General features: G+C 62.5%; 40 protein-coding genes. 22 read left to right on the forward strand and 18 right to left on the reverse strand.

What is annotated here, in order from left to right; all coding sequences use genetic code 11:
* Positions 1-646 precede the first annotated feature (646 nt).
* Together ASC85_RS19845 and mobA are read right to left on the reverse strand one after the other, a co-directional pair.
* Positions 647-868, reverse strand: coding sequence for a YgdI/YgdR family lipoprotein (locus ASC85_RS19845; RefSeq protein ID WP_003199454.1), 222 nt, complete (start codon positions 866-868; stop codon positions 647-649).
* Between the two features lie 75 nt (positions 869-943).
* Positions 944-1,546 carry a molybdenum cofactor guanylyltransferase MobA gene (mobA, locus tag ASC85_RS19850; protein WP_057451008.1) on the reverse strand — a complete coding sequence of 201 codons (603 nt, stop codon included), beginning with the start codon at positions 1,544-1,546 and terminating at the stop codon, positions 944-946.
* A gap of 78 nt (positions 1,547-1,624) precedes the next feature.
* On the opposite strand from mobA, the gene moaB reads away from it, so the two are divergent.
* Entirely contained in the window at positions 1,625-2,164 is a 540-nt protein-coding gene (gene moaB / locus ASC85_RS19855; RefSeq protein ID WP_003199458.1) for a molybdenum cofactor biosynthesis protein B, read from the forward strand.
* 22 nt (positions 2,165-2,186) lie between these two features.
* Positions 2,187-3,374: a molybdopterin molybdotransferase MoeA gene (locus tag ASC85_RS19860; RefSeq protein WP_162254881.1), complete on the forward strand. Its 1,188-nt coding sequence runs from the start codon at positions 2,187-2,189 to the stop codon at positions 3,372-3,374.
* 49 nt (positions 3,375-3,423) lie between these two features.
* On the opposite strand, the gene ASC85_RS19865 is transcribed toward ASC85_RS19860, so the two are convergent.
* Positions 3,424-3,708 carry a hypothetical protein gene (locus tag ASC85_RS19865; RefSeq protein WP_236712380.1) on the reverse strand — a complete coding sequence of 95 codons (285 nt, stop codon included), beginning with the start codon at positions 3,706-3,708 and terminating at the stop codon, positions 3,424-3,426.
* A gap of 368 nt (positions 3,709-4,076) precedes the next feature.
* On the opposite strand from ASC85_RS19865, the gene yegS reads away from it, so the two are divergent.
* A complete protein-coding gene (yegS, locus tag ASC85_RS19870; RefSeq protein WP_057451010.1) occupies positions 4,077-4,994 on the forward strand; it encodes a lipid kinase YegS in 918 nt (305 codons plus the stop codon).
* Here the strand turns inward: yegS and ASC85_RS19875 are convergent.
* The 3 genes from ASC85_RS19875 to ASC85_RS19885 form a co-directional block, all read right to left on the reverse strand.
* Entirely contained in the window at positions 4,978-5,637 is a 660-nt protein-coding gene (locus ASC85_RS19875; RefSeq protein WP_057451011.1) for a response regulator, read from the reverse strand. The genes yegS and ASC85_RS19875 overlap by 17 nt on opposite strands.
* Positions 5,634-6,527 (reverse strand): sensor histidine kinase, encoded by an 894-nt coding sequence (locus tag ASC85_RS19880; protein WP_057451012.1) that lies wholly within the window; start codon positions 6,525-6,527, stop codon positions 5,634-5,636. The genes ASC85_RS19875 and ASC85_RS19880 overlap by 4 nt, the downstream gene beginning before the upstream one ends.
* Positions 6,528-6,760: 233 nt before the next feature.
* A complete protein-coding gene (locus tag ASC85_RS19885; RefSeq protein ID WP_057451013.1) occupies positions 6,761-7,231 on the reverse strand; it encodes a hypothetical protein in 471 nt (156 codons plus the stop codon).
* Between the two features lie 482 nt (positions 7,232-7,713).
* Here ASC85_RS19885 and ASC85_RS19890 point away from each other — a divergent pair, with 482 nt between their 5' ends.
* Positions 7,714-8,637, forward strand: a complete 924-nt coding sequence (locus ASC85_RS19890; RefSeq protein WP_003183670.1) for a chemotaxis protein CheV — start codon at positions 7,714-7,716, stop codon at positions 8,635-8,637.
* A 71-nt stretch (positions 8,638-8,708) separates the two neighbouring features.
* Positions 8,709-9,518 carry an MOSC domain-containing protein gene (locus ASC85_RS19895; protein ID WP_057451014.1) on the forward strand — a complete coding sequence of 270 codons (810 nt, stop codon included), beginning with the start codon at positions 8,709-8,711 and terminating at the stop codon, positions 9,516-9,518.
* Between the two features lie 84 nt (positions 9,519-9,602).
* On the opposite strand, the gene ppnP is transcribed toward ASC85_RS19895, so the two are convergent.
* The 6 genes from ppnP to ASC85_RS19925 form a co-directional block, all read right to left on the reverse strand.
* The gene (gene ppnP, locus ASC85_RS19900) at positions 9,603-9,887 is read right to left on the reverse strand and encodes a pyrimidine/purine nucleoside phosphorylase (RefSeq protein ID WP_057451015.1); all 285 of its coding nucleotides are present in this window, start codon (positions 9,885-9,887) and stop codon (positions 9,603-9,605) included.
* 93 nt (positions 9,888-9,980) lie between these two features.
* The gene (locus ASC85_RS19905) at positions 9,981-10,523 is read right to left on the reverse strand and encodes an exonuclease domain-containing protein (RefSeq protein WP_057451016.1); all 543 of its coding nucleotides are present in this window, start codon (positions 10,521-10,523) and stop codon (positions 9,981-9,983) included.
* Between the two features lie 62 nt (positions 10,524-10,585).
* On the reverse strand, positions 10,586-12,556 hold the full coding sequence (locus ASC85_RS19910) for an acetyl/propionyl/methylcrotonyl-CoA carboxylase subunit alpha (protein WP_057451017.1): 1,971 nt from the start codon (positions 12,554-12,556) through the stop codon (positions 10,586-10,588).
* Positions 12,557-12,692: 136 nt separating this feature from the next.
* Positions 12,693-13,850, reverse strand: a complete 1,158-nt coding sequence (gene atuD, locus ASC85_RS19915; RefSeq protein WP_057451018.1) for a citronellyl-CoA dehydrogenase — start codon at positions 13,848-13,850, stop codon at positions 12,693-12,695.
* A gap of 33 nt (positions 13,851-13,883) precedes the next feature.
* Entirely contained in the window at positions 13,884-15,500 is a 1,617-nt protein-coding gene (atuC, locus tag ASC85_RS19920; protein WP_057451019.1) for a geranyl-CoA carboxylase subunit beta, read from the reverse strand.
* A 121-nt stretch (positions 15,501-15,621) separates the two neighbouring features.
* On the reverse strand, positions 15,622-17,454 hold the full coding sequence (locus ASC85_RS19925; RefSeq protein ID WP_057451020.1) for an acyclic terpene utilization AtuA family protein: 1,833 nt from the start codon (positions 17,452-17,454) through the stop codon (positions 15,622-15,624).
* A gap of 180 nt (positions 17,455-17,634) precedes the next feature.
* On the opposite strand from ASC85_RS19925, the gene ASC85_RS19930 reads away from it, so the two are divergent.
* From ASC85_RS19930 to ASC85_RS19940, 3 genes are all read left to right on the forward strand, one after another.
* Positions 17,635-18,261 carry a TetR/AcrR family transcriptional regulator gene (locus ASC85_RS19930; protein ID WP_057451021.1) on the forward strand — a complete coding sequence of 209 codons (627 nt, stop codon included), beginning with the start codon at positions 17,635-17,637 and terminating at the stop codon, positions 18,259-18,261.
* 116 nt (positions 18,262-18,377) lie between these two features.
* Positions 18,378-19,154 carry a substrate-binding periplasmic protein gene (locus ASC85_RS19935; RefSeq protein ID WP_057451037.1) on the forward strand — a complete coding sequence of 259 codons (777 nt, stop codon included), beginning with the start codon at positions 18,378-18,380 and terminating at the stop codon, positions 19,152-19,154.
* A 70-nt stretch (positions 19,155-19,224) separates the two neighbouring features.
* Positions 19,225-20,238, forward strand: coding sequence for a GNAT family N-acetyltransferase (locus ASC85_RS19940; RefSeq protein WP_057451022.1), 1,014 nt, complete (start codon positions 19,225-19,227; stop codon positions 20,236-20,238).
* 465 nt (positions 20,239-20,703) lie between these two features.
* Here ASC85_RS19940 and ASC85_RS19945 read toward each other — a convergent pair whose 3' ends face one another.
* Entirely contained in the window at positions 20,704-21,252 is a 549-nt protein-coding gene (locus tag ASC85_RS19945; protein WP_003199492.1) for an RNA polymerase factor sigma-70, read from the reverse strand.
* A 282-nt stretch (positions 21,253-21,534) separates the two neighbouring features.
* Here ASC85_RS19945 and ASC85_RS19950 point away from each other — a divergent pair, with 282 nt between their 5' ends.
* Positions 21,535-34,521, forward strand: a complete 12,987-nt coding sequence (locus tag ASC85_RS19950; RefSeq protein WP_057451023.1) for a non-ribosomal peptide synthetase — start codon at positions 21,535-21,537, stop codon at positions 34,519-34,521.
* A 52-nt stretch (positions 34,522-34,573) separates the two neighbouring features.
* On the opposite strand, the gene ASC85_RS19955 is transcribed toward ASC85_RS19950, so the two are convergent.
* A complete protein-coding gene (locus ASC85_RS19955; RefSeq protein WP_057451024.1) occupies positions 34,574-34,840 on the reverse strand; it encodes a hypothetical protein in 267 nt (88 codons plus the stop codon).
* A gap of 168 nt (positions 34,841-35,008) precedes the next feature.
* Between ASC85_RS19955 and ASC85_RS19960 the strand changes: the two genes are divergently transcribed.
* Complete coding sequence (locus ASC85_RS19960; RefSeq protein ID WP_057451025.1) at positions 35,009-35,821, forward strand: alpha/beta fold hydrolase; 813 nt, start codon at positions 35,009-35,011, stop codon at positions 35,819-35,821.
* Positions 35,822-36,671: 850 nt separating this feature from the next.
* On the opposite strand, the gene dsbG is transcribed toward ASC85_RS19960, so the two are convergent.
* Genes dsbG through dsbD form a run of 3 tightly spaced genes read right to left on the reverse strand, consistent with a single transcriptional unit; the run spans position 36,672 to position 40,011 of the window.
* Positions 36,672-37,439, reverse strand: coding sequence for a thiol:disulfide interchange protein DsbG (dsbG, locus tag ASC85_RS19965; protein ID WP_057451026.1), 768 nt, complete (start codon positions 37,437-37,439; stop codon positions 36,672-36,674).
* A complete protein-coding gene (locus ASC85_RS19970) occupies positions 37,415-38,284 on the reverse strand; it encodes a TlpA disulfide reductase family protein (RefSeq protein WP_057451027.1) in 870 nt (289 codons plus the stop codon). The genes dsbG and ASC85_RS19970 overlap by 25 nt, the downstream gene beginning before the upstream one ends.
* The gene (gene dsbD / locus ASC85_RS19975; RefSeq protein WP_057451028.1) at positions 38,284-40,011 is read right to left on the reverse strand and encodes a protein-disulfide reductase DsbD; all 1,728 of its coding nucleotides are present in this window, start codon (positions 40,009-40,011) and stop codon (positions 38,284-38,286) included. The genes ASC85_RS19970 and dsbD overlap by 1 nt, the downstream gene beginning before the upstream one ends.
* Before the next feature lie 175 nt (positions 40,012-40,186).
* On the opposite strand from dsbD, the gene ASC85_RS19980 reads away from it, so the two are divergent.
* From ASC85_RS19980 to ASC85_RS19995, 4 genes are all read left to right on the forward strand, one after another.
* Positions 40,187-40,867 carry a response regulator gene (locus ASC85_RS19980; protein WP_057451029.1) on the forward strand — a complete coding sequence of 227 codons (681 nt, stop codon included), beginning with the start codon at positions 40,187-40,189 and terminating at the stop codon, positions 40,865-40,867.
* Complete coding sequence (locus ASC85_RS19985) at positions 40,864-42,195, forward strand: ATP-binding protein (RefSeq protein ID WP_057451030.1); 1,332 nt, start codon at positions 40,864-40,866, stop codon at positions 42,193-42,195. Before ASC85_RS19980 ends, ASC85_RS19985 begins: the two co-directional genes overlap by 4 nt.
* A gap of 284 nt (positions 42,196-42,479) precedes the next feature.
* A complete protein-coding gene (locus ASC85_RS19990; RefSeq protein WP_057451031.1) occupies positions 42,480-43,892 on the forward strand; it encodes an aspartate aminotransferase family protein in 1,413 nt (470 codons plus the stop codon).
* Positions 43,893-43,976: 84 nt separating this feature from the next.
* Positions 43,977-44,204 (forward strand): MbtH family protein, encoded by a 228-nt coding sequence (locus ASC85_RS19995; RefSeq protein WP_028237696.1) that lies wholly within the window; start codon positions 43,977-43,979, stop codon positions 44,202-44,204.
* A gap of 139 nt (positions 44,205-44,343) precedes the next feature.
* Here the strand turns inward: ASC85_RS19995 and ppsR are convergent, their stop codons facing one another.
* Positions 44,344-45,162, reverse strand: coding sequence for a posphoenolpyruvate synthetase regulatory kinase/phosphorylase PpsR (gene ppsR / locus ASC85_RS20000; RefSeq protein ID WP_057451032.1), 819 nt, complete (start codon positions 45,160-45,162; stop codon positions 44,344-44,346).
* A gap of 184 nt (positions 45,163-45,346) precedes the next feature.
* Between ppsR and ppsA the strand changes: the two genes are divergently transcribed.
* The 8 genes from ppsA to ASC85_RS20040 all read left to right on the forward strand — a co-directional run bounded on the left by ppsA (position 45,347) and on the right by ASC85_RS20040 (position 53,470).
* Positions 45,347-47,722, forward strand: a complete 2,376-nt coding sequence (gene ppsA / locus ASC85_RS20005; protein WP_057451033.1) for a phosphoenolpyruvate synthase — start codon at positions 45,347-45,349, stop codon at positions 47,720-47,722.
* Positions 47,723-47,880: 158 nt separating this feature from the next.
* A complete protein-coding gene (locus ASC85_RS20010; RefSeq protein ID WP_057451034.1) occupies positions 47,881-48,870 on the forward strand; it encodes an alpha/beta fold hydrolase in 990 nt (329 codons plus the stop codon).
* 126 nt (positions 48,871-48,996) lie between these two features.
* Positions 48,997-49,488, forward strand: a complete 492-nt coding sequence (rraA, locus tag ASC85_RS20015; protein WP_003199517.1) for a ribonuclease E activity regulator RraA — start codon at positions 48,997-48,999, stop codon at positions 49,486-49,488.
* 25 nt (positions 49,489-49,513) lie between these two features.
* Positions 49,514-50,509, forward strand: a complete 996-nt coding sequence (locus ASC85_RS20020; RefSeq protein ID WP_057451035.1) for a zinc transporter ZntB — start codon at positions 49,514-49,516, stop codon at positions 50,507-50,509.
* Between the two features lie 63 nt (positions 50,510-50,572).
* Positions 50,573-50,818 (forward strand): hypothetical protein, encoded by a 246-nt coding sequence (locus ASC85_RS20025; protein WP_003199521.1) that lies wholly within the window; start codon positions 50,573-50,575, stop codon positions 50,816-50,818.
* 2 nt (positions 50,819-50,820) lie between these two features.
* Complete coding sequence (locus ASC85_RS20030; RefSeq protein ID WP_003199523.1) at positions 50,821-51,645, forward strand: mechanosensitive ion channel family protein; 825 nt, start codon at positions 50,821-50,823, stop codon at positions 51,643-51,645.
* A gap of 91 nt (positions 51,646-51,736) precedes the next feature.
* The gene (gene sigX, locus ASC85_RS20035) at positions 51,737-52,327 is read left to right on the forward strand and encodes an RNA polymerase sigma factor SigX (protein ID WP_003183614.1); all 591 of its coding nucleotides are present in this window, start codon (positions 51,737-51,739) and stop codon (positions 52,325-52,327) included.
* Between the two features lie 108 nt (positions 52,328-52,435).
* Positions 52,436-53,470, forward strand: coding sequence for an OmpA family protein (locus ASC85_RS20040; RefSeq protein ID WP_057451036.1), 1,035 nt, complete (start codon positions 52,436-52,438; stop codon positions 53,468-53,470).
* The last annotated feature ends 483 nt before the right edge of the window (positions 53,471-53,953 follow it).

The raw sequence follows: 53,953 nt of genomic DNA on the forward strand, positions 1-53,953 counted from the left end.
GGGCCCAGCGCGGCTATCCCGGCATCCATGCCGGGATGCCCACTACGCAATGCCTGCGTTCGGCCAGCGTGGTTTAACGGGGCGTCCAGATCAAGATCAAGATCCAAAGCAAAGCAAGAGCGCGGCGCGTCCAGCATCTGTGTGGCTGAGCCACCGTTATCGCGAGCAGGCTCGCACACATGGGGCTGTGGGTATTCACAACATCAGCACACGACACAAAAACCTGTGGGAGCGAGCTTGCTCGCGATGACATAGGCACATCCAACATCATCACAAACTGACTCTCCGCCTTCGCGAGCAAGCCCGCTCCCACAGGAGAAACGCGGTCCCACCCAGAATCAGGTCGGCTATAAGGCCGCCTCGCGGTGGACGTTGATCTCGGCGCCCCGTTAACCACGCTGGCCGAACGCAGGCATTGTGGAGTGGGCATCCCGGCAGCGAGGTGCCGAGTGGTGGGGCAGAAGCGTTTTGCTTACTTTTGCGCTCTTCAAAAGTGAGCCGCTGTAAGAGCGGAACCATAAGCCGCCGTTACCAAAAAAACGGATATACACCCAAAACCAAGCCCAAAACCAAGCCCCAAAAAAAACGGCGCCTCCCTCTTCAGGAAGCACCGTTTTTTAGCGACATCGGGCAGCAGCGTTACAGATTACAAATCCTTAACGGTACGAACCTGATCCTTGTTCACGCGAGTCTGCTTGCCATCCAGTTGCTCGAATTCGTAGAAGCCGCTTTCTTCATCGTAATGTGGGGTATCGACGGCCTGGATTTCGCGACCGTCATTCAAGGTGATCACTGTTGGCGAAGCGCACCCGGCAAGGGTGGCGAGGCCCAGAGCGAGCATGAACGTGGCGAGGGTCCGTTGTGTCATGGTGTTTCTCCGAAATGGATTCTTCAAGTTACTGACCTTCAGACGTATACATCGCGCGCAAGTTCCTGGCTAGTGTCAATCTGACACGCCTTTGTGTTGGGCCAGTAGTTCTGGGGTGTTCAGATTTGCCAGTCGGGGATCGTCGGCAGGGCATTGCAATGCAACCGCGTGCAATGCGCGCATGATACGACCGGGGCTGCGCTCGCCTTCGCGCCAGGCTTGTTCGAAGCTTGATGCCAGGGCCAGCGGGATGACACACAGCAGCGGCTCCCAATGCTCGCCGTGCCGCACCATCAGCGGCTTGTCGGGGTGCTGGCTGGCAGTCTTGCGCATGTTGTCGAGCAGGCTCGAGTCGATTTGCGGTACGTCGCACGGTAGCACCAGCAAATACGGATGCTTCGCAGCCTTGAGGCCTGCCCGGATGCCTGCCAGCGGCCCGGGAAAGTCGCCTTCCTCGTCATGCACCAACTGATCGGCATACATCGCATAATGTTGCGGGTTGCGGTTGCAGGAGATGATCAGGTCATCGCTCATGGCCCGGGTCTGGCGATGCAGATGGGCAATCAGCGGTTCGCCCTGCCACGGCACCAGGCCTTTGTCCTGGCCGCCCATGCGTTGTCCGCGCCCGCCCGCCAAGAGCAGGATGGAGCAGGGTGGCAGTGACGTATTCGAGGTCATGGCGTGTCTCCGCACGGGCGAAAAAATGAAGCGCTGTGATATAACACCGGGCTGTTTCCTCCACAACTGGACGAGCCTATGAAAGCCAAGGCTGATGTACCTTTCGTGCCGCTCAATATCGCGGTACTGACTGTCAGTGATACCCGTACCCTGGAAACCGATACGTCCGGGCAGCTCTTCGTCGATCGGCTCACGGCGGCCGGCCACAACCTGGCGGAGCGGGTCCTGCTCAAAGATGATTTGTACAAGATCCGGGCGCAAGTCGCGACCTGGATTGCCGAGGACGTGGTGCAGGTGGTGCTGATCACCGGCGGCACCGGTTTCACGGGGCGTGACAGCACGCCGGAAGCCGTCACGTGCCTGCTGGACAAGCAGGTCGATGGTTTTGGCGAGTTGTTCCGACAGATATCCGTGGCCGACATCGGCACTTCCACCGTGCAGTCCCGCGCGCTGGCAGGCCTGGCCAATGGCACGCTGGTGTGTTGCCTGCCGGGTTCGACCAACGCGGTGCGTACCGGATGGGATGGCATCCTGGGCGAACAACTGGATGTGCGGCATCGGCCGTGCAACTTCGTGGCTCATTTGAAACAGGCAGCGCCTTGTGAATCCCGTGGGTAAACCGGGCAAGGCCGGCGCCTTGATGGCCGTTGAGGTCGCGTTGGAGCGACTGCTCGAGATGGCGGCGGCCACGCCGATTGTCCAGCGCGAGCATTTGCCTTTGGCCGCGGCGCTAGGGCGAGTGCTCGCCGAGGATCTGGTGTCGACCCTTGATTTGCCGCCATGGCCCAACAGCGCCATGGACGGTTATGCCTTGCGGTTGGCTGATTGGAACGGCGAGCCGCTGAAGGTCAGCCAGCGGATTTTTGCCGGGCAGGCTCCAGAGCCGCTGGCCATTGGCACGTGTGCGCGGATCTTCACCGGGGCGCCAGTCCCTGCTGGCGCCGATTGCGTCGAGATGCAGGAAAATGCCGTGGTTGAAGACGACCAGCGGGTGCGGTTTACCGAGCCTATGGTCAGCGGACAGAACATTCGCCCCCAGGGGCAGGAGACCACCGTCGGCGAGCAGGTGCTCTCTGCCGGTACTCGCCTGGGGCCGATCGAGCTGGGGCTGGCGGCCTCCTTGGGCTGTGCATCGCTGGACGTGGTGCGCAAAGTCCGCGTCGCAGTCCTGTCCACGGGGGATGAACTGGTCGAACCCGGTCAGGCCTTGGGCCCAGGCCAGATCTATAACAGCAACCGCGTGCTGCTGTGTGGCTGGCTGCAACGCATGGGTTGTGAGGTGATTGACGCGGGTATCCTGCCCGACGACCTATCGGCCACCCGCGAGCGCCTGGCACAGTTGTCTGATGTCGATCTGATCCTGTCCACCGGTGGAGTATCGGTGGGGGAGGCGGACTTCCTGGGCATCGCCTTGCGCGAGGACGGCGAGCTGGCGCTATGGAAACTCGCCATAAAGCCGGGTAAGCCGCTGACGTTCGGGCATTACCGTGGCGTGCCGGTCATAGGCCTGCCTGGAAACCCTGCCTCGACCCTCGTGACTTTCGCACTGCTGGCGCGGCCCTACCTGCTAAGACGCCAGGGCGTTCAGTCGGTGGCGCCGCTCAAGTTCAAGGTGCCGGCCGGTTTCGCCTGGCCGAAGGCAGGCAGTCGACGAGAATACTTGCGAGGCCGCATGGAGAATGGTCGAGCGATCATCTATCGGAATCAAAGCTCGGGTGTCCTGCGCAGCGCCGCCTGGGCCGAAGGGCTGGTCGAAGTGCTCGAGGGGCGGACGCTGGTGGAGGGCGATGAAGTGGGTTTCATTCCCTTGAGCGAAGTCCTGGGCTAGCACTGTGGCAGGTGTTCTGCGGCCCGAGTCGGATCCTCGGGCCTCACCTTCATCGTGTGAGCAGCATCACTACCTGATCGAATCGATTGTTCGCAATCCAGCCCAGCAGGCCGAGCACCACCGCTGCAGCGCCAGCCGAATAGGCCAGCCTGTGGCGGATCACCTTTACGTCGGTGCGAATTTCATCCATGTCTTTGCGGATGTATTTGAGGTGGGTTTCCAGTTCAACGACGCGCGGTTCCAAATCAATTCCTCCAACGGGATTACTGCAACTTTTGCATTCGTTCTGAGTATCGGCCCGCCCGCTTCCAAGGGGCGCGCGCTGCTGGGGCATCAGTTTGTATTCACGGTTATGCATGGGACGGTTCATCCCCTTGGCCATAACTGTTCGAACGACTGATCCGGCCCCAGTGGGCCGTGACGTATCCATCCATGGGTAAGTGCTTCCTTGTGTGATGAGGGTTTTAGCGTTCCAGCAAAACAGAAGGCCAAGGTGTCTCAATACCGCTAGAGGGTCAATTGAGCTGATTCGCCAGATCTTGTAAGAAAACTCTTCGAATCAAGACGTCCCGGTCGAACGAGCTGCCCTGCGGGTCTTCTCCCAAGGGCAAGCCTGCTTTTTTTAATAAGTTGAGATGTTTCGGGCTTTTTCGCTCGAATGAGCGGTCCCATTTCCTGAACCTTCCAATGACGGAGACAACGATGAGCAAAGGCAAGGCGCTGTTGATTTTGCATGGCAAGCAAGCGCTCAACGAAGAGGTTCGCACGGCAGTGATGCGCAAGCGTGAGCAGGGCTGGGACCTGGCGGTACGGTTGACCTGGGAGGCCGGTGATGCCCAACGATGCGTCGATGAGGCGCTGGAGGCCGGTTATACGCGACTGATCGCCGGCGGCGGTGATGGGACCTTGCGTGATATCGCCGAAGCGATCGTCCTCCATTCGAGTGATGCCAGCCTGGTACTGCTGCCGCTGGGCACTGCCAACGACTTCGCCCGGGCGGCCGGTGTTCCGTTGGAGCCTGCGCAGGCCCTGGATTTGCTCGACGTTGCGCCGCAGGCTGTGGATGTGGGTGAAGTCTGCGGCCGGATTTTCCTGAACATGGCCACCGGCGGTTTTGGCAGCCAGGTGACGGCGAACACTTCCGAGGACCTCAAGAAAGTCCTGGGAGGCGCGGCCTACCTGTTCACCGGCCTTTCACGATTCAGTGAGCTGAGTGCCGCCTATGGTGAGTTGCAAGGCCCTGATTTCCACTGGCAGGGCGATTTGCTCGCGCTGGGTATCGGCAATGGCCGCCAGGCAGGGGGTGGCCACGTGCTGTGCCCGGAGGCGTTGGCCAATGATGGGTTGCTGGACATCAGCATCTTGCCGGCGCCTCAGGAGGTGGTCAGTACGTTGAAGGACTTGCTGGCGGGTGGCCTGGGCATCGACAACATGTTTATCCGCGCGCGCTTGCCATGGGTGGAGATCAAGGTCGCGCAAGGCCTGGATATCAATCTCGATGGCGAGCCGTTGCAGGTTGACGCCCTGCGTTTCACTGTCCGCCCAAAAGCGCTGCGCGTGCACCTGCCGTCCGATTCGCCGCTGTTGGGCGGCGCGACGACGCTCAATCGTCCAGGCTGATGATTTGTTCACGTACCGCGAACAGCACAAGGCCGGCCACGTCATGGATCTGCAGGCGCTTCATGATTTGCGCCCGGTGGGTTTCCACGGTCTTGATGCTCAGGTTCAAGCCGTTGGCTATTTCCCGGGTGGACTTGCCGCGCACGATCAGCCGCAGTATTTCCAGCTGGCGTGCCGTCAGGTTATGGGCCCGGGCAGGGTCCGACTGATGCTTCTGGACGCGGGTCAGCGCCTGGTTGATCACGGTATGGGCGATGGCCGGGCTCAGATAGCGTTCGTTGTTGCGCAGCGCCTCCAAGGCGTGTTTCAGCTCATTGGCGGTGGTGTCCTTGAGCAGGTAGCCGTGGGCGCCGGATTCCAGCGCCTGCATGATCAGCGCCGGATCCGTATGCATGGACAGGATCAGTACCTTGCTGTGGGGGCGTGCCCGCTTGAGCTGTTGCAAGGCGTCCAGGCCGCAGGTGTCCTTCATGGAAATGTCCAGCAGCACGATATCGGGGTTCAGCCGTTCGACCAGTTCGAGCAATTGCGTGCCATCACTGGCTTCGCCAATGACGGCATAACCCGGGATATCCATGACCAGCGCGCGTACGCCGGCCCTGATCAGGGAGTGGTCATCTACCAGAAGCAAATTACAAATCAAAGGAAAACCTTATTCTTACTGGCTCGTTCCAGGGCTCGCGGTGCCCAGGGGAAGCGTGCTTCGATGTGCGTGCCTTTTCCGGCCTCGCTGATGACCTTGAGGGTGCCGCCCAATTGTTCGACCCGCTCCAACATGCCGGCCATGCCCCGTTGACCTTCGCGAGCGGGGTGGGTGGCCGGGATAAACCCCTGGCCATCGTCGCTGATCAGCAGGGTCAGGCCGTCAGGCAGGCGTTGCAAGCGTACCAGCAGATTTGTCGCCCGGGCATGACGCAAGATGTTGGTGACCGCTTCCTGGGTGATCCGGAACACCGCGACCGACATTTCCTCCGGGATGCCAGCCATGCGCTGTTGGCAATCGAGGCTCCACTTCACCGGGGCATTGGCCAGCGTCTTGAGCAGGTGCGCCCGCAGGCTTGCCTCCAGTCCGAGGCTGGTCAGTTGCCGGGGGTTGAGGATCGCCGATACGTCGCGGACCTTGTTGAGGGTTTCGTCCAGGGTCTCGCAGAGTAGCGCGCATTGGCCTTGCAGTTCTTCCGGCATCCGCCGCTTGAGCCATTCGCCTTGCAGTTTCGCCGCGGTCAGCAGCTGGCCAATGTCGTCGTGCAATTCGCGGCTGAGGCGATGGCGCTCGTTTTCCTGGACTTCAAGCAACCGGTCAGCCAGTTCCTGAGGCTGGAACTTGATGGATTTGCGTGACAATCGATGGTGGATCCAGACACAGGTCATGGCCGCGACATTCAGTACCAGCAGGCTCAACGGCACCGTAGCGGCGAACAGGTAGGCCAGCAGGCAGCCGACGGCCGAGCAAATGCACAGTAATAATGTGAAGCGACGGGCGTTTTCTCGGGAGGGAGGCCAGGTGATGAGTGACTTGAGGCTGGCGTACATAGCGGATGGAGCCAATGAATGTTCGCTGCGGGCTGGCCGGTCAGCGCATCTGACAGGCCCGGTCGGGTAAACGTTTCAGGTCGAAGGCAGCTTCGGTCGGCGGCTTTTACGGCGCTGTCTTGAAGTGGCTGACGCGCGAGATAGTACCACTTCACCCATCGTTGGTCGCGCTCGCCATGGCGCGGTGTAAGCGCTACGTACCAGGCACGCGGCACTGAGCCGGCATCATCGTCTCAGGCTTGTTTCTGGGAATAGGGTACCAACGCCAGCGAACGTGACGCTGCCGATGCCTGGTCGGGGCACTGGCCCACCTGGAAAGCGAACGCCTCGATCAACAAGGTCTGTTCACTGCTGTCCAGGCCCAACTGGCCGGTGGTGTGATCGACCAGTTCCAATTGCCAGGCCATCAGGGTCAAGCAATCCTTCAGGGCGTCCAAGGCCTGGTCATGCAACTCCATGTGGTTTTGCGCGTGATTGAGCAAGCCATGGATATGCAGTGAAAACTCCGAAAGGGCTTCCAGCGCCAGGGCATTGGCCTTGTTCGACAGTTTCAGCAAGGTGCTGAGCATGCAATCGATGGCGTCCTTGTCGTTGTTGATCAATTGCAGATGGCTCAGGCATTCCTCCGACTTGGCCAACAGCGTCTCGGCCTCGATCAGAAGCTCGGGAAGACGCTGACTCCAGTTCCTACGATCGTTCGGCATGCTTATCTCCACAACATCATGTCAGGCGAAAGGAAACCGCTTATGGCGAACGGCTGGATCTCAAGGTCGACCGCGGTCGGACGCACAGCGACACGTCCATGCCGTTTAGCGAAAGTGAATTCGCAAACAATTGCATGGGTGGGATCGGCCGAAAGGCTGGAGGCCCGATGTCCTGTGGTCGCGCACAAAAGCCTGACTCCGTTCAGCAATGAGAATGGCGTCACATTAATGGCTATTGGATAACGGGAATATCAGGTTGGACCTGATTGTGCCTAGGGGAATCCCTTAGGCAGGGGAACTTTGCACGCAAACCAGGGTCGCGCGGCAGAGAAAAATTGCAGATGAAGTCATGAAGCCAGTAAAGCATGATGTTAATGTGACATCAATGCCCCGCGCTTGTATTTTATCCGGGGGTCAAGATTCGGCTCGTGCAGCCGATATCTCATTCATTGGATTCATCCGAACAAGCCCAGGAGTCATCGATGGCCGGCATTCTCGACACAGTAGATCAACGAACCCAACTGGTGGGTGAGAATCGCCTGGAAATTCTCATGTTCCGCCTGGCGGGTCGACAGTTGTTCGCCATTAACGTGTTCAAGGTCCAGGAAGTGCTGCAACTGCCGAAACTGACCCTGATGCCACAGCGCCATCCGTTCGTGTGCGGCGTGGTCAATCTGCGGGGCCAGACGTTGCCGGTGATCGACCTGTCCCAGGCCATTGGCATGCGTCCGCTGGTGCCGGGCCCCAACAGCACCATTATCGTGACTGAATACAACCGCTCGGTTCAGGCATTTCTGGTGGGCGGCGTCGACCGCATCGTCAACATGAACTGGGAAGCCATCCTGCCACCGCCGACCAGCGCTGGCCGTGAGCACTACCTGACGGCCATCAGCAAGGTGGACGATCAGTTGGTGGAAATCATCGACGTGGAAAAAGTCCTGGCCGAAATCGTGCCGTACAACGCCAAGGTCTCCCGGGACAAGCTCGAAGACCCGGTGCTGGAGCGCGCCCGTGGTCGCGAAGTGCTGCTGGTGGACGACTCCAACGTCGCGCTCTCGCAACTGCGCGATACCCTGGGGCAACTGGGCGTGAAAATGCACATCGCCAGCGACGGCCTAAAAGCCCTGAACATGCTCAAGGCCTGGGCCGATACCGGCGAGGTGATGACCGATAAATTGCTGATGATCTTCACCGACGCGGAAATGCCGGAAATGGACGGCTACCGGCTGACCACTGAAATCCGCAACGACCCGCGCTTGCGTGGGCTCTATGTCGTACTGCACACCTCGCTGTCCGGCAGCTTCAACGATTCGATGGTCAAGAAGGTCGGTTGCGACAACTTCCTGTCCAAATTCCAGCCGGACAAGCTGGTCGATGTGGTGCGCCAGCGGCTGATGCTCGACTGAAGCCGATGGTGGTTTGCTTCAATGGCCGGCTCGTATAAGGTGGCATTTTTTCGCCACCAGGGAAGTTGACCATGTTGCGGCTGAGCGCGCTGTATCGGTATCCGTTGAAGTCCGGCAAGGGCCAGCCCTTGCAAGGGATCGGCCTGGACAAACTGGGGCTGGACGGTGACCGGCGCTGGATGCTGGTGGATGAGGGCACGGGGCGTTTCCTGACTCAGCGCGCCGTGGCGAAGATGAGCCAGCTCTCAGCCTTGTGGAACGAAGCAGGCGGCCTGACGCTCAGCGCGCCGGGCCATGGCGCCATCGATGTGCCGCTACCGCCCGTGGTGGAAGAACAGCGGCGCGGGGTGATCATCTGGCGTGACACCTTGCGTGTGCCGGATGCCGGCGACGAGGCCGCGGCCTGGGTCAGCGAATTCATCGGCAATCCTACCCGCCTGGTGCATGTGCCGGTGGATCTGGCGCGTACCACTGCCGCCGGTTACGGCAAGGATGACGACAAGGTCGCCTTTGCCGATGGTTTCCCCCTGCTGCTGATTGGCCAGGCGTCCTTGCAGGACCTGTCGAACCGGGTCGGTCGTTCGCTGGAAATGTTGCGCTTTCGCCCCAACCTGGTGGTGGAGGGCGGCGAGGCGTTTGCCGAGGACGGCTGGAAGCGCATTCGTATCGGCGAGGTTGAGTTCCGGCTGGTCAAGCCATGCTCACGTTGCATCATGACCACGGTCGATCCGCAAACCGGCGAACGCGATCCGAATCGCGAACCCTTTGCCACGTTGCAGCAATACCGTTCGACACCGGACGGTGCGATGTTCGGTCAGAACCTGGTCAACGACAGCAACGGCCGGCTTGAAGTCGGCATGCCGGTTGAAGTGCTCGAATAAAAAGATCCGTAAACAAAAATGCCCGTGTCACTGGACACGGGCATTTTTGTTTATCACGCAACCGCTTTTGTGATGAGGGCAGGCTTAGCCGCGGTACTCACACAGGTAAGCGGTATCGACGGCCACTTTTAGCTGGAACTTGCTGTTGGCCGGGACATTGAACTGGCTGCCAGCCTCGAAGGTTTCCCAGTCGGTGCTGTCCGGCAGCTTCACGGTCAGCGCGCCGGAGACCACGTGTATGATTTCCCGTTGGGCCGTGCCGAACTCATATTCGCCCGGTGCCATGACGCCGATGGTCGCAGGGCCTTCGGCAGTGCCAAAAGCGATCGACTTGACGGTGCCGTCGAAGTACTCGTTGACTTTAAACATGGGCGATTCCTCGAAAAAGGGGCTGAAAAAGGCCGGCCAGTATGCACAAGGCTGCAACATTCGTCATCTGCCGCACTGGGAGGTGGCTGCCGCTCAACCCGGAAGCACCAGGGGCAACAACCGCGCGGTATTGCGGGCATCTTCCAGCGCACGGTGCTGTTGACCGCAGAATTGCAGGCCAGCCAGTTGCAGCGCGCCATTGAGCCCCAGCGGTCGCTCCAGCCGACGGGCCTTGGCGAAGCGTTGCTTGAGGTTCATGTGCGGCACCTGGCCGAGGACGCTGTGCAACTGCTGGTGCTGCCATTCCTGAAGCAGTTGCTTGCGGTCGTAATCGCCCCAACTGACCCAGCTTTCCAGCTTCGACTGATACGGCGCCAGCCAGCGCTCGAACGCCGGCCAGACCTCGGTCAAGGGCGCGGCACTGTCGATATTGGCCTGGGTGATGTGGGTCAGTTCGCGACAGAAGGGCGTGAGCAGCGGTCGCCTCAGGGGCCGCACGAAGCGCTGGAAATGATCCACTTCGCGGCCGTCACGATTCACCAGCGTGGCGCCGATTTCGATAATTTCCATTTCGGTTACCGGCCAGCCACCTTCATCGGTGGTGGCCTCCAGATCAATCACCAGCCAGTGAGGCATTGCAGGGTTCCCGGTATCGGCGTGCTGATGGGTTTGAGCGTAGTCAAACCCTCGGCATCCGACTAGTGGGCTGTTTCAACGTGCAACAAAACCTGGCGTTTTTTCACCTGGTCACCCCGCGAGACCTGCAATTGCCTGACCACGCCGTCGACGCCGGCCTTGAGTGGGTGCTCCATTTTCATGGCCTCAAGCACCATGAGCAGTTGGCCTTGGCGCACCGTGCTGCCTTCGCGGACCAACAGTTCGACAATGGCGCCGTCCATTGGCGCCCTGAGCGTGCCGTCGCTGGGGCTGGCCTTGGCGGCGATGGGGGCCAGGGTCCGATCTTGCAGGTGCAGGCCGCCAGGGCGGGTGAACAGCCAGAGATCGTTGCCATCGAGGCGCCACGCGTGCCGCCGGCGAATCCCATCGATCGCCAGTGTTGCGCCATGGGGAGCAGCGTCGAGCAGCCTCAGTTCGATCACGCGCCCGGCACTGCGGATGTTGAGTGTGCCGTCGATTTCGGCCTCCAGGCCCAGCGTCCAGTCGTGCTCCCCGACGCCGATCCGGTAGTGCAGCGCCGCGCCGATGCTGTTGCGCCATCCGCCCAGGCCCGGAGCATGCCGTGCTTGCGAGGCCAGATAAAACGCCGCCGTGGCGATGGCGAGTTGTTCGGCGGAGGGCTCGAGGGACCGGAGCGCCGCATGATCGGCAAAGTGCTGCCCGATGAATCCGTTGCCGAAGTCACCGTCGATGAACCGCGGGTGTGCCAGCAACCCGGCGAGCAATCGCTGGTTGCTCTGCACGCCAAGCAATACGCAATCTTCCACCGCTCGCAACAATTTGCGTCGGGCCTCCTCGCGAGTGGCACCGTGGACGATGAGCTTGCCCAGCATCGAATCGTAGAACGGGGTGATGGCTTGCCCCTCCAGCAGGCCATGGTCGATTCGCACGCCGTCCCGTATGGGCGGCTCCCAACCGATCAACTGTCCGGTCTGAGGCAGGAAATCGGCCGCCGGGTCCTCGGCGTACAGCCGCACTTGCATGGCATGGCCGCTGAGCGTCACCTGCTCCTGGCGCAGGGGCAGCGGCCTGCCGGCGGCGACGTCCAATTGCCAGGCCACCAGATCCAGGCCGGTGATCAACTCGGTGACCGGGTGTTCGACCTGCAGGCGCGTGTTCATCTCCAGGAAGTAAAACCGACCGTCCGCCGCGAGCAGGAACTCCACGGTCCCGGCCCCGACATAATTCACTGCGCGTCCGGCCTTGAGTGCCGCGTCGCCCATGGCCTGGCGCAGGTCGGCGGTCATGACCGGGCAGGGCGCCTCCTCGATGATTTTCTGGTGGCGCCGCTGGATCGAGCAGTCCCGTTCGCCCAGGTGGATCAGTTGACCGTGATGGTCGCCGAAGATCTGTACTTCCACATGCCGCGGATCGATCAGGGCCTGTTCGAGGATCAACTCGTCGCTGCCAAAACCGTGCAGGGCCTCCGAGCGCGCGCTGCGCAACTGCTCCAGCAGGTCGTCGGCCCTCTGGACCAGGCGCATGCCTCGGCCCCCGCCACCGGCGCTGGCCTTGATCATCAACGGGTAGCCGATGCGCCCGGCTTCGCGCCGCAGCGTGTCGTCGTCCTGGGCGGCGCCCTGGTAACCGGCGATGCAGGGAACGCCGGCTTCAATCATGCCGATTTTTGCCCGGCGCTTGCTGCCCATCAGGTCGATGGCCTCGGGGCTGGGGCCGATGAACACGATGCCGGTGGCTTCGCAGGCCTTGGCGAACCCGGCATTTTCCGAAAGAAAGCCGTAGCCGGGATGGATCGCATCGGCCCCGCAGCGCCGGGCTGCATCGAGAATCGCCGAGGGGTTGAGGTAGGACTGCTGCACCGGGGCCGGGCCGATCAGCACGGCTTCATCGGCCATGCGCACGTGCAGCGCCTCGGCGTCGGCCTCGCTGAACACCGCCACCGTGCGATAGCCCAGGGCCTGGGCGGTGCGCTGGATCCGGCAGGCGATTTCGCCACGGTTGGCGATGAGGATTTTGCTGAAGGCGGGCATGGGGTTCATTCCTGGAGTCTTGCGGTGTCTGGTTGGGCCTCATCGCGAGCAAGCTTTGCTCCCACAATGCCCAGTGAGTGCATTCACCTGTGGGAGCAAAGCTTGCTCGCGATGGCGGTCTGGGCAGGCGATGTACTCAGTTTTTCTTCCCCGGCAAAATCCCCATGAGCTTGCAGATGATGCCCAGCATGATCTCGTCCGCACCGGCACCGATGGACACCAGCCGCACGTCGCGATAGGCCCGGGCGATCGGGTTGTCCCACATGAAGCCCATGCCGCCCCAGTACTGCAGGCAACTGTCGGTGGTTTCCCGGGCCAGGCGTCCGGCCTTGAGCTTGGCCATCGACGCCAGCCGCGTGACATCCTGGCCGTTGATGTACTGCTCGGTGGCCTGGTAGACCAGCGCCCGCAGGCATTCGATCTCGCTGGCCAGTTCCGCCAGGCGAAAGTGGATCACCTGGTTGTCGATCAGGGCCGTGCCGAAGGTCTTGCGTTCCTTGCAGTACGCGATGGTGCTGTCGATGCAATGCTCCAAGCCCTTGAGCATGTTGGCCGCGCCGAACAGGCGTTCTTCCTGGAACTGCAGCATCTGCATCATGAACCCGGCGCCTTCCTGGCCGATGCGATTGCGTTGTGGCACCCGCACGTCGTCGAAAAACACTTGGGCGGTTTCCGAGCTGCGCATGCCGAGTTTGTCCAGGTGCTGGCCGAGGCTGATGCCGGGGCTGTGCATCGGGACCATGATCAGCGATTTGTTGACGTGGGGCTTGTCATCCGAGGTGTTGGCCAGCAGGCAAATGAAATCGGCGCTGGGTGCATTGGTGATCCACATCTTGCTGCCGTTGATGACGTAGTCGTCGCCGTCCTTGCGCGCCGTGGTCTTGAGGCCGGCGACGTCGGAGCCGGCGCCGACCTCCGAGACGCCGATGCAGCCCACCTGTTCGCCGCGGATGGCCGGGCGCAGGAACGCTTCACGCAACTCATCGGAGCCGAAGCGGGCCAGGGCCGGGGTGCACATGTCGGTCTGGACGCCGATGGACATGGGCACGCCGCCGCAATGAATGGTGCCGAATTCCTCGGCCGCGACGATCGAATAGCTGTAGTCCAGGCCCATGCCGCCGAAGGCAACCGGTTTGGAAATGCCCAGCAGGCCCAGCTCGCCGGCCTTGCGGAAAACCTCGTGGATGGGGAAGCGCCCGGCCTTCTCCCATTCGTCGACGTAAGGGTTGATGTCATGCTCGACAAACTGGCGAACGGTGCGCCGCAGTGCTTCGTGTTCCTGGGTGAAGATCATTTTTAGTGTTCTCCTGTGAGCCTTGGAGCGTCCTCAGAAACGGGCCACGCCGAAGCTGTTGGCTTGCAGTGGCCGCTGCTCGGCCTCGTGACAGATGTCCAGCAGGTAGCCCAGCAGTGTGCGGGTGTCGCGCGGGTCGATGAGCCCGTCGTCCCACAGGCTGGCGCTGCCGTAGAGAGCGGTGGACTGGCTGTCGAGTTTCTGCGCGGTGGTTTGCTCGAGCAGGTCCAGCATCTTCGGGTCGGGGGTCAGGCCGTTCTTGATCTGAGTGGCCTCGGTGACCATGCGCAGGACCTTGCCGGCCTGGGCGCCGCCCATCACCGCCGTATGGCTGTTGGGCCAGGCGAAGATGAAGCGTGGGTCCAGCCCACGGCCGCACATGGCGTAATTGCCGGCGCCGTAGGAGCCGCCCACCACGACGGTCAGCTTGGGCACTCGGGCATTGGCCACGGCCTGGATCATCTTGGCGCCGTGCTTGATCACCCCTTGTCGCTCCGACTCGGTGCCGACCATGAACCCGGTGGTGTTGTGCAAAAACAGCAACGGCGTGCGGCTCTGGTCGCACAACTGGATGAACTGCGCGGCCTTGCTGGCACCTTGGGGCGTGATCGGTCCGTTGTTGCCGATCAGGCCGCAGGCGTGGCCGCGAATGTGCAAGTGGCCGCAAATCGTCTGGGCGTCGAACTCGCTTTTGAAGGCCAGGAAATTCGAGCCGTCGGCGATGCGGGCGATGATTTCCTGCACGTCATAGGGCTTCTTCGGGTCGTCGGGGACCAGTCCCAATAATTCGTCGGTGGGGTAGAGCGGCTCCGTCCACGTCCGTTCGGGCAGTGGCGGCAGTTGCGCATTCCAGGGCAGCAGGCTGAGGATCTCCCGGGCCAGGCGCACGCCGTCGGCGTCGTTCTCGGCCAGGTATTCGGCGGTGCCGGCCACCTGTGCGTGCATCTGCGCACCGCCCAGTTCCTCCTCACTGGCCACTTCGCCGGTCGCGGCCTTGAGCAGCGGCGGCCCGGCCAGGAACAGCCGCGCCTTGTCGCGCACCACCACCACGTAATCCGACAACCCTGGCTGATAAGCCCCGCCTGCGGTGGCCGAGCCATGCACCACGGTGATCTGTGGCAGGCCCATGGCCGACATGCGTGCCTGGTTGGCGAAGCAGCGCGCGCCTTCGACGAAAATCTGCGCCGCGTAATTGAGATTGGCGCCACCGCTTTCGGCGAGGGTGATGACCGGCAGTTTGTTTTCCATGGCGATCTGTTGCAGGCGCAGGGTCTTGTACAAGCCGCTGGGGGAAATCGTGCCGCCCTTGATTGCGCTGTTGTTGGCCACCACCAGCACCCGCATCCCGGACACATAGCCGATCCCGGCGATCAACCCACCGCCGGCCTGGCTGCCGTCCTTGTCGTCATGGAGTTTGTAGCCGGCCAGGCTCGCCAGTTCGAGGAACGGCGCGCCAGGGTCCAGCAGCAGGTTCAGGCGCTGGCGCGGCAACAGTTGGCCGCGCTGGTCGAACTTGTCCTGGGCCTGGGCGGCTTTCTCCAGCACGGCCTGTTCGAGCTGGCGCAGTTGTTCGACACCGGCCAGCATCGCCGCGTGGTTGCGCGTGAAGTCAGCGCTGTGGGGATCAAGATGCGATTCGATGATTGGCATGCAAACTCCTCCAGTAGATCGCACTCCTCTGTAGGAGCTGCCGAAGGCTGCGATCTTTTGATCTTGATCTTTCGCTTGCGACTCAATTGTCCGGGACAAGATCGCAGCCTCGTTGCACTCGTCAGCTCCTACGGGTCAGGCATGCATCAGGGTGGTGTGGGGAGGCGTTGACCTGATCGGCAATGTGTTGCGGCACCGGAATCTGAATCTCCAGCAACTGCTGGGCGAACGCCTTGCCCTGGGGATCGATGCGCAGGCTGGCGACACCGCCGCCGCCGAGGGCGTTTTCCAGCAGGAAATTCAAACTGTGGGTGCCCGGCAGGTACCAGCGTTCGACCCGGCCCAAGCGCGGGTCGAGCACATGGCTCATCCAGTCGACCATCACCTCCGGCGTCAGTGCTTCGGCGATCCAGGGCAGGTATTCGGGTTCCCGGGCGATCACGCCAATGTTGCTGTGGTTGCCCTTGTCGCCGGAGCGCGCCACCGCCAGTTTGATCAACGGCACGCTGGCATCGGCCCGGCCCTGGGGTTTGGGCAGGTCCGGGGCGACGGGCAGATTGACGGTGTGCAGCGGTTCGAAAGCGGGCAGGGGGCAAGGGTGACGCTGGCCGTCGAGTTCGATGTCGAGCCGGCAAGTGGCTTTGTCGATCAGGAACGAGAACAGGCGAATCAACGGCGACACCGTCGGCCGGCCACCGACCAGCCCCGTCAGCCCCGGCGCCATGCCGGTGGCGGCTTGGGCGATCTCCCTGGAAAACAGCACCAGCGGCTGTTTGTCCGGGTGCCGAACCGCCAGCTTGATCACCACCTCACGGCTGTCCCGGCGCTGGCCGTGCTGGCCGTAAGTGGCTTCGCTGCCCAGCAGTTCGATGTTCACTTCACTGTAGGGCGCCCAGCCACGCTGGCTGAACCTCTGTGAGGTCTTGGCGACAATTGCCTGGCTGACCCGTTCAGCCTTGGCCACCGCGTCAATACCGGCGATCAGGCAGGTGGCGGTGCAGCGCCAGCCGTCCGGCCAGGTGGCGCTGACCTTGTATTGATCGGTGGGCGGCAAGCCCTTGGCGCCGTGGACGCGCACGGCGTGCTTGCCTTGCTGGATCAACCTGACCTGGCTGAAATCACAGATCACGTCCGGCAATAGATAGCCTTGCGGGTCGCCGATTTCGTAGAGCAACTGCTCGCCGACTGTCAATGGCGTGACCAATCCGCCGCTGCCTTCGGTTTTGGTAACCGTGAACTGGCCGTCGGCGCTGACCTCGACGATGGGAAAGCCGATGTGCTCGTAATCCGGCACTTGCTGCCAGTCGGTGAAGTTGCCGCCCGTGCACTGGGCGCCGCACTCGATCAGGTGTCCGGCCAGTGCGGCCTGGGCCAATCGGTCGTAATCGTCCCAGGCCCAGCCGAATTCATGCACCAGGGCGGCGCTGACCACGGCGCTGTCCACCACGCGGCCGGTGATCACGATATCGGCCCCCAGGCGCAACGCCTCGACGATGCCGGGCGCGCCAAGGTAGGCGTTGATGGACACACACGCGGGCGGAAGGGGCTCGCCACTGAACATTTCACGGATGCCCTGGGCGGCGAGTCGATCGAATTGCGGTTGCAGGTCATCGCCCAGCAGCACGGCGATCTTCAACGGCACGCCCGCCTGATCGCAGGCCGCTTGCAGGGCCTTCGCACAGGCCTGGGGGTTGACCCCGCCGGCGTTGCTGATGACACGGATGCCGTGGTCATGCAAATGCCGTAGCAGCGGTGTGAGGACCTCGATGAAGTCCGTGGCATAGCCGCTTGAAGAATCCTTCAGGCGCGCCCCGGCCATGATCGACATCGTCACCTCGGCCAAGTAGTCGAACACCAGGTAATCCAGCGCCCCGCCCTCGACCAGTTGCGCCGCCGCAGTACAGGTATCGCCCCAGAAGGCGCTGGCGCAACCGATACGGATCGTTTTTGGCATGGCGTTCCCTCCGGCAAAGGTGGTTCGAGACTACCAAGCAAGCGCTTGGTTTGTAAACGACCGCTGGTTCTTCTGGCCGAGCGCTTGCTTGGCTGCCTCGGTCAGCTTAAATTGCCCGCGCCACTGATGGTTTGGTGTGCAATGCTCGCGCGTGGGTTGATCGACTGTAGGAGAGAATGGGTGGACGAGCAAAAAGCCCTGGGCGTGATGCGGGAGCTGGTCGACAACGGGCAACTGACCGACCCGGACAGTGCTCGCGGCAAACTGCTCCAGACCGCCGCCCACCTGTTTCGCAACAAAGGCTTCGAGCGCACCACGGTGCGTGACCTGGCCAGTGCCGTGGGCATTCAGTCGGGCAGCATCTTTCACCATTTCAAGAGCAAGGACGAAATCCTGCGGGCGGTGATGGAAGAAACCATCCGCTACAACACCGCATTGATGCGCGCCGCCCTGGCCGAGGCCGACAGTGTGCGTGAGCGGGTATTGGCGCTGATCCGCTGCGAATTGCAGTCGATCATGGGCGGCACCGGCGAGGCCATGGCGGTGCTGGTCTATGAGTGGCGTTCGCTATCGCAGGACGGGCAGCGGCACGTGCTGGCCCTGCGTGATATTTATGAAGACTTGTGGCTCGAGGTCCTGGGCCAGGCCAAGCAGGCCGGGTATATTCGTGGGGACGTATTCATTACCCGGCGGTTCCTCACGGGAGCGTTGTCCTGGACCACCACCTGGTTTCGCGCCGAAGGCAGCCTGAGCCTCGATGAGCTGGCCGAGCAAGCCCTGATCCTTGTGCTTGAAGAAAAACAATAATCGAGCAATGCCTTGAATGACCGTGTGACTGGCTAAGTGGCTGAAACCGCCTAGCTTGATTGTTATTGATGGGGACTTTTGGGGAGTGGGTTATCTTGACGTTTTCGCCGATGGGGATGACCTCGCGTCTGGTGCTGGCTGCTCTGGCCGTTTTCCTGGCGTTGCCGACCGAGGCCGCGCAACTGGTACGGATCGGCGCGGCGCATTTTCCGCCTTATACCGTTCGTCCCGAGAACGGCGCCGACACCGGCCTGCTGCCGCAAATGGTGGAGGCCTTGAACCAGGCGCAAACCGACTATCAGTTCGTGCTGGTGCCGACATCGATCCCGCGCCGCTTCAATGATTTCAAGCAGGGTCGGGTCGACATGGCGATCTTCGAGAACCCGGCCTGGGGCTGGCAGGACGTCCCGCATAGCTCGGTGGACATGGGCCTGGAGGATGCGGAAGTCTTCGTCGCCCAGCGCCAGCCGGATCGACAGCAAAGTTATTTCGCCGATCTCAGGGGCAAGCGCCTGGCACTGTTCAGCGGTTATCACTATGCCTTTGCCGAATTCAACGCCGATCCCAAGTTCCTTACCGGCCAATACAACGCCACGTTGACGTATTCACATGACAGCAACCTGCAGATGGTCTTGCGCGGGCGCGCGGATATCGCCCTGGTAACCCGCTCGTACCTCAACGATTACGTGTTGCGCAACTCCGAAGTCGGCCCGCAATTGCTGGTGTCTGAACGCATCGATCAGGTTTACCACCACTACGCGTTGATCCGTCCGCAAGCGCCCATTTCTAGTGAGGTGTTTGCACAGTTGCTGCAGATGTTGCGGGATAACGGTCAGTTGCTGAAGATTTTCCAGCCCTACCAGATTCATCTGGTGCCCATGCATACCCATTGAATGCGCCACTAAATTTCCCTTCCTGGCTCACGTCCCACGTTGACTACCGACGAATACGCGAGCCCCTTCCATGTCCAACCTCAACCACCCGACGACGTTGCCCTTGCCCGGCGGCCGTCGCCTCGGCGCCGATGAAACCGAACGCCACCTGAGCCTGATGCTCGAAGGTGCGCCGCTGATCCGGCTGCGCCTTGCGCGCGGTCCCGAGTTGCACGTGCACTTGCAGGAAATCAACGATCGACCGGTGGGCCCGGCGCTGTGGGCGGCCTGCTATTGGCTGTTTGCTCGCGACCCCGACTGCCAGCGCCTGACCTGGCACCTCGACGAGCGCCCCGGCGAAGCCTTGCTCAGCGGTTTGTTGACAGCCACTGAACGTGCCGGTGAATACATTTGCGAGCGCACGATGTTCTGGCAATTGCCGCAGCCCTGGCTGGGAGTGTCGTTCAACGGCAGTTACCCACAACACATGATCATCACCGATGGCCAACGCCATCCACGCCGGCCCATCAAGCCCCGTGGCGAGGTGTACCGGCGTTTCGATGCGCGGCTGGGCGCCTGGGTGTCCTTGCGCACCTTGGAAATCGAGCAGGACCTTACGCGCTTCAACCGCTGGCAGAACAGCCCGCGGGTGGCGAGCTTCTGGCAGGAGGAGGGCAGCCTGGAACAGCATCGCGAGTACCTGGGCAAGCTGCAGGCCGATCCCCGGGTCTTGACCCTGATCGGCTGCTTCGATGACCAGCCGTTCGCTTATTTCGAAGCCTATTGGGCCAAGGAAGATCGGATCGCGCCGTTCTATGACGCCGGCAACTACGATCGCGGCATCCACATGCTGGTGGGCGAAGAGCAACACCGGGGGCCGCACAAGGTGGCCAGTTGGCTGTCGGCGCTGGTGCACTACCTGTTCCTGGACGATCCGCGCACCCAGCGCGTGGTCGCCGAGCCCCGGGCCGACAATGCCCGGATGATCGGGCACCTGCACAACCAGTGCTTCCATTGTGAAAAGGAATTCGATTTCCCCCACAAGCGCGCGGCGCTGATGATCCTGGGGCGTGAGCGGTTTTTTGATCGGTGTGGGTTGATGTAAGGTTTGACATGGGGCAGGTGGTGGTCATCAGGCCGCCATCGCGGGCAAGCCTTGCTCCCACAGGCTCCGGGCTTCACACACTATTTGCCCGCCAGAAAAACCAGTGGGAGCAAGGCTGCTCCCACAGGCCCCGGGCTTCACACACTATTTGCCCGCCAGAAAAACCAGTGGGAGCAAGGCTGCTCCCACAGGCTCCGGGCTTCACACACTATTTGCCCGCCAGAAAAACCAGTGGGAGCAAGGCTGCTCCCACAGGCTCCGGGCTTCACACACTATTTGCCTGCCAGAAAAACCAGTGGGAGCAAGGCTGCTCCCACAGGTTCCGGGCTTCACACACTATTTGCCCGCCAGAAAAACCAGTGGGAGCAAGGCTTGCTCCCACTGGCTCCGGCTTCACACACTATTTGCCTGCCAGAAAAACCTGTGGGAGCAAGGCTTGCCCGCGATGGGGCCGGAACTGACATATCACCGCCGGGCGAAGGTATCCCCCCGGACCCCCGACACCTTGCGGCAATGCACCAGGGCATCGCGGATCATGAAGTTCACCAGGGTCGGCGAGACGCCCAGCTCCTTGGCGATGTCCTTCTGCGGCACGCCATGCAGGCGATACATCTCGAAGGCATAGCGGGTGCGGCTGGGCAGTTCGGTCAGCGCGTCGGCGATGTGCTCCAACGTGGAAAAGTTGATATGGGAGGTTTCTGGCGAAGCACCCTGGATCACCACGTTCAACCCTTCCTCTTCCGGCCCCGAGTATTTCAGTTCCAGCGCCTGCTTGCGGTAGTGGTCGATCGCCAGATTGCGCACGATCTGGAACAGATAGCTGAGCTGCGCCTTGAACGAGGAGGTGATCTGGGGCGCCGATTGCAGCCGGAAAAACGCGTCCTGCACCACATCTTCGGCACGAGATCGGCAGCCGGTAATGCGTGCCGCGATCTTGACCAGAATCAATCGGTTGTCCACGAATGCCTGGAGTAACGGTGAGTCGCACCTGCTTGTGGATACTTGTTCCGTCATGGAATTCACCTTGCTGCAAAAAGTTAGCAGGACGTCCGGATGCCGCACTCGTCCTGCACATCGAGCGCCAAATTAGGCTTAATGATAATGATTGTCAATTGAGAAGAAGAATTATTGATGGTGTGGCGTCCAGCCTCGGTGCTGCGACCCATTGCCGCGGCGCATGGCTGTCGGATGCTTCGGCGCGATGCTCGATGAGTAGGCTCCTCGACTAATTATTTGTCCGGACTATCCGTTCCCATGGGTGACAACTTGCAAGCCGAATCCAGGCAGGAAACCCCCATGACCGACGCGTTCGAACTCCCCATCACCCTGGCTCATGCCCTCCAGCGCCGCGCCGCGTTGACGCCGGACCGGGTGGCCCTGCGCTTCCTCGCCGACACCCCAGGGCAGGGTGTGGTGTTGAGTTATCGCGACCTGGACCTGCGTGCCCGGACCATCGCCGCCGCCTTGCAGACCGAGGCCGCGCTGGGGGATCGCGCCGTGCTGCTGTTCCCCAGCGGCCCGGATTACGTCGCGGCGTTCTTTGGCTGCCTCTATGCCGGGGTGATTGCCGTGCCGGCCTATCCGCCGGAGTCCGCCCGTCGCCATCATCAAGAGCGCTTGCTGTCGATCCTCAAAGACGCCGAACCGCGCCTGCTGCTCACCAGCAGCGATCTGCGCGAGCCGTTGCAAGCCATCGAATCGGCGCCGCCAATGTTGTGCGTCGATACCCTCGACCCGGCCCGCGCCGGGCAATGGCAGATGCCGACGCTGCAGGATGATGACATTGCCTTCCTGCAATACACCTCCGGCTCCACCGCGTTGCCCAAGGGCGTGCAGGTCAGCCACGGCAACCTGGTCGCCAACGAATTGCTGATCCGTCATGGCTTCGGCATCGACCTGAACCCCGATGACGTCATCGTCAGCTGGCTGCCGCTGTACCACGACATGGGGCTGATTGGCGGCTTGCTGCAGCCGGTGTTCAGCGGCGTCCCCTGCGTATTGATGTCGCCGGCCTACTTCCTGGCCCGGCCCCTGCGTTGGCTCGAAGCAATCAGCGAATACGGCGGCACCATCAGCGGTGGCCCGGATTTCGCCTATCGGTTGTGCAGCGAACGGGTCAGTGACTCGGCCCTGCAGCGTCTCGACCTGAGCGGCTGGCGCGTAGCCTATTCCGGTTCCGAGCCGATCCGTCTCGACACGCTGGAGCGGTTTGCCGAGAAGTTCGCCCCGTGCGGCTTCACGCCGGACAATTTCATGGCCTCCTACGGCCTGGCAGAAGCGACCCTGTTCGTCGCCGGCACGCCACGCCGCCACGGCATTCCTTCGCTGCGGGTGGATGATGCGGCACTGACGCAAAACCGTGCCGAGCCGGGGCAGGGCAGTGCGGTGATGAGTTGCGGTGTCAGCCAGCCCGGGCACGCGGTGTTGATCGTCGAGCCCGCCACCTTGCAGCCGCTGACCGACAAACAGGTCGGTGAAGTCTGGGCCGCTGGCCCGAGCATCGCCCTCGGCTATTGGCGCAACCCAGAAGCCAGCGCCAAGACCTTTGTCCAGCACGATGGCCGGACCTGGTTGCGTACCGGCGACCTGGGTTTCCTGCGCGGCGGCGAGCTGTTCATCACCGGCCGCCTGAAAGACCTGCTGATCGTGCGCGGGCATAACCTCTATCCCCAGGACATCGAGCAAACCATCGAGCGCGAAGTGGAGGTAGTGCGCAAGGGCCGTGTGGCCGCGTTCGCGGTCAACGACGGCGGCGAGGAAGGCATAGGCATCGCTGCGGAAATCAGCCGCAGCGTGCAGAAAATCCTCCCGCCTAAAGCCTTGATCAAAGCCATTCGCCAGGCCGTGGCCGAGGCCTGCCAGCAAGCCCCGAGCGTGGTGGTGCTGCTCAATCCCGGCGCGTTGCCCAAGACCTCCAGCGGCAAGTTGCAGCGCTCGGCCTGCCGCAGTCGATTGGCCGACGGCAGCTTGGACAGTTATGCACAGTTCCCATCAGCCGAGGCACAAGTCGCTGACGAGTCTGCGCCGTCCTCCGAGCTGCAAACGCTCATCGGCCAAATCTGGCGGGAGCAGTTGCAGGTCGAACACGTCCAGGCTGACGATCACTTCTTCCTGCTGGGCGGTAATTCCATCGCCGCCACCCAGGTGATCGCACGGCTACGGGAAAGCCTGGGGCTGGAACTGAACCTGCGCCTGCTGTTCGAAGCCCCGACCCTGGCCGCGTTCGCCGCAGCGGTGGCGAACCAGCAACAGGACGGCGGCCAGCCTCAAGGCACGATCAGCGCATTGTCGCGCGACGATGCGTTGCCGCAATCCCTGGCCCAGAGCCGTTTGTGGTTTACCTGGCAGCTCGATCCGACGAGCCATGCCTACAACATTCCCGGCGCCTTGCACCTGCGCGGCGAGCTGGACGAAGACGCGTTGCGCGTGAGTTTCCAGCGATTGATCGAGCGTCATGAGTCCCTGCGCACGCGGTTCCTGGAGCGGGATGGCGTGGCCCTGCAACAGGTCGATCCGGCAGGTGAATTCAAGCTGCGCGTCATCGACCTCGGCGACCTGCCTGCCGACTTGCGCGAAGCCCGGGCGCGGCAGGTTCGAGAAGACGAAGCGGCCACGCCGTTCGATCTGGTGAAGGGGCCGCTGCTGCGGGTCAGCCTGTTGCGTCTCGACGAGGATGACCACCAACTGTTGGTGACACTGCACCACATCATCGCCGACGGCTGGTCGATGAATGTGTTGATTGAAGAATTCTCCCGGGTGTACGCCGCCGCCTCCCAAGGCCAGGTCGCCGAGCTGTCGCCGTTGCCCTTGCAATACGCCGACTACGGCAGTTGGCAGCGCCAATGGCTCGCCCAGGGCGAGGCCGAGCACCAACTGAGCTACTGGAAGCAGCAACTGGGCGCGGAACATTCGGCCCTGGTGCTGGGCACGGATCACCCGCGCAGCGCTCAACGCCAGCGCAGTGCCGCACGGCATAGCCTGCGCCTGGACAAGGGGCTCGGCGATACCTTGCGCCACGTGGCCCAGGCACACGACGCAACGCCGTTCATGCTGTTGCTGGCAGCCTTTCAGGCGCTGTTGCAGCGTTACACCGGCCAATCCGACATCCGCATCGGCGTGCCCAACGCCAACCGTCCGCGCCTGGAGACCCAGGGCCTGATCGGCTTCTTCATCAACACCCAGGTGCTGCGCGGGCAGGTCGATTCACGTCAGCCATTCGCCGCGCTGCTGGCCCAGGCCCGGGAAGCCACACTCGGTGCCCAGGCCCACCAGGACCTGCCGTTCGAACAACTGCTCGAAGCGTTTCCCGAGGCACGTGAACAAGGCCTGTTCCAGGTGATGTTCAACCACCAGCAGCGTGACTTGAGTGCCTTGCGGCGCCTGCCGGGGTTGCTGGCCGAGGAGTTGCCGTGGCACAGCCGCGAAGCCAAGTTCGACCTGCAACTGCACAGCGAAGAAGATCGCAACGGCCGCTTGACGCTGTCGTTCGACTACGCCGACGAACTGTTCGAGGTGGGGACCATCGAGCGGCTGGCGGCGCATTACTGCAACCTGTTGCGGGCGGTCTGCGCCGATCCGCAACAAGCCATCGGCGATGTGCCGTTATTGGCCGCCGATGAACACAGCCAACAGCAGCAATGGAGCGCGGCCCCGTGCGCGCCGGCCAGCCAATGGCTGCCGGAGCTGTTGAACGAACAGGCCCGGTGCACGCCGCAACGCACTGCGTTGCGCTGGGACGGTGGTCAACTCGACTATGCCGAGCTGCACACCCAGGCCAATCGCCTGGCCCATTACCTGCGGGACAAGGGCGTTGGCCCGGACGTGTGCGTGGCGATTGCCGCCGAGCGCTCGCCGCAGCTGCTCATCGGTGTGCTGGCGATCATCAAGGCCGGCGGTGCCTATGTGCCGCTGGATGCGGACTACCCGGCCGAACGCCTGGCCTACATGCTCCACGACAGTGGCGTCGATCTGCTGCTGACTCAAACCGCGCTGCTCGAACGTTTGCCGGCGTGCGACGGCGTCAGTGTCATCGCCATGGACGCCCTGCACCTGGAGCAATGGCCAAGCAATCCGCCGGGCCTGCACCTGCACGGCGACCACCTGGCCTACGTGATCTACACCTCCGGCTCCACCGGCCAGCCCAAAGGTGTCGGCAATACTCACGCGGCCCTGGCCGAGCGCCTGCAATGGATGCAAGCGACCTACGGGCTGGATGCCAGCGATGTGCTGATGCAAAAAGCGCCGATCAGTTTCGACGTGTCGGTCTGGGAGTGCTTTTGGCCGCTGATCACCGGCAGCGAATTGGTACTGGCCGGCCCCGGCGAACACCGTGACCCGCACCGCATCGCCCAGTTGGTGCAGCAGTTTGGCGTCACCACGCTGCACTTCGTGCCGCCGTTGCTCAGCCTGTTTGTCGATGAGCCACTGAGCGCCCGCTGCAGCAGCCTGCGCCGGCTGTTCTCCGGTGGCGAAGCCTTGCCCGCCGAACTGCGCAACCGGGTGTTGGCGCAACTGCCGGCGGTGCAATTGCACAACCGCTACGGCCCGACCGAAACCGCGATCAACGTCACCCATTGGCATTGCACCGAGGCCGATGGCGAGCGCTCGCCGATCGGCCGGCCCCTGGGCAACGTCCTGTGTCGGGTACTCGACAGCGACCTCAATCCCGTGCCGGTTGGTGTGCCGGGCGAGCTGTGCATCGGCGGCCTGGGCCTGGCCCGGGGTTACCTCGGTCGTCCGGGCCTGAGCGCCGAGCGTTTTGTCGCTGATCCTCTGGGGCCGGCCGGTGCGCGGTTGTACCGTACCGGCGACCGCGCGCGTTGGAACGCCGACGGCGTGATCGAGTACCTCGGCCGCCTCGACCAGCAGGTCAAGCTGCGCGGTTTCCGGGTCGAGCCGCAGGAAGTCGAAGCGCGCCTGCTGGCCCAGGACGGCGTCGCCCAAGTGGCGGTGTTGGTGCGCGACACCTCGGCCGGCCCGCAGTTGATCGGCTATTACACCGCCCCGGATGTCGCTCAGGATCAGGACGCGTTGAACATTCGACTCAAAACCGCCCTGGCCGCCGAACTGCCGGACTACATGGTGCCCGCCCAACTGCTGCGCCTGGACGCCATGCCCCTGAGCCCGAGCGGCAAGCTCGACCGCCGCGCCTTGCCCGAACCGCAGTGGCAGGTGCGCGAGCACGTCGAGCCGGCCAGCGCCCTGGAGCAGCAAATCGCCGGCATCTGGCGCGACGTGCTGGGCCTTGCGCGCATCGGCCTGCGGGACGATTTTTTTGCCCTCGGCGGCCATTCGCTGCTGGCGACCCAGATCATTTCCCGCACCCGCCAAACCTGTGACGTCGAACTGCCGCTGCGCACTTTGTTCGAGGCCAGTGAGCTGGGCGCCTTCGCCGAACAAGTGCGCTTGATCCAGGCCAGCGGCCAGACCAACCGCCAGCCGTCTATCGAGAAGGTCGACCGCAGTCAACCAGTGCCGTTGTCCTATTCCCAGCAGCGCATGTGGTTCCTCTGGCAGATGGAGCCGGACAGCCCGGCCTACAACGTCGGTGGCATGGCGCGGTTGCGCGGGGTGCTGGATGTCGGGCGTTTCGAGGCGGCCTTGCAGGCGTTGATCCTGCGCCACGAAACCCTGCGCACCACGTTCCCGAGTATCGACGGCGTGGCTCGCCAGCAGGTGCACGGCGAGACAGGCTTGCGCATGGGCTGGAAGGATTTCTCGAAGCTGGCCGCCGATGGCCGCGAACAGCGGGTGCAACAACTGGCCGACAGTGAGGCCCACCAGCCTTTCGACCTGGAAACCGGGCCGCTGCTGCGAGCCTGCCTGGTCAAGACCGCCGAGCATGAGCATTACTTCGTGCTGACGTTGCACCACATCGTCACCGAAGGCTGGGCGATGGATATCTTCGCCCGTGAACTGAGCGCGCTGTACGAAGCCTTTATCGACGATCGCGAATCGCCCCTGGAAGCCTTGCCGGTGCAGTACCTGGACTACAGCGTCTGGCAGCGTCAGTGGCTGGAGTCCGGCGAGCGTCAGCGACAACTCGACTATTGGACCGCGCAATTGGGCCGCGAACATCCGCTGCTGGAACTGCCCGGCGACCGTCCGCGTCCGTCGGTGCAAAGTCATCGCGGTGAATTGTTCCGTTTCGACCTCAGCGATGATTTGGCGGCGCGGGTCCGTGCCTTCAACGCGCAACAGGGCCTGACCCTGTTCATGACCATGACCGCCGCCCTGGCCGTGCTGCTCTATCGCTACAGCGGCCAGACCGACTTGCGCATCGGCGCGCCGGTGGCCAACCGCATCCGTCCGGAAAGCGAAGGGCTGATCGGGGCGTTCCTCAACACCCAGGTGTTGCGCTGCCAGCTCGACGGGCAGATGTCTGTGGGCGAACTGTTCGAACAGGTGCGCCACACCGTGATTGAAGGCCAGTCCCATCAGGATTTGCCGTTCGATCACCTGGTGGAAGCCCTGCAGCCGCCGCGCAGTGCGGCCTACAACCCGCTGTTCCAGGTGATGTGCAACGTGCAGCGCTGGGAGTTCCAGCAGAGCCGCACGCTGGCTGGCATGACGGTTGAATACCTGGTCAACGACGCCCGGGCCACCAAGTTCGACCTCAACCTGGAAGTCACTGACCTGGATCAGCGCCTGGGTTGCTGCCTGACCTACAGCACCGACCTGTTCGACGAACCGCGCATCGCGCGCATGGCTGGGCACTGGCGCAATCTGCTGGAAGCGTTGCTGGTCGATCCGGCCCGACGCCTGAGCGAACTGCCGTTACTGGACACCCGCGAGCAGCAACAGCTGCTCGACAGCCTGAGCGTCGAGCCCGGTGAGCATCGCCTGGACCAATGCCTCCACGAATTGTTCGACGAACAGGCGCGGATGCGTCCCGATGCGCCGGCCCTGACTTTCGCCGGGCAGACCCTGACGTATGCGCAACTGGACAGCCGCGCCAATCGCCTGGCCTGGATGCTGCGTGAGCGAGGCGTCGGGCCGCAGGTGCGGGTCGGCCTGGCCCTGGAGCGTTCGCTGGAAATGGTCATCGGCCTGCTGGCGATCCTCAAGGCCGGCGGTGCCTACGTACCCCTGGACCCGGAATACCCGCTGGACCGCTTGAGCTACATGATCGAGGACAGCGGCGTCAGCCTGCTGCTCAGTGACCGGGCGATGTTCCAGGCCCTCGGTGCGTTACCCGAGGGCGTGGGCTGCTGGTGCCAGGAAGATGATTCGGCGGCCCTGGCCCAATACCCGGATCAGCCGCTGCCGCTGATCAACCTGCCGCAACACCCGGCGTACCTGATCTACACCTCCGGCTCCACCGGCAAGCCCAAGGGTGTGGTGGTGTCCCACGGTGAAATCGCCATGCATTGCCAGGCAGTGATCCAGCGCTTTGGCATGCGTCCAGACGACTGCGAGCTGCATTTCTATTCCATCAACTTCGACGCCGCCACCGAACGTTTGCTGGTGCCGTTGCTCAGTGGCGCCCACGTGGTGCTGCGGGCCCAGGGCCAATGGGACGCCGAGGAAATCTGCGGGCTGATTCGTCAGCATCGCATCAACATACTTGGCTTCACCCCCAGCTACGGCAGCCAGTTGGCCCAGTGGTTGGCGACCCAGGGCCAGACCTTGCCGGTGCGCATGTGCATCACCGGCGGCGAAGCCTTGACCGGTGAGCACCTGCAGCGCATTCGCGCGGCGTTCAACCCGAGCCTGTTCTTCAACGCCTATGGCCCGACCGAAACCGTGGTCATGCCGTTGGCGAGCCTGGCTCCGGAGCGATTGGAAGAGGGCGCGGCCAGCGTGCCGATTGGCAGCGTGATTGGCGCCCGCGTGGCGTACATCCTCGACGCCGACCTGGCGTTGGTGCCGCCAGGCGCCACAGGTGAGTTGTATGTCGGCGGCGCCGGTCTGGCCCAGGGTTATCACCAGCGTCCGGGGATGACCGCCGAGCGTTTCGTCGCGGACCCGTTCGCCAACGAGGGCGGACGCCTCTATCGCACCGGCGACCTGGTGCGCCAGCGTGCCGACGGTCTGGTGGAATACCTGGGACGGATCGACCACCAGGTGAAAATCCGTGGTTTCCGCATAGAGCTGGGGGAAATCGAAACCCGCTTGCTGGAACATGACGCGGTGCGCGAGGCCGTGGTGCTGGCCCTCGATACGCCCGGCGGCAAGCAACTGGCGGGTTACCTGGTGACCGCTGTCGCCGAACAGGACACCGAACAACAGACGGCCCTGCGCGAAGCACTGAAAAACCACCTCAAGGCCCAGCTGCCGGACTACATGGTGCCCACGCACCTGATCCTGCTGGCGAGCATGCCGCTGACCGCCAACGGCAAGCTCGACCGCCGCGCCTTGCCGCTGCCCGATCCCGAACTCAATCGCCAACACTACGTGGCGCCGAGCAATGCCCTGGAGCAGACCCTGGCGGCGATCTGGTGCGACGTGCTGAACGTCGGGCAGGTGGGCCTCAACGATAACTTCTTCGAGCTGGGCGGCGATTCGATCCTGTCCATCCAGGTGGTCAGTCGCGCCCGGCAGCAGGGCATTCATTTCACGCCCCGGGACTTGTTCCAGCACCAGACCGTGCAGACCCTGGCCGCGGTTGCCACGCGCAGCCAGCAGGTGCTTGCCGAGCAGGGCCTGTTGCAGGGCGAGTCCGGGCTGACGCCGATCCAGCACTGGTTCTTCGAGCGCCCGATCCCCAACCGTCATCACTGGAACCAGGCGTTGCTGCTGGAGCCGACCACGCCGCTGGACCCGGGATTTCTGGAACAGGCACTGCACGCCATCTTCCAGCACCACGATGCCTTGCGCCTGGGCTTCGACGAAAGCACCGGGCACTGGCGGGCCGAGCACCAGCCGTTGTCTGACGCGGCGCTGTTGCAGCACGTGTCCGTGGACACCGCGCAGGATTGCGAAGCGTTGTTTGCCGAGACGCAGAGCCGTTTCAATCTATCAACCGGGCCATTGCTGCGCGCAGTGCTGGCGCAGTTACCCGATAGCCAGCAACGGTTGCTGATCGTCATCCATCACCTGGTGGTCGACGGCGTGTCGTGGCGGGTGCTGATGGACGATTTGCAAACCGTCTACCGCCAGCTCACCGCCGGGCAGCAGGTGCAGTTGCCGGCCAAGACCAGCCCATTGCGCGACTGGGCCGCGCGCTTGCAGGCTTACGCCGGCAGCGAATCCCTGCGCGAAGAACTGCAGTGGTGGCAAGCGCAGTTGAGTGGCGCGCAGGTGCAGTTGCCCTGTGCGAATCCCGAGGGTGGGCTGCAGGAGCGTCATGCTGAAACCGTCAGCGTGCGCCTGGACGCCGAGCGCACCCGGCAACTGTTGCAACAGGCGCCGAGCGCCTATCGCACCCAGGTCAACGACCTGTTGCTTACCGCGCTGGCCCGGGTGCTGTGCCGCTGGAGCGGCCATGCCTCGGCCCTGGTCCAGCTTGAAGGCCACGGCCGCGAAGCGCTGTTCGACGACATCGACCTGACCCGCACCGTCGGCTGGTTCACCAGCATCTATCCCGTGCGCTTGAGCCCGGCGGGTGACGACTTCAGCGCGTCGATCAAGGCGATCAAGGAGCAACTGCGCGCAGTGCCCCACAAGGGCCTTGGCCATGGCGTATTGCGCTACCTGGCCGACGCGGCGACTCGCCAGACGATGGCCAACCTGCCGCACGCGGCGATCACCTTCAACTACCTGGGCCAGCTCGACCAGACCCTGGGTCATGATGCGTTGTTCCAGCCGCTGGATGCGCCGCTGGGCGCGATCCACGATCCCGAGGCGCCGCTGCCCAATGAGCTGAGCGTCGACAGCCAGGTCAGCGGTGGCGAACTGGTGCTGCGCTGGACGTTCAGCCGCGAACGGCATGATCGTCTGGCTATCGCTACCCTGGCCGAGGCCTACCTCGATGAGTTGCAACGCCTGATCGAGCACTGCCTGACAGACGAGGCGGGCGGCCTGACGCCATCGGACTTCCCCCTGGCGAAGCTGACCCAGGGCCAGCTCGACAGCCTGCCGGTGCCGGCCGGGCAGATCGAAGACGTCTACCCGCTGACGCCGATGCAAGAAGGCATGCTGTTGCACACCTTGCTGGAACCGGGCACGGGCCTGTACTACATGCAGGATCGCTATCGCATCAACAGCGAACTGGACCCGCAACGTTTTGCCCAGGCCTGGCAAGCGGTCATCGCCCGGCATGAAGCCTTGCGCGCGTCGTTCTGCTGGAACGTCGGCGAAGACATGCTGCAAATCATCCACAAGCCCGGCAGCACGCCGGTGGACTATCTCGACTGGTCCGAGGTACCCGAAGACGCCCAGGAAACCAAGCTCCAGGCGCTGCTCAAGAACGAGCGCGAAGCCGGTTTCGATCTGTTGAACCAGGCGCCGTTCCACCTGCGACTGATTCGGGTCGACGCGGCACGCTACTGGTTCATGATGAGTAACCACCACATCCTCATCGACGCGTGGTGCCGTTCGCTGCTGATGGACGACTTCTTCGAGATCTACACCGCCCTGGGTGAAAACCGCGAACCGCAGTTGGCCGTGCCACCGCGTTATCGCGACTACATCGGCTGGCTGCAGCACCAGAGCCTGGCCGAAGCCCGGCAATGGTGGAAGCAGAACCTGCAAGGCTTCGAGCGGACCACCCCGATCCCTGGCGACCGGCCATTCCTGCGCGAGCACGCCGGTGACAGCGGCGGCATGATCGTCGGCGACTGCTATACCCGTCTCGATGCCCGGGACGGTGCACGGCTGCGGGAATTGGCCCAGGCTCATCAACTGACGGTCAACACCTTCGCCCAGGCGGCGTGGGCCCTGGTGTTGCGGCGGGTCAGCGGCGACCGCGACGTGCTGTTCGGCGTCACCGTGGCCGGGCGCCCGGTGGAGCTGCCGCAGATGCAACGCACCGTGGGGCTGTTCATCAACAGCATCGCCTTGCGCGTGCAGATGCCTGAGGACCATCAGCGTTGCAGTGTGCGCCAGTGGCTCAGCGACTTGCTGGACCGCAACATGCAACTGCGCGAGTACGAATACCTGCCGCTGGTGAGCATCCAGGAGGTCAGCGAATTGCCCAAGGGCCAGCCGCTGTTCGACAGTTTGTTCGTGTTCGAGAACGCGCCGGTGGAGGTTTCGGTGCTGGACCGCGCCCAAAGCCTCAACGCCACTTCGGACTCGGGCCGTACCCACACCAACTTCCCGCTGACGGCGGTCTGCTACCCGGGGGATGACCTGGGGCTGCACCTTTCGTACGACCAGCGCTACTTCGATGAAAGCACCGTCCAGGGGCTGCTGGGCGAGTTCAAGCGGTTGCTGCTGGCGTTGATGGAGGGCTTGCACGGCGACATGAGCGAGCTGCCGCTGATCGGTGCTCAAGAACAGGACTTCCTCATCGAGGGCTGCAACCAGAGCGAGCAGGCCTATCCGCTGGAGCAGAGCTACGTTGAGCTGTTCGAGGCGCGGGTCGCGGCCCATCCGCAGCGTCCTGCGGTCAGTTGCCTGGACGCGAGCTACAGCTACGCCGAGTTGAATGCGTGCAGCAACCGCCTCGGCCACGCCCTGATCGCGTCCGGTGTCGGCCTGGATCAACCAGTGGCGCTGCTGGCCGAACGGGATGCCGAGTTGCTGGGCATGATCATCGGCAGCTTCAAGGCCGGTGCCGGCTACCTGCCGCTGGATCCGGGCCTGCCGAGCCAGCGCCTGAGCCGCATCATCGAACTGAGCCGCACGCCGTTGCTGGTCTGCACCCAGGCCTGCCAGGCCCAGGCCCAGGCTTTGCTGGACGAGTTCGCCTGTTCCGGGCGACCGAAGTTGCTGGTGTGGGAAGCCGTTCAGGCCAGCGCTCTTTCGCTGGAAAACCCAGGCGTCTACAGCGGGCCAGATAACCTCGCCTACGTGATCTACACCTCCGGCTCCACCGGCTTGCCCAAAGGCGTGATGGTGGAACAGCGAGGCATGCTCAATAACCAACTGAGCAAAGTGCCGTACCTGGCGCTGAGCGAGGCGGATGTGATCGCCCAGACGGCGTCCCAGAGCTTCGATATTTCGGTCTGGCAGTTCCTGGCCGCGCCGTTGTTCGGTGCCCGGGTCGACATCGTGCCCAACGCCATTGCCCACGACCCGCAAGGGTTGCTGGAGCATGTACAGCAGCAGGGCATTAGCGTGCTGGAAAGCGTGCCGTCGCTAATCCAGGGCATGCTCGCCCAGGAACGCATCGGTCTGGACGGCTTGCGCTGGATGCTGCCCACCGGCGAAGCGATGCCACCGGAACTGGCCCACCAGTGGTTGTTGCGTTACCCGGACATTGGCCTGGTCAACGCCTACGGCCCGGCGGAATGCTCCGACGACGTGGCATTCTTCCGGGTCGACCTGGCCTCGACCCGTGGTACGTATCTGCCGATTGGCACGCCCACCGACAACAATCGTCTGTACCTGCTCGACGGCGCGCTGGACCTGGTGCCGCTGGGTGCGGTGGGTGAGTTGTGCGTGGCGGGCACCGGGGTCGGGCGTGGTTATGTCAGCGATCCGTTGCGCACCGCCCCGGTCTTTGTGCCCAATCCATTCGGCGCGCCGGGGGAGCGGCTGTACCGTACCGGCGACCTGGCGCGGCGGCGCAGCGATGGAGTGTTGGAGTACGTCGGGCGCATCGACCATCAGGTGAAGATCCGCGGCTACCGCATCGAACTGGGGGAAATCGAAGCACGCTTGCATGAACAGCCGCAAGTGCGCGATGGGGCGGTGGGCGTGCAGGTGGGCGCCAATGGCAAGCATCTGGTGGGCTACCTCGTGGCCACCGACTCGGCGCTCAAACCCGCCGAGCGCCTGGAGCGCATCAAGCAGCGCCTGCGGGCCGAACTGCCGGAATACATGGTGCCGCTGCACTGGCTGTGGCTCGAGCGCCTGCCCCTCAACGCCAACGGCAAGCTCGATCGCAAGGCCCTGCCGGCCCTGGAGATCGGCGAGTTGCAAAGCCAGGACTACCAAGCCCCCGGCAATGAGCTGGAACAGACCCTGGCAGACATCTGGGCCCAGGTGCTGAAAGTCGAGCGGGTGGGGGTGCGGGATAACTTCTTCGAACTGGGCGGGCATTCCCTGCTGGCGACGCAAATCGCCTCACGGGTGCAAAAGGCCCTGCAACGCAACGTACCGCTGCGGGCGATGTTCGAATGCAACACGGTGCAGGAACTGGCCGACTACATCGATGGGCTGGCGGCCAGCGAAATTACCGAGGAGAAGGTGGATCGGTTGAATGATTTGATGGCGGAATTGGAAGGAATGTAGTTTTGCGGCGTCTATGAAGACCTCATCGCGAGCGAGCTTGCTCGCGAAGGCGTCACGACCTAGCGCAACAAGCCTCGGGCCTGGTGAAAAAGGTCACGTCGGGTCCAAAAGCCCCGAGCTTTTGAATCGTATCGTTCACGGCATCCAGCAGGCCGAGTTGTTCCGGGGTCGGCGTAGATCCATAGACGGCCACCAGGGCCTCAAAAAACTGAAGCTTTCCCTTGGCTATTTGCCCGGACGCTTTTTCTGTATTGCCCGCTTTGGGTTGCAAGAGAACCACCTGTTCCCGGGCGAAGGTTTCAAGCTCAGCTTTTGTCATGATGATGCTTCCTTTCGCTGGTAGTCGAGTTTTCAAGCTATCCCCAGCGGCTGAGCATTTCTACTGTCAGATCTTACAGGTCATTGCGGCGCAATACCGGCGGTTGACGCTGACTACCCGCCACGTCAGTCTCCCTGGGTTATTCATTTCCAAACAAGGAGGTCACCCATGCCCTTTTCAATCATTGACGGACAACCGCTTCACTACCTGGACCAAGGCCAGGGCCCGGTGGTGCTGCTGGGCAGCAGCTATCTGTGGGACCACACCATGTGGACGCCGCAGATCGAGGTGTTGTCCCAGCATTATCGGGTCATCGCCCTGGATTTGTGGGGGCACGGCCAGTCCGGGCGTTTGCCTGAGGGCATGACCTCTCTGGACGACCTGGCTCGCCAGGCATTGGCATTGATGGATCACCTGGACATCGACTGTTTCAACCTGGTCGGGCTCTCGGTGGGCGGGATGTGGGGTGCTCGGTTGGCGCTGGCGGCGCCTGAGCGCGTGCAATCGCTGGTGTTGATGGACACCTACGTCGGCGTCGAGCCGGAACCGACCCGCCTGTACTACTTCTCGTTGTTCGACAAGATCGAAGCCAGCGGCAGCATTCCCGAGCCCTTGCTGGACATCGTCGTGCCGATCTTCTTCCGGCCGGGGATCGACCCGCAGTCGGCGCTCTATCAGCAGTTCCGCGCCGCGCTGGCCGCGTTGCCGACCGATCGCCTGCGCGACAGTATCGTGCCGCTGGGGCGAATCATTTTCGGTCGGGACGACATCCTGCCGCGCCTGCATGAACTGGATGCCAAGCGCACGGTGGTGATGTGTGGCGACCAGGACAAACCGCGTCCGCCGTCCGAGTCCATGGAGATGGCCGAGTTGATCGGTTGCCCACATGTGTCGATTCCGGAGGCGGGGCATATTTCCAATCTGGAGAATCCGCAGTTCGTGACTGATGCGTTGCTGAAACTCCTGACGCGCAAGCACTGACTGCTGGCTAACCGTGGCGAGGGAGCTTGCTCCCGCTGGGCTCTGTAGGAGCTGGCGAAGCCTGCGATCTTTGATCTTGATCTTGATCTTGATCTTGATCTTTCGCTTGAGACTCAACTGTCTGGGACAAGATCGCAGCCTCGTTGCACTCGTCAGCTCCTACACAGCTCCTGCACAGCTCCTACAGGCGCACCCCAGCGGGAGCAAGCTCCCTCGCCCCAAGAGCAGTTTTGGACTTTGAATCACTTCGGCCCGAGAATCTTCACCAGCTTGTCCGGCGACGGCGCGCGCCTGCATGAACTGGGCGCCAAGCGCACAACCGTGATGTTTGGCGACCAGGAAAAACCGCGCCCACCGTGTAGGAGCTGGCGAAGCCTGCGATCTTTTGATCTTGATCTTTCGCTTGGGACTCAACTGTCTGGGACAAGATCGCAGCCTCGTTGCACTCGTCAGCTCCTACACAGCTCCTACAGGCGCACCCCAGCGGGAGCAAGCTCTCATGGAACAAATTGCAACCCTGTGATTTTTAAGGCTGAAAATACATATCGATCGTTCCCACGCTCCTGCGTGGGAATGTCGCCAGGGACGCTCCGCGTTCCGCTTCTGGAAGGNAAGGCTGAAAATACATATCGATCGTTCCCACGCTCCTGCGTGGGAATGTCGCCAGGGACGCTCCGCGTTCCGCTTCTGGAAGGTGACGCAGAGCGTCACGGTATGCATTCCCACGCAGAGCGTGGGAACGATCAAAAACAGATATCTCGTGGACGTCGCTCTAGTTCCCTGCGCGACAGCGCAGCGTCGAAGACGCGGCGGGGACTCCCTCGCCACAAGAGCAGTTTTGGACTTTGAATCACTTCGGCCCGAGAATCTTCGCCAGTTTGTCCGGTGACGGCGCGCCTTGCTGCTGTTGCAGCTCGCCTTTTTCATCCAGGTAGAAAATCGCCGGGGTGGCGGACAGTTCCAGTTCGTCCATCAACTGTTGGTTGGCGTCCAGTTTTGCCTGGATGGCCGGCGGTATGTCCTTGAGCGGTTTGAGCGGGCTGCCCTTGCCGGCCTTTTCATGCTCGGCCAGGGCTTTCTCCGGGTCCTTGGCCGCCAGCAAGGCAGCGGATTTACCCGGGCTGTCTTCGCGGATGATGCCCACCATGATGTGACGCAACTGCGCCTTGCCAGCCTTGACCCAGGGCCGTGCCTGTTCCCAGAACATGTTGCAGTACGGGCAGTTCGGATCGCTGAACAGGTACACCGTGCGCGGTGCGTCCTTGTTACCGTCGGCGATCCAGTTGCTGCCCTCCATCTTTGCCCAGATGGCCTTGGCCATCGGTGCGTAGACCAGTTTTTGCAGTGGCTCTGCGCTCAGGTCCTTGCCGTCGGCGTCGTACAGGTTGCCCAGCAGGACGTGTTGCCCATCCGGGGTCAGGTACAGCGCCATGCCACGGTTCTGGTATTGCGCCGCGTAACCGCGCAAGCCGTCCGGCGCGTCGAAGGTGCCAATGATTTTTGCGCCCTTGGCTTCGATCTTCTTGATCGCCGCAGGTAATTCTTCGGCCTGGAGCAGCGGGGCCTGCGACAGTGCGGCGGCGACGGCCAGGGTCAGCAGGTGGCGGAGGCGGGGCATGGCGTTTTCCTTGTGGCGGAGTGGGGCGTCGTGGACGAGTCCGGCGTTTCGAAGTTTTCCAGGGCGCGAGCCAGGCTCGCTTCCGACAATTCCCCCAGGTGGCTGCCCAGCAGGCGGCCATCGGCGCTGTAGAACAAAGTGGTCGGCAGGGCCATGGAGCCGACGGCCTGGCCGAGGCGGCCGCTGCCATCGAACAACACGTTGGTCAGACTCAGGCCCTGGGTGGCCAGGTAGGTGCTGACGCTTTGCATGCTTTCGGCCTGATTGACGAACAGGAAGGTCAGGTCCGGACGCTGTTGCTGGGCTTCTTCGAGCACCGGCATTTCACGCCGACAGGGCGGACACCAGGTGGCCCATAGATTGATCACCAGGGGGCCGCCCTGGTAATCGGTGAGTTTCACGGTCGCGCCGTCGGCGGTGCGCAGGGTGATGTCCGGCAGCCGGGTGCCTTGTTCATAAATCGTCAACGACAGGGTCGCCACCAGCCAGAACAGCAAGCCGCTGCCGACGCCGAAGCCCAATGGCCGGCGCAGGGGCGGACGGCGCCGGGCCCACAACAAGGCGCCAATCAGCAGCGCCACGATGCCCGGCCAGGCCAGGAAGCCACCGTCGCGCAGGTCGATGATCTGCCACGGGTCGTCCCGGTAATGTTGCCAATAGGCGACGACGAAGCCGATCCGTGCGGCCAGCAGGCCCAGTAGAAACAGCACGAACAGCACCGACTCGGGGTTTTCGCCACCACGCTTGGCCACCCGCCAGCCCACGAAGGTCGCCAGCGCCAGGGCGCTGATGAGCAACAGGTGGTTGAGGGCGATAGCAAAGGTGCCCAAGGTAAACGTCAGCATCAGCGCGCGTCCCGGGTGAGGTTCCAGCGCTCCAGGAACGCCTTGGCGTCGACTTCCCCGGTGATCCGCTGGCTGCGGCGCTCTTCACCATCGGCGCCGATCCACAGCAGGCTCGGCGGCCCCGGCACCTGGTAACGGCCCAGCAGTTCGCGGCTGGCGGGGCTGTCGGCAGTGACGTCCAGGCGCAGCAGGCGCACGCCTTTCAGGGCGTCGAGCACTTCGCTGCGGCCGAAGACCTGTTTTTCCATGATCTTGCAGGACACGCACCAGTCGGCGTAGTAGTCCAGCAGCACCCACTGGCCCTGGGCCTTGGCGGCGTCCAGTTCCCGTTGCAGGGCGGCGGGCTCGCTGACCGTGACGAACGCGTCATGGGCGCCGACGGTCGCACTACCCTCGCTGCCGGCGTACACCTTCAGGGGCTGGAAGAAATCATCGCCACCGCCCGCCGCGCCAATCACCAGCAGGCTGCCCCACAGGCCGAACAGCAACGAAGCGCTGCCGCAGACATAGGCGATGCGGCCGAACCCTTCGGTCTGGCGCCAGGCGCTGTAGGCGGCGATCAACAACAGCACGCCCCACAGGCCGACCCACAACGAACCGTCGATGATCGGGCGAATCATCAGCAGCGCGGTGCCCAGGAACAGGAAGCCGAACACGCCCTTGAGCAGGTTCATCCAGGCGCCGGGCTTGGGCAGGAAGCGGTTGCCCACGGTCACCAACAGCAACAGTGGCAGGCCCATGCCGATGCCCATGGTGAACAGGATCAGCCCGCCGTGCAGCGCATTGCCGCTCTGGGCGATGTACAGCAGCGCGCCGGCCAGCGGCGCGGTCATGCACGGGCCCACCAAGAGGCCGGACAGCGCCCCGAGAATACCGGCGCCTACCAGGCTGCCACCGCGCTGCTGGCGCCCGGCGTTTTCCAGGCGGTCACGCAAGGCGGCCGGCAATTGCAATTCGAAGAAGCCGAACATCGGCAGTGCCAGCAACACGAATACGGCCGCGAAGCTGCCCAGCAGCCACGGTTGTTGCAGCAGCGCCTGAAGGTTGGCGCCCAACAGCGCGGCGAGCACGCCCATGGCGGCGTACACCAGGGCCATGCTGATCACGTAGCTGCCGGCCAAAGCCAGGCCGCGTCTCGGTCCGGCACCGCTGCCCACCACCAGCCCGGCCAAAATCGGCAGCATTGGCAGCGAGCAGGGGGTGAACGCCAGCAGCAGGCCCAGGCCGAAGAACACCAGCAGGCTCCAGCCCAAGGCCCGTTGTTGCAGGCCGCTGGCCAGGGCCTGGTCCGGCGCCTCGCCGCTGGCCGCCACCGGTGCGCTGCCCCCCAGGTCGACCACTTGGGTCTGGGGTGGATAGCACAGGCCGGCGTCGGCGCAGCCCTGGAAGCCGACCTTGATCTTGCCCGTGGCACCGGCCGGAATCTTCAGCTCCAGCGCCTGGCGATAGACTTGCTGGTCGCCGAAAAACTCGTCGCTGTGGGCTTCACCCTCCGGCAGCTTGGGTTTTTGCGCCTCGGCCAGGCCATCGAACTTGAGCCGCTGCTGATACAGGTAGTACCCATCGGCGATCTGCCAGAACAGCTGGGTTTCTCCGGAGTCCAGGCGTTCGGAGGTAAACACGAACGCCTTTTCCACCGGCAGGAAATCGGGTTTGGTTTCGAAGGGATTGGCGGCCTGGGCCAGGCCCGAGATCAGGAACAGCCACAGCAAAAACAATCGACGCATGGATAAAGCCTTAGAACGAAGCAAGTGGAAAACACAATGGCGGCTGGCGATTAACCGTCGATTAACCCGGCGACGACCGGCAGGCAGCAATGATCGCCCATGTTGGCCGTACTCGTCGCATAATGTCGGCTTAATCGGCCGGCGGCCTAATGTACCTTTTTCCACGGGGCTTACCATGCGCGTACTGGTCTGCGAAGACGATGAGTTGATTGCCAGCGGGATCGTTGCCGGCCTTACGGCGCAGGGCCTGACTGTCGAGCACGTCGCCACCGCATCGGCGGCGCGGGCGATGGTCGGCGTGGCGGAATTCGACGTCATGGTGCTGGACTTGGGATTGCCCGACGAGGACGGTCTCAAGCTGCTCAGGCAGTTGCGTCAGCAGGGGCTGGAGACGCCGGTGCTGATCCTCACCGCCCGGGACTCGGTAACCGACCGGGTCGACGGCTTGCAGGCCGGCGCCGATGACTACCTGCTCAAACCCTTCGACCTGCGTGAACTCGCGGCGCGCCTGCACACGTTGCTGCGGCGCGTGGCGGGGCGCAGCGTCAACCTGATCGAGCACGGTCGCCTGACCTACGATCCCAGCAGTCGGGAAACCACCCTGGACGGCCAGCCGGTGGATCTGTCCCGGCGCGAGCAATCGCTGTTGCAAGCACTGTTGCACAGTCGCGGCCGGGTGCTGTCCACTGAACAGCTCAAGGACAGCGTCTACGGGTTCAATGACGAACTGGAAAGCAACGCCCTCAACGTCCATATCCATCACCTGCGGCGCAAGTTGGGCAACGGGATTGTCGAGACTGTGCGCGGCCTGGGCTATCGCCTGGGGCCGGCTGAAGATGGAGAGTCCTCCAAGTGATGAGCCTGCGCCTGCGCCTGAGCCTGACCCTCGGCGCGGCTTTTGCCCTGATCTGGGCCCTGGCCGCAGCGTGGATGCTCAGCGATCTGCGCAACCAGATGATGTTTTCCCTCGACCAGCGCCTGGTGGCTTCGGCGCGGATGGTCGCCGGGTTGCTGGAACAGATGCCACCGTTGCCCAGCAAGGGCGACGGCACGCATTTGAGCTCCGAGCAATTGAGCATTCCTGGCGGCATGGCCTGTCAGGTCAGTTCCTTGCGCGGCGAGATTCTGGCCCGCAGCCACGGCACCCCAGAGCAAACCCTGGAAGCCGAGAAAATGGGCTTCCACGACCAGATGATCGACGGCGCGCCCTGGCGCAGCTTCACCCTGGCCCGGGGTGATTTGCGTATCACCACCGCCGACCGCCAGATTGAGCGCGAAGCCCTGAACATGTCGATACTGCTGGCCGCCTCGGTGCCGGTGGGCGTTGCGTTGCTCGGTTGCCTGTGCCTGTTGTGGCTGGGCATCGGTCAAGGCCTGGCACCGCTCAATCGCATTCGCGATGCGCTGATGCGGCGTAGCGCCGATTCCCTGGAGCCCTTGCAGATCCATCCACTGCCCAGCGAATTGCGACCGCTGCTGGAGACCCAGAACCAGCTGTTCCAGCGCATCGGCAAGACCATCGAGCGTGAGCGCCGGCTGACCGGCGACGCCGCCCACGAGCTGCGCAGCCCGCTGACCGCCATCAAGACGCACCTGCAAGTGGCGCGCATGACCGAGGGCGCCGCCCGCGACCAGTCCCTGGCCCGGGCCGAAGAGGGCGCCGACCGCATGCACCGCACACTCGAACAGTTGCTGCTGCTGGCGCGGGTCGAAGGCAGCCTGTCGTTCGACGATGGTGTGCAATGCAACGCCGAGCAGGTCGCCCGGCTGGCGATCCAGGATGCCGCCAGCAGTGATTCGCGGCGGATCAGGCTGCACGTATCCCCAGGGTTGTCCGACGCACCGGTGCAGATGCCGGCGGTGCTCTCCATCGCCGCCTTGCGCAACCTGCTGGATAACGCCCTGCGCCATACCCCGGACGATACCGATGTGGAGCTGAGCCTGGAGATGGTCGGCCAGCGCGTGCGCTTCCAGGTTCGTGACCACGGCCCCGGCATCGCCGCCGACGACATCCAGCACCTGACCCAGCGCTTCTGGCGCAACGGCCAGAGCACCGGTTGCGGACTGGGGCTGGCGATCGTCCAGGCCATCGTCCAGCGTTGCGGCTGCGGCCTGCATTTCGACACGCGCCCGGATGGGCTGCGGGTCGAGTTGACGGTGCCGGTGCAGGCGTTGCCGGCCTGATTCACTTCAACAATGGCCTGTGCAACGGCTCTGTGGGAGCAAAGCTTGCTCGCGATGGCATCACCTTGGCCGACAGTCAGGCCGAGGTGCCTGCATCGCGAGCAAGCTTTGCTCCCACAGGCTTCAAGAACAAGCCACTGATCGCGTCGACCCGCAAAGTCCTGCCCGAGAGTAAATCCCTGCGTTGCTGATGCGTTTCCACAACAGGAAACCTGCATGTGCGCTCCGACCGGAGACGCACCTGTGCGGTGTGTCATTACTTCAGCGTATTGCGGGGTCGAGGGATGTCAGTCGCCAACAGTCTTATCGAAGCACAGCCGGCCCGGGTCAACCCTGCGCCGGCCGAGACGCTCTACCAGTTCAATGAGTCGCCGCTGCTGGCCCGCCAGAGTCGGCAGGAGTCCAATGCCCGCAGCTATCCACGACGGATTCCCCTGGCTCTCAAGCGCGCCAAGGGGCTGTATGTCGAGGACGTCGAGGGTCGCACCTTCATCGACTGCCTGGCCGGCGCCGGCACCTTGGCGCTGGGGCATAACCATCCGGTGGTGATCGAAGCGATCCAGCAGGTGCTGGCCGATGAGCTGCCCTTGCATACCCTGGACCTGACCACGCCGGTCAAGGACCGTTTTGTCCAGGACCTGTTCGGCCTGTTGCCGGCAGAGCTGGCCGCCGAGGCGAAGATCCAGTTCTGCGGCCCCACCGGTACCGACGCGGTGGAAGCCGCCCTCAAGCTGGTGCGCACCGCCACCGGCCGCAGCACCGTGCTGTCGTTCCAGGGCGGTTATCACGGCATGAGCCAAGGGGCGTTGAGCCTGATGGGCAGCCTGGGGCCGAAGAAACCCTTGGGCGCCTTGCTCAGCAGCGGCGTGCAGTTCATGCCCTATCCCTACGATTACCGCTGCCCGTTCGGCTTGGGCGGTGTGGCGGGCGTGAAGGCCAATCTGCATTACCTGGAAAACCTGCTGAATGACCCCGAGGCCGGCGTGCAATTGCCGGCAGCCGTCATCGTCGAAGTGGTGCAGGGCGAGGGTGGGGTGATTCCCGCCGACCTGGACTGGCTACGCGGCTTGCGGCGGATCACCGAGCAGGCGGGGGTGGCGTTGATCGTCGACGAAATCCAGAGCGGCTTTGGCCGTACCGGCAAGATGTTTGCGTTCGAGCACGCCGGGATCATCCCCGACGTGGTCGTGCTGTCCAAGGCCATCGGTGGCAGCCTGCCGCTGGCTGTGGTGGTTTATCGCGACTGGCTCGACACCTGGCTGCCGGGTGCCCACGCCGGGACCTTCCGTGGCAATCAGATGGCGATGGCCGCCGGTTCCGCGGTGATGCGCTATCTGCAGGAGCACGACCTGCCGGCCCACGCCGCGGCCATGGGCGAACGCTTGAGCGAGCACCTGCGCATCCTGCAGCGAGACTTCCCGCAACTGGGCGATATCCGCGGTCGCGGGTTGATGCTCGGCGTCGAACTGGTGGACCCGGCGGGTAAGCCCGACGCCCTGGGCCATCCGCCGGTGTATGCACGGCTGGCGCCACGGCTGCAACGTGAATGCCTCAAGCGCGGGCTGATCCTGGAGCTGGGTGGCCGGCAGGGCGGCGTGGTGCGGTTCCTGCCACCGCTGATCATCACAAGGGCGGAAATCGACCGGGTTGCCGAGATTTTCGGGCGAGCCCTGCAGGCGGCGGTCGTCGAGGCCTAATTTTCACCCGGGCCCGTACGTTCCTTTCATATCCTGGCTGCGCATGCGCCGCCGCGAACCTCGAGCAAAGATGGAGAGACACCCATGACTTCAGTATTCGACCGCGAGGACATCGTCTTTCAGGTCGTGGTCAACCACGAAGAACAGTATTCGATCTGGCCAGACTACAAGGCTGTTCCCGAAGGCTGGCGTACCGTCGGCAAAAGCGGGTTCAAGAAGGAATGCCTGGCCTACATCGAAGAAGTCTGGACCGACATGCGCCCGCTGAGCCTGCGCAAGAAGATGGAGGAGCAGGCGGCTGTGGCTCATTGATACAACGGTTGTAAGAACGCCTCAACCCTTGTGGGAGCGAGCCTGCTCGCGATAGCGGAGTGTCAGTCAACATTCATGTTGCTGAACCACCGCTATCGCGAGCAGGCTCGCTCCCACAGGGTTTTGTGTTGTTGCGGGGTTACTTGAACCGCCGCTCCACCCCTTTCTCCACCAGGATCTTCGCCGAAATCTCTTCCACGGAAAAATGCGTGGAATTGATGTGCGGAATATTCTCCCGCCGGAACAGGTTTTCCACCTCGCGCACTTCGAACTCGCACTGGGCATAGCTCGAATAGCGGCTGTTGGGCTTGCGCTCGTTGCGGATCGCGGTGAGGCGGTCCGGGTCGATGGTCAGACCGAACAGCTTGTGCTGGTGGGCGCGCAGGGCGCTGGGCAGTTGCAGGCGCTCCATGTCGTCTTCGGTCAGCGGATAGTTGGCCGCGCGGATGCCGAACTGCATCGCCATGTACAGACACGTCGGCGTCTTACCACAGCGCGACACCCCCACCAGGATCAGGTCGGCCTTGTCGTAATAATGCGTGCGCGCGCCATCGTCGTTGTCCAGCGCGAAGTTGACCGCCTCGATCCGCTCCATGTAGTTGGAGTTGTGGCCAATGGAGTGGGATTTGCCGACCGAGTAGGAGGAATGCTCGCTCAGTTCCTGCTCCAGGGGCGCCAGGAACGTGGAAAAAATGTCGATCATGAAACCATTGGACGTTGCGAGAATCTCACGGATGTCCTGATTGACGATGGTATCGAAGATAATCGGGCGGAAACCGTCGGTTTCGGCGGCTTTATTGATTTGCTGTACCATGGCCCGCGCCTTGTCGACGCTGTCGATGTACGGCCGTATGAATTTGGCGAAGGTAACGTTTTCGAACTGTGCCAACAGGCTTTGGCCTAGCGTTTCGGCCGTAATGCCGGTGCCGTCGGAGATAAAGAAAGCAGATCGTTTCATTTGCGCCTTGGGCCTTAAGCTAGTGAGCTAGTGACGATTCTTGGATATGATAGGCGCGATTTGCTGGCCGCCAGTGGCCCGCATTCTCACTTATTTTCCAGGTCCAGGCCATATCGCCGGTCATCGCTCCCCTGGAGCCACCGGTGCCTTGAGCTTTTCCAACACAGTTAGTGGAGAGATCACCTTGGTAGAGTACGTAGTTTCCCTCGATAAGCTCGGCGTCCATGATGTGGAGCATGTGGGGGGCAAGAACGCATCCCTGGGCGAGATGATCAGCAACCTCGCCGGTGCCGGCGTATCGGTGCCAGGTGGCTTCGCCACGACCGCCCAGGCTTATCGTGATTTCCTGGAACTGAGCGGCCTGAACAAGCAGATCCACGATGCGCTCGATGCCCTGGACGTCGATGACGTCAATGCCCTGGCCAAGACCGGTGCCCAGATCCGCCAATGGATCATGGAAGCCGAGTTCCCCGAGAAACTGAACGCCGAGATCCGCACCGCGTTCGCCAAGCTGTCCGAAGGCAATCCCGACATCGCCGTTGCCGTGCGTTCCTCGGCCACCGCCGAAGACCTGCCGGACGCCTCCTTCGCCGGCCAGCAGGAAACCTTCCTGAACATCCGTGGCGTGGAAAACGTCATCCGTGCCGCCAAGGAGGTCTTCGCCTCCCTTTTCAACGACCGTGCCATTTCCTACCGCGTGCACCAGGGCTTCGACCACAAGCTGGTTGCCCTGTCCGCCGGTGTGCAGCGCATGGTCCGCTCCGAAACCGGCACCGCCGGCGTGATGTTCACCCTCGACACCGAGTCGGGCTTCCGTGACGTGGTGTTCATCACCGGCGCCTACGGCCTGGGTGAAACCGTCGTGCAGGGCGCGGTGAACCCGGATGAGTTCTACGTCCACAAAGGCACGCTGCAAGCCGGTCGCCCGGCCATCCTGCGCCGCAACCTGGGCAGCAAGGCCATCAAGATGATCTACGGCGACGAAGCCAAGGCCGGTCGTTCGGTGAAGACCGTCGACGTGGACAAGGCCGAGCGCGCGCGTTTCTGCCTGAGTGACGCTGAAGTCAGCGAACTGGCCAAGCAGGCGATGATCATCGAGCAGCACTACAAGTGCCCGATGGACATCGAATGGGCCAAGGACGGTGACGACGGCAAGCTGTACATCGTGCAGGCCCGCCCGGAAACCGTGAAGAGCCGCACCCAGGCCAACGTCATGGAGCGCTACCTGCTCAAGGAAACCGGCACCGTGCTGGTGGAAGGCCGCGCCATCGGCCAGCGCATCGGCGCCGGCAAGGTGCGGATCATCAAGGACGTCTCGGAGATGGACAAGGTCCAGGCCGGCGACGTACTGGTCTCCGACATGACCGACCCGGACTGGGAACCGGTGATGAAGCGCGCCAGCGCCATCGTCACCAACCGCGGCGGGCGTACCTGCCACGCGGCGATCATCGCCCGTGAACTGGGGATCCCGGCAGTGGTCGGTTGCGGCAACGCCACCGAGCTGCTCAAGGACGGCCAGGGCGTGACCGTGTCCTGCGCCGAAGGCGATACCGGCTACATCTTCGAAGGCGAACTGGGCTTCGACATCAAGAAGAACTCCGTGGACGCCATGCCGGACCTGCCGTTCAAGATCATGATGAACGTCGGCAACCCGGACCGCGCCTTCGACTTCGCGCAACTGCCGAACGCTGGCGTGGGCCTGGCCCGCCTGGAGTTCATCATCAACCGCATGATCGGCGTGCACCCCAAGGCGCTGCTGAACTACGACGGCTTGCCGCAGGAAATCAAGGACAGCGTCGACAAGCGCATTGCCGGCTACAACGATCCGGTCGGTTTCTACGTCGAAAAGCTGGTGGAAGGCATCAGCACCCTGGCGGCGGCGTTCTGGCCGAAAAAGGTCATCGTGCGCCTGTCGGACTTCAAGTCCAACGAATACGCCAACCTGATCGGCGGCAAGCTTTACGAGCCGGAAGAAGAAAACCCGATGCTGGGCTTCCGCGGCGCTTCGCGCTACATCAGCGAATCGTTCCGTGACTGCTTCGAACTCGAGTGCCGCGCCCTCAAGCGCGTGCGCAACGAGATGGGCCTGACCAACGTCGAGATCATGGTGCCGTTCGTCCGGACCCTGGGCGAAGCGAGCCAGGTCGTCGACCTGCTGGCGGAAAACGGCCTGGCCCGTGGTGAAAACGGCCTGCGCGTGATCATGATGTGCGAGCTGCCGTCCAACGCGATCCTGGCTGAAGAATTCCTCGAGTTCTTCGACGGTTTCTCCATCGGTTCCAACGACCTGACCCAGCTGACCCTGGGCCTGGACCGCGACTCCGGGATCATCGCGCACCTGTTCGACGAGCGGAATCCGGCGGTCAAGAAGCTGCTGGCCAACGCCATCGCCGCCTGCAACAAGGCTGGCAAGTACATCGGCATCTGCGGCCAGGGCCCTTCGGACCACCCGGACCTGGCCAAGTGGCTGATGGAGCAGGGCATCGAAAGCGTTTCGTTGAACCCGGACTCCGTGTTGGAAACCTGGTTCTTCCTGGCTGAGGGTCAGGCGGCGGTCTGATCGAGTGAAGGGGCCTCACCGGTAATGTAAGCCGGATAACCTTTGTGGGAGCGAGCTTGCTCGCGATAGCGGAGTGTCAGCCAAGATTATTTTGCTGATCCACCGCCATCGCGAGCAAGCTCGCTCCCACAGTCGTCTTTTTTTTGTGCAAGAAGATCATGCAAAGCAGCAGCAACCTCTTTCCTGTCGCCCTGATCAGCGCCGAGCGGCGCGGTGATCTGAGCGAAGACGTCTATCGCTTGAAACCCGGCAACAGCCCGGACGCCAGCGTCGAACTGGCCGTCACCCGGCTGGGCATGGCCGACGCCTGCGAAACCCGTGGGGTCCCGGTGATCCTGTTGCACGGCAGTTTTTCCAATCGGCGCTTCTGGTATTCACCCAAGGGCCTGGGCCTGGGCGCGTACCTGGCACGCCTGGGGTTCGATGTCTGGATTCCAGAGATGCGCGGCCATGGGTTGTCCCAGCGCAACCTGGGCTATCGCAACAATCGGGTGGCCGACTACGCCCGCTACGACTTGCCGGCCATTGGCGCCTTCGTGCGTGAGCAGAGTGGGCAAGTGCCCCACTGGATCGGTCATTCCCTGGGTGGCATCACCCTGGCGGCCGCCTTGGGCGGCCATTACCTGGGCGAGCCGGCGGTGGCTTCGGCGGCGTTTTTTGGTACCCAGGTCAGCCGTACCTACTGGCCGCTGAAGATTCCGCCAGTGGAGTGGAGCGGTCGCTTCATTCTCAAGCGTTTTGCCCAATTGTCCGGTTCAAGGCTCAAGCGCGGCCCCGAGGACGAGCCCATCGGCCTGGCCCTGGAAAGCATGCGCTGGTACGGCCTGTTCGGACGTTTCGGCGATGCCGAGAAGAACTGGTGGGCCGGGTTGGCCGATGTCCAGTTGCCGGTATTGGCGGTGAGTGCCACAGGCGATCACCAGGATCCGACCTGGGCGTGCCGCAAGCTCTTCGATCAGATTGGTTCCGAGCAAAAGCAGTTTGTCTGCCTGGGCCGGGGACAAGGTTTCACCGATGACTTCGGTCACGTCGAGATGCTGGTCAGCAAGGCTGCGCATCTTGAGGTCTGGCCGCTGGTGGCGCGTTGGCTCAAGGATCAGCAGGCCCCTTTGCTGGCCGCACAGCCCCAGTTGGCCGAGGCGGTTTGAGGCGAAGGCTCTGACAAGGGCATTTCGCTCTGGTCGGCTTGCGGCTAAGATATGACGCTTCAAGCGGTTCCAGTCACAAACGGTTGCTCATTCAGTCTGACGTTCCAGCCTTTCAGGAGTTGTTCGATGAACCATTACCTCACGCCCGACCTGTGCGACGCCTACCCGGAACTGGTGCAGGTGTTAGAGCCGATGTTCAGCAATTTCGGCGGTCGCGATTCCTTCGGCGGCGAAATCGTGACCATCAAGTGCTTCGAGGACAACTCGCGGGTCAAGGAGCAGGTTGAACTCAAGGGCAACGGCAAGGTGCTGGTGGTCGATGGCGGCGGTTCCCTGCGTCGGGCGCTGCTGGGGGACATGCTGGCGGAAAAAGCCGCGAAAAACGGCTGGGAAGGGCTGGTGGTCTACGGTTGCATCCGCGATGTCGACATCATTGCCCAGACGGACCTCGGGGTCCAGGCCCTGGCCAGTCACCCTATGAAGACCGACCGGCGTGGCGTCGGCGAACTCAATGTGCCGGTGACCTTCGCCGGCGTGACGTTTCGCCCGGGCGAGTATGTCTATGCGGACAATAACGGCGTGATCGTCTCGCCAAGCCCGCTGAAAATGCCTGAATGAAGCAGTACAGCCATAAGGGATGAGGATGTTCGAGGAAGAAAACGCGCAATGGGGGCTGGTGCATGCCCTGGTGCTGGACGGTAAAGGCGGCGCGCGTTCCATAGCCCGGACCGAACTCGACGATTTGCAGCTGCAGGCCCATGAAAGCCTGTGGCTGCACTGGGATCGCAGTCATCCGCAAACCCACACCTGGCTGCGAAAATCCAGCGGCCTGAGTGAATTCAACTGCGACCTGCTGCTCGAAGAGAACACCCGGCCGCGGCTGTTGCCGTTGCCCAACGCCGAACTGCTGCTGTTCCTGCGGGGGATCAACCTCAACCCGGGTGCCGAGCCTGAAGACATGGTGTCGGTACGGATCTTTGCGTCCGCCCAGCGGGTGATCTCCCTGCGCCTGCGTCCGTTGCGCGCCACCGATGAGCTGCTGGCGCAGCTGGCCGAGGGCAAGGGCCCGAAAACGGCGTCCGAACTCATCCTCTACATGGCGCAATACCTCACCAATAAGGTGCAGGACCTGGTCACCTGCCTCTCCGAAATCGTCGATACCGAGGAAGAAAAAATCGATACCGACGAACGGTATACTCCCGAGCACGACGCCATTTTGCACATCCGTCGAAGGGCCGCCGGGCTCAAGCGATTCCTGGCGCCACAGCGGGATATCTTCGGCCAGATGACGCGGCTCAAACTGCCATGGTTTTGCGACGATGACGGCGACTACTGGAACGAATTGAACAACAGTCTGACCCGTTACCTCGAGGAGCTGGAATTGACTCGAGAGCGCGTGGGGCTTGTGCTGGAGGCCGAAGACCGGCGCCTTTCGGTGCGCATGAATCGCACCATGTACCGCTTTGGCATCATCACCGGGATTTTCCTGCCGATGAGTTTTCTTACCGGCCTTCTGGGGATCAATGTCGGCGGCATTCCGTTTTCCGCAAGCCCCTACGGTTTCATGGTCGCCTGCCTGCTGATGATCTGCGTGGCGATGGGGCAGTGGTGGTTGTTCCGTCGTTTGCGCTGGGTGTGATGGGGTTTCATGTGACCCGACGAAATTTGATCGCGTCTTCCACAGACATCACGAGAGGTGCGTATGCACGATCCGTTTGAACAGTCTTTGCGCGACATGCTCAAGGCTTCGCCGTCCAGCCGGGACGACGATGCATGCCTGGGACGTGTACTGAAAACCGCCAACCGCCAGGTCGGCGCAGGCGATCTGTTCAGCCTGCTGGGCCGCTGGTTGCCCGCGCTGATGATCGCCCTGAATAACGGATCGGCCCATCTTTCGCCGGTTTCCCGCCGTAAACCTGTTACTCGCACCGCTGATAAGGCTGATTGAATATGGAACTTGATCTCTGGACCCAGAGCCTCGTCACGGCAATGACTGCGTTGTGGACCAAAGTAGCTAACTTCATCCCGAACCTCTTCGGCGCCCTGGTGGTGCTGCTGTTGGGCTTTGTCGTGGCCAAGCTGCTGGACACGCTGCTGTCCAAGCTGCTCGCCAAGCTGGGCCTCGATCGCCTGATGGGCGGCACCGGCCTGACCAAGTTGCTGTCCCGTGGCGGCATCCAGGTACCGATCTCGACCCTGGTCGGCAAGATCGTGTATTGGTTCGTATTGCTGATTTTCCTGGTTTCGGCAGCAGAATCCCTTGGCCTTGAGCGAGTTTCGGCTACGCTCGATATGCTCGCATTGTATTTGCCGAAGGTTTTTGGTGCTGCGCTGGTGTTGCTGGTCGGCGTTCTGCTGGCGCAACTGGCCAATGGGCTGGTGCGCGGCGCGGCCGAGGGCGTTGGGCTGGACTACGCCGCTGGCGTAGGGCGAATTGCCCAGGGCCTGGTGATCATCATCAGTATTTCGGTGGCGATCAGCCAGTTGGAGGTCAAGACCGACCTGCTCAACCACGTGATCGTGATCGTTTTGATTACCGTTGGTCTGGCGGTTGCGCTGGCAATGGGATTGGGCAGTCGTGAAATCGCCGGTCAGATCCTGGCGGGAATCTATGTGCGTGAATTGTATGAGGTTGGGCAACAAGTGCGTGTTGGCGAGGTCGAAGGCCAGATCGAAGAAATTGGCACGGTGAAGACCACATTGCTGACCGAGGAGGGCGAGCTGGTGTCGCTTTCCAATCGGATCCTGCTGGAACAGCATGTGAGTAGCCGCTAACCCGGCAAACCCTGCTAATGTATGCCGCCGCAAAATGCCTGCTATCGCAGGCTGCGGCGCACATTGACCTAGACTGTCGGCCCGACTTGTTTTGAACAAACCCCAATCGCTATCTACGCGCTACGACCCCCGTGATCTCTCCGATGAGGAGTTGGTCGCGCGCGCGCATACCGAGCTGTTTCACGTAACGCGCGCCTATGAAGAATTGATGCGCCGCTACCAGAGAACATTATTTAACGTTTGTGCACGATATCTCGGGAACGATCGCGATGCTGACGATGTCTGTCAGGAGGTGATGTTGAAGGTGTTGTATGGGTTGAAGAACTTCGAGGGGAAATCGAAGTTCAAGACCTGGCTCTACAGCATCACCTACAACGAATGCATCACGCAGTATCGTAAGGAACGGCGAAAGCGTCGCTTGATGGACGCTTTGAGCCTGGATCCTCTGGAGGAAGCGTCGGAAGATAAGGCGCCCAAGCCCGAGGAGAAGGGGGGACTCGATCGCTGGCTGGTCTATGTGAACCCGATCGATCGGGAAATTCTGGTGCTACGATTTGTCGCAGAGCTGGAGTTCCAGGAGATCGCAGACATAATGCATATGGGTTTGAGCGCGACAAAAATGCGCTACAAGCGCGCTCTTGACAAATTGCGTGAGAAATTTGCAGGTATTGCTGAAACTTAAGTTCGGCGCAAATATCTCTTACGTGTAGGCAAGTTCTGATAGACTTGCCGCCGAGTTGTCCCCCGGTTTGCGGGACTGCTTCACAATCACCAGATGGGGATTTAACGGATGAAACTGAAAAACACCTTGGGCTTTGCCATTGGTTCTTTGATTGCTGCCACTTCGTTCGGCGCTCTGGCACAAGGCCAAGGCGCAGTTGAAATCGAAGGCTTCGCCAAGAAAGAACAATTCGACAGCGCTCGTAACTTCAAGAACAACGGCAACCTGTTCGGCGGTTCGGTTGGTTACTTCCTGACCGACGACGTTGAGCTGCGTCTGGCCTACGACGAAGTGCACAACGCCCGTACTGACGACGGCACCAACGTCAAAGGCGCCAACACCGCTCTGGACGCTCTGTACCACTTCAACAACCCAGGCGACATGCTGCGTCCTTACGTCTCTGCCGGTTTCTCCGACCAGAGCATCGACCAGAATGGCAGCAACGGCCGTAACCGTTCCACCTTCGCCAACGTTGGCGGCGGCGCCAAGCTGTACTTCACCGAGAACTTCTACGCCCGTGCCGGCGTTGAAGCTCAGTACAACATCGACCAGGGCGACACCGAGTGGGCTCCAAGCGTCGGTATCGGTGTGAACTTCGGTGGCGGCTCCAAGCCTGCTGCTGCTCCAGTTCCAGCTCCGGCTGAAGTCTGCTCCGACAGCGACAACGATGGCGTGTGCGACAACGTCGACAAGTGCCCTGACACCCCAGCCAACGTAACCGTTGACGCTGACGGCTGCCCAGCTGTTGCTGAAGTCGTACGTGTTGAGCTGGACGTGAAGTTCGACTTCGACAAGTCGGTTGTCAAGCCTAACAGCTACGGCGACATCAAGAACCTGGCTGACTTCATGAAGCAGTACCCATCCACCAGCACCACTGTTGAAGGTCACACTGACTCCGTCGGTCCTGACGCTTACAACCAGAAACTGTCTGAGCGTCGTGCAAACGCCGTTAAGCAAGTTCTGACCAACCAGTACGGTGTTGAATCGTCCCGCGTTCAGTCTGTTGGCTACGGCGAATCCCGCCCAGTTGCTGACAACGCCACTGACGCTGGTCGTGCAGTTAACCGTCGCGTAGAAGCGCAGGTTGAAGCCCAAGCTAAGTAATTAGCCCACAGCTTTGGAAAAGCCCGGCCTAGGCCGGGCTTTTCTTTGCCTGGGATTTATCAGGCGTCTGTGCCGGACGAAGCAAAACCTGTGGGAGCGAGCTTGCTCGCGATGGCGGCCTGGCAGCCGACCTTGCTCTTGCTGACTGAGTACATATCCGTTTTCGCGGTAACGGCTACTTATGGTTCCGCCCTGACGGCGGGTCACTTTCGAAAAGCGCGAAAGTAACCAAAGCGCTTCTGCCCCACCACTYGGCACCTCGCYTAGGCTCGGTGTGCCCTCACTCCGGCATTGCTCCGTGGGCCGCCGCGAAGGGCCATCCATGGCCCAGAGTGTGTAAAAACCGATAAAAACATCGTCGGCACGTAGTGCCGACAGGTGTTAGCCAACTGATTAAAACCTGAAGCGCTCTTGTGGCTCCAAACGGCCCCTACAAGCGCTAGCAAGGCTCCGTAGGCTTGATTAACGGGGCAAAACGGCAGG

Source organism: Pseudomonas sp. Root401, assembly GCF_001425105.1.
Lineage (GTDB): Bacteria > Pseudomonadota > Gammaproteobacteria > Pseudomonadales > Pseudomonadaceae > Aquipseudomonas > Aquipseudomonas brassicacearum.

Coding starts and splice junctions, on each gene's coding strand:
- mobA (WP_057451008.1), bottom strand. CDS start 1,546: ATGACCTCGAATACGTCACTGCCACCCTGCTCCATCCTGCTCTTGGCG.
- ASC85_RS19955 (WP_057451024.1), bottom strand. CDS start 34,840: ATGACAAAAGCTGAGCTTGAAACCTTCGCCCGGGAACAGGTGGTTCTC.
- ASC85_RS19880 (WP_057451012.1), bottom strand. CDS start 6,527: ATGTACGCCAGCCTCAAGTCACTCATCACCTGGCCTCCCTCCCGAGAA.
- ASC85_RS19960 (WP_057451025.1), top strand. CDS start 35,009: ATGCCCTTTTCAATCATTGACGGACAACCGCTTCACTACCTGGACCAA.
- ASC85_RS19940 (WP_057451022.1), top strand. CDS start 19,225: ATGTCCAACCTCAACCACCCGACGACGTTGCCCTTGCCCGGCGGCCGT.
- moaB (WP_003199458.1), top strand. CDS start 1,625: ATGAAAGCCAAGGCTGATGTACCTTTCGTGCCGCTCAATATCGCGGTA.
- ASC85_RS20010 (WP_057451034.1), top strand. CDS start 47,881: ATGCAAAGCAGCAGCAACCTCTTTCCTGTCGCCCTGATCAGCGCCGAG.
- dsbG (WP_057451026.1), bottom strand. CDS start 37,439: ATGCCCCGCCTCCGCCACCTGCTGACCCTGGCCGTCGCCGCCGCACTG.
- ASC85_RS20020 (WP_057451035.1), top strand. CDS start 49,514: ATGTTCGAGGAAGAAAACGCGCAATGGGGGCTGGTGCATGCCCTGGTG.
- ASC85_RS19995 (WP_028237696.1), top strand. CDS start 43,977: ATGACTTCAGTATTCGACCGCGAGGACATCGTCTTTCAGGTCGTGGTC.
- atuD (WP_057451018.1), bottom strand. CDS start 13,850: ATGATCTTCACCCAGGAACACGAAGCACTGCGGCGCACCGTTCGCCAG.
- ASC85_RS19970 (WP_057451027.1), bottom strand. CDS start 38,284: ATGCTGACGTTTACCTTGGGCACCTTTGCTATCGCCCTCAACCACCTG.
- ppnP (WP_057451015.1), bottom strand. CDS start 9,887: ATGTTTAAAGTCAACGAGTACTTCGACGGCACCGTCAAGTCGATCGCT.
- ASC85_RS19925 (WP_057451020.1), bottom strand. CDS start 17,454: ATGCCAAAAACGATCCGTATCGGTTGCGCCAGCGCCTTCTGGGGCGAT.
- ASC85_RS19935 (WP_057451037.1), top strand. CDS start 18,378: ATGACCTCGCGTCTGGTGCTGGCTGCTCTGGCCGTTTTCCTGGCGTTG.
- ASC85_RS19910 (WP_057451017.1), bottom strand. CDS start 12,556: ATGCCCGCCTTCAGCAAAATCCTCATCGCCAACCGTGGCGAAATCGCC.
- ASC85_RS19885 (WP_057451013.1), bottom strand. CDS start 7,231: ATGCCGAACGATCGTAGGAACTGGAGTCAGCGTCTTCCCGAGCTTCTG.
- ASC85_RS19890 (WP_003183670.1), top strand. CDS start 7,714: ATGGCCGGCATTCTCGACACAGTAGATCAACGAACCCAACTGGTGGGT.
- ASC85_RS20025 (WP_003199521.1), top strand. CDS start 50,573: ATGCACGATCCGTTTGAACAGTCTTTGCGCGACATGCTCAAGGCTTCG.
- atuC (WP_057451019.1), bottom strand. CDS start 15,500: ATGCCAATCATCGAATCGCATCTTGATCCCCACAGCGCTGACTTCACG.
- ASC85_RS19945 (WP_003199492.1), bottom strand. CDS start 21,252: ATGACGGAACAAGTATCCACAAGCAGGTGCGACTCACCGTTACTCCAG.
- dsbD (WP_057451028.1), bottom strand. CDS start 40,011: ATGCGTCGATTGTTTTTGCTGTGGCTGTTCCTGATCTCGGGCCTGGCC.
- ASC85_RS19905 (WP_057451016.1), bottom strand. CDS start 10,523: ATGCCTCACTGGCTGGTGATTGATCTGGAGGCCACCACCGATGAAGGT.
- ASC85_RS19895 (WP_057451014.1), top strand. CDS start 8,709: ATGTTGCGGCTGAGCGCGCTGTATCGGTATCCGTTGAAGTCCGGCAAG.
- ASC85_RS19950 (WP_057451023.1), top strand. CDS start 21,535: ATGACCGACGCGTTCGAACTCCCCATCACCCTGGCTCATGCCCTCCAG.
- yegS (WP_057451010.1), top strand. CDS start 4,077: ATGAGCAAAGGCAAGGCGCTGTTGATTTTGCATGGCAAGCAAGCGCTC.
- ASC85_RS20040 (WP_057451036.1), top strand. CDS start 52,436: ATGAAACTGAAAAACACCTTGGGCTTTGCCATTGGTTCTTTGATTGCT.
- ASC85_RS20030 (WP_003199523.1), top strand. CDS start 50,821: ATGGAACTTGATCTCTGGACCCAGAGCCTCGTCACGGCAATGACTGCG.
- ASC85_RS19865 (WP_236712380.1), bottom strand. CDS start 3,708: ATGCCCCAGCAGCGCGCGCCCCTTGGAAGCGGGCGGGCCGATACTCAG.
- ASC85_RS19845 (WP_003199454.1), bottom strand. CDS start 868: ATGACACAACGGACCCTCGCCACGTTCATGCTCGCTCTGGGCCTCGCC.
- ASC85_RS19980 (WP_057451029.1), top strand. CDS start 40,187: ATGCGCGTACTGGTCTGCGAAGACGATGAGTTGATTGCCAGCGGGATC.
- ASC85_RS19990 (WP_057451031.1), top strand. CDS start 42,480: ATGTCAGTCGCCAACAGTCTTATCGAAGCACAGCCGGCCCGGGTCAAC.
- ppsR (WP_057451032.1), bottom strand. CDS start 45,162: ATGAAACGATCTGCTTTCTTTATCTCCGACGGCACCGGCATTACGGCC.
- rraA (WP_003199517.1), top strand. CDS start 48,997: ATGAACCATTACCTCACGCCCGACCTGTGCGACGCCTACCCGGAACTG.
- ASC85_RS19860 (WP_162254881.1), top strand. CDS start 2,187: ATGGCCGTTGAGGTCGCGTTGGAGCGACTGCTCGAGATGGCGGCGGCC.